The sequence below is a fragment of the Arthrobacter sp. 131MFCol6.1 genome (assembly GCF_000374925.1).
Classification (GTDB): domain Bacteria; phylum Actinomycetota; class Actinomycetes; order Actinomycetales; family Micrococcaceae; genus Arthrobacter.
Genome location: NZ_KB895543.1, coordinates 171,151 through 228,382, shown reverse-complemented (window position 1 = coordinate 228,382; position 57,232 = coordinate 171,151). Strand labels below are relative to the sequence as shown.

Below are 57,232 nucleotides of genomic sequence, written 5' to 3'. Positions count from 1 at the left end.
GGCGTCGCGCAGGCGCCCGGCGGGCCGGACGAGGACCCTGCCGACGGCTTCGCGTTTGGCGGCTGGCAGGCGCCCCTCATCGACGAGGTCGTCGGGGAACAGATCCAATCCGGGATGGCGGAGTTGGACGCGCTGCTGCTCGGGCGCCGGACCTACGACATTTTCGCCGCGTACTGGCCGCACGCCAACGGTGACATCGCGCGGCTGTTCAACCGCATCCCGAAATACGTAGCCTCACGCGGGACGCCTGCCCTCGAGTGGGCCGACTCCACGCTGCTCGGTCCCGATGTTGCCGCCGCCGTACGCGAACTGCGCGACCGGCACGAGCACATCCACGTGATAGGCAGCCTCGACTTCGTGCAGACCCTGTTTGCTGAGCGGCTCTTCGACCGGCTCACGCTCTGGGTGTACCCGATCCTCCTCGGCAGTGGAAAGAAGGTCTTCGCGGACGGGGTGGTTCCGACGAACCTCAGACTCATCGAGCCGGTCGTCGCCTCACCGAAGGGCGCGGTGCTGCAGCGCTACGCGCTCGCCGACGGCGTCCCTGGCGTCGGCGATATGTCGGCCGTCACCCAGGAGGGCTAAGGAGGCACGCCCGGGCCGCTGCCCGCGCCCAACTAGCCGTTCAGCACCACGTTGGCCGGCGGCTCGCCCGCCAGCATCATCTCGATCTGCCGCTGCAGCAGCCGGCCCATCCGCGGGCGCATCGCCGAGCTCGCGCCGCCCACGTGCGGGCTGATGATGACGCCCGGGGTCCGCCAGAGCGGGTGGTCCTGCGGCAGGGGTTCGGGATCGGTGACGTCGAGTGCGGCGCGTATCCGGCCGGAGGCGGTGTGCCGGATCAGGGCCTCGGTGTCCGCCACCGGGCCGCGGGCCACGTTCACCACCAGGGCGCCGTCCGGCATGGCCGCCAGGAAGGCGTCATCAATGAGGTGCCGGGTGGAGTCGCTGAGCGGAACTCCCACCACCACAATGTCGTGCTCCGGCAGGAGCGTGTGCAGCTCCGCAATGCCGTGGATCCGGCCGCGGTCATCCGTCCGTTCGGTGCTGGCCACCCGGGTCACGATGGTCTCGAACGGAAGGAGCCGGTCCTCGATCGCCTTGCCCACCCCGCCGTAGCCCACGATCAGGACGCGGCGGTCGGCCAGGCTGGCCGTGGGCCGGGCGTCCCACAGGCCCTCCTGCTGGTTCTGGATCAGGCGGGGCAGCTCGCGCTGGGCGGCCAGGATCAGGGCTAGGGCCAGCTCCGCGGTGGAGGTCTCATGCACGCCGGACGCGTTGGCGAAGACCCTCCCGGACGGCAGGAACTCCGCCACCCCGTCGTACCCGATCGACTGGCTCTGCACCAGGGCCGTGTCCACATTTTCCAGACCGCGCAGGACCTGCGGGCCGCCCATGTACGGCGGCACCACGATGTCGATCCGCGCCCGGGGCGGCTCACCGGCGAGGTCCCACTCCAGGACTGTGACGTCCGGGTGCGGCTGAAGGTATTCACGCAAGGTGGCGTCCGGCAGGCTGACAGTAATTTTCCGGGTCATGAATGCCAGCGTAGTGGACCCGCATCCGGGATTTTTGTCCCACTTGGGCCGCGCCCCGCGCGCTCCGTGGACTTCGCCCCCGGCCCGGCCTAACGTCGGAGGCACCACCCAGTCGAGTCCGGAAAGGCCCACGCACATGACGAATCCGGGCCCCCGGCCGGCCGCTCCCACCCACCGCAGGAACGTGGTGCTCGTCTGGGCCGCCGCCGTGCTGGTGCTGGCCGCCGTCGTGGTCCTCGGCGCCATCCGCACCGTCCCCTCACCCGGCAGTGATTCCCAGACCCGTGACTTCCTGACCCGTGATTTCCCGACCGGGGACGTCCTGACCGTCGCCCACCAGCAGGCGCCGGACCCGGCGGAGGCTGCACCGGCAGCCCCGGCGGCCGCCGCCGTCGACCTTCCCGCCGAGATGCAGCGAATCATCGGCGAACACCCCGACCACCGGATCGGCGTCGCCGTCATGAACACCCGCGACGGCCAGCTGCAGAGCTACGGCGACGTGGCACCATACACCGCGGCAAGCACCGCGAAGGTCCTGACGGCCGCCGCCTACTACCACCTCGTGGAAACCGGCGATAAGTCACTCGACGCTCCCCTCGGCGCGTTCAATGCCGCGTTCCAGCTCAAGGCCATGATCAACACCAGCAGCGACGACTCATGGCTCCTGCTGATGCGGGACATCGGCTACCCCAACCTCACCGCCTACGCCGCCACCCTCGGCATCACCTACGATCCCGAACAAAACCTGCTGGCCCCGGCGGACATGGCGCGGCTCCTGACGCAGCTCGCCACGGGCAAACTGCTCAACGCCGACCACACCGCGGAGCTCCTCGGCTACATGCAACACACCAATGACGAGGACCTCATCCCGGCCGCAATCGCGCCCGGCATCACGGTGCACCACAAATACGGCGTGGTGCAGGGCTACGTGCACGACGCCGCCCTGCTCAGCGCCGGCGACCGCTCCTACGCGGTGGTCATCTACACATGGGGCCCGGACGATGCCGACAGTGCGGACCGCCTTGACCTCATCCACGACCTGACTCGCCAGCTCACCGGTGCCCTGTTCGGGCTATAACAGGCCAACACTGGCGTGCTGCTGCGAGTGACCTGTTAACAGTCTGAAAATCAGCCGATCAAAGGTGGCGCAGGCTCCAATACGGGGGCAGGATGAAAGAAGCGGGAATAGTCTCAGCCGCAGCCCGACGTAACGCCACGGTGCTGGGCCGTCTCCTGGAGGAGCACCAGATGTTCATTCCTTCTGAATCTCGATCCTGCCGTCCCGCCGAACCCGGGACCTCCGGTCCCGCACGGGCTGCGCCGCCGCCCTGACCGGAACGCGCAGACCAGCCCGCCTCCCGGATCCGGGCGTTTTCAAGGGAGTCACCTTGATCCGTATCCTTATTGCCGAAGACGAAGAACGCATCTCCCGCTTCATCGAAAAGGGCCTGCGCGCGGCTGGCTACGTGCCCACAGTGGTCGCCGACGGCGTCACGGCCGTCGACTACGCCTCCAGCGGCGAATTCGATCTCCTGCTCCTGGACATCGGGCTCCCCCGCCTGGACGGGTACGCCGTCCTCGCGGCGCTGCGCCGCGGCCAGGTGGGCATCCCGGTCATCTTCCTCACGGCCCGCGGATCATCCAGCGACACCGTCGCAGCGCTGGAGGGCGGCGCCGACGACTACATCGTCAAGCCGTTCCACTTCGAGGAACTCGTGGCCCGCATCAAGGCCCGGATCCGCAAGTCGGACACAGGCGATGTGCTGGCGGGAAGCGTCATGCGCTACGGGCCCCTGGAGCTGAACCTGCTCACCCACTCGGTCAGCGTCGACGGCAGGATGGTGGAACTCTCCGCCCGCGAATTCGCGCTGGTGGAAATGTTCCTGCTCCACCCCGGGCAGGTCCTGAGCCGGCAGCAACTGCTCAGCCACGTCTGGGGCTACGACTTCGACGGCACCTCCAACGTGGTTGACGTATACGTGCGCCAGTTGCGGATGAAACTCGGCGCGGACCGCATCCTCACCACCCGCGGCGCCGGGTACCGCCTCAGCTAGAAAGCTGATCCGCGCAGGAAGGGAACAGAGTGGCCACCTTGGATGAACATCCCAGTGAAGACGGCCCGGCCGCGCCGGCGGCCGTCTTCCCTGAGGCGGAAACCCAGGACCCGTCCGGCTGGGGCGCAAAGTTCCACTCGGTGCGTTTCCGGGTGGTGGCCGCCATGCTGGGCATGATGCTCGCCGGGCTCATCACGGCGGGGCTGGTCACGTTCGTGGTGCAGTTCCAGGAGGCTGATGCCAGGCTCGACCAGGCGCTTCTGGACAAGGCGAACTCCGTGGTCAAGATCGTCCAGACCAAGAAGAAGACGTCCGGGGACTACGCCAACAGGACGTACATCAGCGCCCTTCACGAGGCCGCGGAAGATATCGAGCCGCGCAGCAACGAGGTCATGGCCGGGATCGTGGACGGGCGCGTGGCGTGGACCGTTGAGGGCAACGGGGACAAGGCCCTCCTGGAAGACAGCATGTTGGCCGACGCCGCCGAGCTCAGGAATCCTGCCGGCGCGTCTTTCGGTGAACTCGACGCCGACGGGCGCCCGCTCCGGACTGTGGTGGTGCCCATGAGGGGGGTCACGGGCACATTCTTCCTGGTCGGCCGGGACGCGGCCGACCAGCGCGAGCACAATGCCAGCTCGGTCCGGACGTATTCGCTGGTGTCCCTCGGGATGCTCCTGGCTGCCGCGGTGATCGGCGGCATAGTCGCGGGGCGTTTGCTCGATCCGCTCCGCCGCCTGCGCGAGGCTTCCAGGGCGGTCGGCCCGGAGGACCTCACGCAACGGGTGGAGGTGCGCAAAGGTGAGGACGACGTCACCCTGCTTGCCAAGACCTTCAACACCATGCTGGAAAGACTCGATGAGGGCGCCCAGCAACAGCAGCAGTTCCTGGACGACGCCGGCCATGAACTGCGCACCCCGCTGACCATTCTCCGCGGGCACCTCGAGCTGGAGACGGTCGATGATCCGGACGACGTCATTGCCACCCGGGACGTGCTGCTGGACGAGGTGGACCGGATGCAGCGCCTGGTGGACGACCTCCTGCTGCTCGCCAACTCCGGCGAGATCGGCTTCATCCAGCGTGAACCCGTCCGGATCCCGGAGCTCCTGGATCAGGTCATGGAAAAGGTGCACGTCCTCGCCGACCGGCACTGGCAGATCGATGAAAGGGCCGACTACGTGGTGGAGGCGGATCCTCAGCGCCTCACCCAGGCACTCGTCCAGCTCGCCGCGAACGCCGTCAAGTACACCAGGCCATCGTCCACAATCGCGCTCGGTTCCCGAATTGAGCGCCCGACGGCGACCGACGGCACCTCGCTGCCCCCGCAGGACACCCTCGTGCTGTGGGTGCGCGATGACGGGATCGGCATCGCCGCAGAGGACCAGCAACGGATCTTCGAACGGTTCGGCCGCGTGCACACGGGCCGCGGCGTGGAAGGCTCGGGACTGGGCCTAGCCATCGTCGCGGCGATCGCCCAGGCGCACGGTGGCGTGGCCACGGTGGAATCCGAGTACGGCCACGGGGCCACGTTCATAATCCGGATCCCCCTGCAGTCCTCCGGCGTCCGCGTCTGACCTGGCCCGCCGTCGTACCTTGCCCGCACCCGAGGGCGCCCGCATCTGACCTTGCCCGCACCCCACCGCGCCCGTGCCTAAGCGCGGGGCCGCAAATGTGGGGCCTTTGATGAGGAATCCTTAATCTTCCCCTCATCCCATCCTCACTCTCGGGGCGCAGGCTGATGCATACCATCAGTCAGCACCGGCCCGGACACAGTTGCGATCGCAGCCAGGCCCGGGGGCACCGGGGGCGGGGGAGGATTTGCTGTGGAGCCAATGCGGATAGTGCTGTACTCACATGATTCAGTGGGCCTGGGACATGTGCGTCGGAATCTAGCCCTGGCCCACGCGCTGAATAATCAGCTTCCCGGCCTGATCGGCCGCCCCGTCACCGGAATCCTCATCACCGGCACAGCCCTCGCACCGGCGTTCCGGTTGCCCGAGCGGTGGGACTGGGTGCTTCTTCCCGGTGTGGCAAAGGGATCCGCGGGCTACCTGCCGCGGAACCTGACCTTGCCCATGGGGGAGCTCGTGCCATTGCGGGCCAGGCTGCTGCAGGCAACGCTGGCCGGCTTCTCCCCGCACCTCGTGGTGGTGGACCGGCATGCCACGGGCGTCCACGGCGAACTCGAAACAGCCTTGCGGCACGCCCGCACCGCCGGGCCCGTGCGTGTGGTGCTGGGCCTCCGCGAGGTCCTTGACTCGCCCGCCGCGGCCGTTGCCGAATGGGCCAGGGTGGGCGGTCCCCGCGTGGTGAAGGACCTGTTCGATGCCATCTGGGTGTACGGCGATCCCGCCGTCCACGATCCCGTAGCCGCCGGCGAAATACCGTTCGCCCTCCGAAAGCTCATCCGGTACACGGGCTACCTCGCCGAGGGGCGCCCCTCGGCCTCCGGCACCAGCTGCATGCCCGGGCGGTACTGCATGACGACGGTCGGCGGCGGCTCGGACGGCTATGCCCTGGCCCGCGTCGCCGTCGCCACGCCGGTCCCGGACGGGATGGGACACCTCGTGGTCGCCGGGCCGCAGATGCCCGCCGAACAGCTCAACGACCTCCGGCAGCGGGCCCGCCCCGGCGTGAAAGTAGTCTCCACCGTCGATGACATCGTGTTCCACCTCCGGCACGCCGCCGCCGTCGTGGCCATGGGCGGCTACAACACGGTGTGCGAAATCATGAGCACGCCCGTCCCCGCCCTGATCGTGCCCCGCACGCAGTCGCGCGCCGAGCAGCGGATCCGGGCCGCTTCCCTCGCCGCGGCCGGGTACCTGGAACAACACGAGATCGGCACGCTGACGCCGGAAATCCTGGCCGCCTGGCTGGCCGCCAGGTTCGGCACCACCGTGGACCGCCGTCGTGCGGTGCTGGACGGCCTGATCCGGGTTCCGCAACTGGCCGCCGAGCTGCTGCAGCCGCTGCTCAATGCCGAACTGGCGAAATCAGACCGGGCCAATCAGGTCAGTGCCGATCTGGCCGCCGATCAATTCAGCGCGGACGAAAGCGATGCCGCAGCGAGCGTGAAGGGTGCCAGCCGTGTCGCCGTTTGAACCCGGGACAGCGTACGTCCTGAAGACGTACCCGCGGTTCTCCGAAACGTTCATCGTTTCGGAGATCCTGGCCCGGGAGGCGGCCGGGGACCGGATCGAGATCTTCTCCCTCCGGCCCACCGACGACCCCCGGTTCCACCCTGAGCTCGCCCGGGTCCAGGCACCGGTGACGTACATTGACCGCCCCATCAAGACTGTGGCCCTGTGGGAGAGCCTCCGGATGGCCGACGCGGCCGGGCTCACGGCCGCCGTCGGCCGGAATCTGGGTGAACTCGCCGCCGCCACGGCGGACGACGCCGTGCAGGCCATCAACCTGGCCACCGTGCTGCAGGACCGGAACATCCGGCACATGCACGTCCACTTCGCCTCGGGATCAACCACTGTGGCCCGGCTGACGTCCCTCATCACCGGCATCCCGTTCTCGTTCACCGCGCACGCGGTGGATATCTTCCATGAATCGGTCCAGGACGAGGACCTGCGGCTCAAGCTCGAGCAAGCCCACCACGCCGTGACCATCAGCCAGTACAACATGCGCTACCTGCGCCGCCGCTTCCCGTCCTCGACGGCCCGGCTCCATCTGGTGCGCAACGGCCTGGAACTGGAGCGTTTCCCGTACCGGGAGCCGCGGCCGCTCGGAGCCACCCTCCGGATCGCCGCCGTCGGGCGCCTGGTGGAGAAAAAAGGCTTCCAGTATCTGCTGCCCGCGGCCGCCGAACTGCTGGACCAGGGGGTCAAACTGGACCTCCGGATCGCCGGGACCGGGCTCATGGCCGAGGAACTGGAGGCCAGCATCGGCCAGCTCCGGCTCGGCGGGTACGTCCGCCTCCTCGGCCCCCAGACCCAGGACCAGGTGCACGAGCTGCTCCACTCCTCCGATGTCTTCGTGGCGCCCTGCGTGGTCGGCGCCGACGGCAACGCGGACGGCATGCCCACGGTCCTGCTCGAGGCCATGGCCACCGGCGTCCCCTGCATCAGCACGTCCGTGACCGGGATCCCCGAAGTGGTCCGGAACGGCTCCACCGGTGTCCTGGTCCGGCCGGGCAACCCGCACGCCCTGGCCCGCGGCATCTGCACGCTCGGCTCCCCGGCCACGGACAGGGTCGCCATGTCCCGCAAAGCCCGCGCCCTGATCGAGGAGGACTACGACGTCCACCGCCAGGCCGAGCTCCTGAGGTCCCTCTCCCGTTCGGAAAGGAGAGTCGCATGACACGCGTGGCCTACCTCTGCGCCGACCCCGGCGTTCCTGTCTTCGGCACCAAGGGCTCCTCCGTCCATGTCCAGGAAATCGTCCGGGCGTGGCGCGGGACCGGCGCCGCCGTCACCGTCTACTGCACCCTGCTCGGCACCGAGCGGCCCAGCGACCTTGCCGATCTCGACGTCGTCGAAGTCAAGCCGGAATCCGTCCCCGCCGCCGCGCGGGAACGGGCGGTCCAGGACGCCGCGCTGGGCCTGGCGGACGAGGTCCTGCGCAACGGCTGCGGGCTGTTCTACGAGCGCTATTCGCTGTTCAGCCCGGCGCTGTCCGTGGTGGCCCGCATCCTGGACGTGCCGTCCGTGCTTGAGGTCAATGCTCCGCTGATCGAGGAGCAGCAGCGGTACCGCCAGCTGCTCGATGTGAAGAAAGCTGAGACGGTGTTCCGCCGCAACGCCGCAACGGCCGACGTCGTGGCCTGCGTCTCGGATCCCGTGGTGCGCTGGGTACGGGCGCGGGTGCCGACCGCGCGGACCGTGCTGGCACCGAACGGAGTGAACGTCGAGCGGATCCCGGCCCGCCGCCCCGGCCGCCGGAACCCGGACCATCTCACCGTCGGGTTCGTCGGAACCTTGAAACCCTGGCACGGTGTCCCCGGCCTGTTGCACGGTGTGGCGCTGGCCAACCAGCAGACCGCCGACCCGGCCTTGCGCTGGCACCTCCACGTGGTGGGTGACGGCCCCGGCCGGCAGGACCTCGAGCGCCTCGCCGAGTCCCTCGGCGTGCCGACGGTGTTCACGGGCGCCGTTGCTCCGGCTGCGGTGCCCGGCCTCCTGGCAGAATTCGACGCCGCCGCCGCACCCTATCCCCCGGACGGACCTGGCCAGGACGATTACTTCTCGCCGCTGAAGGTTTTTGAGTACCTGGCCGCCGGGCTGCCCGTGATCGCGAGCGCCGTGGGCCAGATCCCGTCCATCATCCAGGACGGCCGCACCGGGATCCTCGTCCCGCCCGGGGACCCCGCCGCGCTCGCGGACGCCCTCCTCCGGCTCGGCGAAGACCCGAATTTGCGGGAAAGGCTGGGGCTCGAGGCCCGCAACGACGCCGTGCAGCGGTTCAGCTGGAGCGGGGTGCTGTCCCGGATCACCGGGGCGCTGCCGCCTGCACGCAGACTGGCCAGGCAATGACCACCACTGCCAGGCATTCGCACCCGCGCAACTGGCGGATCTTGTGGCGACGGACCCGCACCAGCGCACCGGCTGAACTCTCACCGCTGCGGCGGACCTTGCGGTGCGTCCGCCCGCATTTGCGCGGGCACAGGCTGCTCATCACCTGGGGATTCATTGCCATGGCCGTGGAGATCCTCTTCCGGCTTCTTGAGCCGTGGCCAGTGAAAATCGTCCTGGACTCCGTCTCACACTCACTCGGCGCCAATCTGCGCAGGTCCCCGTTCAGCGTGGAGGCGAGCGCGGAGGTGCTGCTCCTCTGCGCCGGCGCGGTGGTTTTCATCAGCCTCATCCGGGCCGTGGCTGGCTACGTGTCTGCGATTTCGTTTGCCCTCGTGGGTACCCAGATTTCCACCGAATTGCGCGCCCGGACCTTCCGCCACCTTCAGGGCCTGTCGATGCGCCACCATAACCGCGCCTCCACCGGAGACACGGTCCAGCGGCTCGTCGGGGACGTATCCCGGCTGCAGGATGTGGCTGTCACTGCGGGGCTCCCCCTCATCGGCAATGTCGTGTCGCTGATCGCCATGATGATCATCATGCTCTGGCTCGATCCTTTGATCGCCCTGGTGACGTTCCTGTCCATCGGGATATTCATCGTGTTTTCCCGCAAGAGCTCGGGATCGATTACTACCGCCGCCCGCAAGTCACGCAAGGGTGAAAGCGCCCTGGCCACCACAGCCGCACAGACGCTGGGAGCCATGCGCGAAGTCCAGGCGTATGGACTCGAGGACACCATCAGCTCGGGCTTCAGCAAGAGCAACCAGGCGGCACTTGGCTCCGGCGTTGTTACGTTCCGGCTGGCCGCCAGCCTGCAACGGAAAACCGACGTCCTGACCGGAATCGCGACGGCGGTGATCCTGGCTGCCGGCGGCTGGAGGGTGATGCAGCATGCGATGACCCCGGGTGATCTGGTCGTCTTCCTGACTTACCTCAAGACTGGGCTGAGGCCACTCAAGGATGTGGCCAGGTACACGAGCCGCATCGCCCGCGCGACGGCCTCCGGGGAACGGGTTGCGGACCTGCTTGAGGCCCAAAGTGACGTGCCCGAGTCACCGCACGCCGTCGCCCTCAAGAACCCGCACCCGGACATTGTGTTTGATGACGTCTGGGCCGGCCACTTCGAGGAAACCGCGGTGCTCAAGGGCATCACCTTGACCATACCGGCGGGTCAGCACTGCGCCGTGCTGGGGCCGTCCGGGGCCGGGAAGTCCACGCTGGCGAGCATGATCCTCCGGATGGTGGACCCATGGAAGGGGAGTGTCAGCCTCGGCGGCGAGGACCTAAGGGACCTGAAGATCGCTTCGGTGCGCGCCCACGTCTCCATCCTGCTCCAGGACTCCGTGCTGTTCGGAACCTCCGTCCGGGAGAACATCAGGTTCGGCCGACTGGATGCCACCGATGAGGAGATCGAAGCCGTGGCGGCCCTTGCCCAGGCCGACGGTTTCATCCGCGCGCTGCCCCAGGGCTACGAAACCGTCCTCGGCGAGGCGGCCAGCGATCTTTCCGGGGGCCAGCGCCAACGGCTGGCCGTCGCCCGCGCGATGCTCCGCAAGGCCCCTATCGTGATTCTGGACGAGGCGACGGCGGGGCTCGATCCGGCATCCCGGGATTCGGTCCTCAGCGCCCTCGACACCCTCACTGAGGGCAGGACCTCCGTCACGATTACCCACGACGTCAACTCGGCGCAATCCTGCGACCGCGTGCTCTGGCTCGAAGACGGCGAAATCCTCGAAGACGGGCCGCCGCAGGCATTGCTGGCCGATCCCGAGTCCCGCTTCGCCGGCTGGGTCCATCGGCAGCAGACCGGCGAACCGGGTGAACTGTTCAAGGTGCCGACATGAGCACGGCCCCGCAGGGACAACGGCTGCAGGGAGAAGGGCTGCACGGAGAAGGGCTGCACGGAGAAGGGCTGCAGCCGCAGCGGCGCGAAGCCGACCGTGCCCTCGCGGCCCGCGACCCCCGGATCCCGGGCCTGAACTGGGTCCTCGACGACGAGCTGCTCTCCGAGCTCCTGGGCGAAAGCGTCCGGATCACCAGGACCCGCTACAAACCGCACAGCTCGGCCCTCGTCGTCTTCCGCCGGGCCGGCAACGGCGCCGGCAGCTACGGCTGGGCATCGACCACCGCCGCCGAGCACGCCGGGAAACTGCAACGGCGGGCGGACAGTTCGCAACAGCGCGGCGGCGGCATCCGGCTTATCCGGCCCGATCAACTCCACCCCGACGTCGCCGTGGCGGCCGGTCCCATCGAGGAGGACTGGACCCTGCGCCCCAACCTGCGGTGGCTCCGGGACCACGGACTCCGACGGCTCGGAGCGCTCCCCACGGCAGGGCGCTTCCTGGACCCCCCGGTCAGCGTGCTCAGATACAACCCGGAGCGCAGGCTCGTTGCCAGGGTCTCCACGGAGACGGGCCCCGTCGTCATCAAGACCGCCGTCCAGGCTGACGAGGCTGCCGCAGGACTCCGCCTGCGGCTTCAGAGCCACGGCATCCCGGTCCTGCCCGAACTCGCGGACCCGGAATGCGCCGCGCACGGCATCAGTGCCTCCCCGGGCTGGGGCCAGGGAGACCTGGGCGGCGGCGACAACGATCCGGCCGCCTACCGGGCCGGCCAAGCCGTGGCGGCGATCCATGGCATGGACGCGGGCGCCGGGGCGGACCCGATGGCGGACAGGGAGGACCTGGCACGCCAGCTCGCCGCCACGCGGTCCATGATCACCTGCCTGCTCCCCGGGCTCCAGGCTCCGGTGGACGTACTCACCGGCCGGCTCCTGGCAGCTGTCGGCGCCGCCGGCCCCCAAAGGCAACAGCCTGTGCTGGTCCATGGTGACTTTTCGGCGGACCAGGTACTGGTGGACGGCCCGGCCATCCGCATCATCGATTTCGACCGCGTGACGACCTCCGACCCGGCGAGGGACCTTGGGTCCTTTGCCGCGGTGGAGGACATCGCAGACCCCGCCGGCGCCGGGCCCGTCGCCGGCGGCCGCAAGACGGCCCGGCTGATCGACGGTTACCGCGAGGCCGGCGGGCACGTGACGCAGGCGCGGGTGGATAGCTGGGCGGCCTTCCGGTTGTTCCTGAACAGCGTCGACCCGTTCCGGAACCGGGCCAGCGACTGGCCGGCCGACACGAACTGGCATATCCGCCGAGCCTTGGAGCTGATCGCGTGAACTGGCACCCACCGCGTTGGAATTACACCGACGACGCCGGCACCCCGTGGCGCGTCCGCTGGGCGTGGCCCGACAAAGAACCCGGAGAATACCTGCTTGAAGTCGTGACTGCGGGACCGCTCGGCGTCCGGGGAGCCCATCTGAGCCAGGGCCACTTTGAGCTCCTGCCGGAGGACGATCCGCAACTGCCGGCCCTTCAGACGGAAAGACAGCGCGGGGAAATCATTTCCCACTGGCCCTACATGCGGGCGATCATCCGGGCGGAGGGCTGCTACATCAAGGTCTTCCGGCCCGGAGGTGCCGCCGTCCCCGCCGAACGATGCGCTCAGATGGACCGCCTGCTGGACGCCGGTGCCTTCACGGCGCCCAAAGTGCTTCAGAGCTCCCCGGACACCCTCGTTTTAAGCGCCCTCTCCGGACCGACGCTGGGCGAAATCGGCGAGGACTACGTCACGATCGGCGACAAGGAGTTTGCCGGCGCATGGGAAAAATGGTCTCGCGCGTGGCTCGCCCAGCTGGGCGCGGCGTCTGACGTCAGCAGACGAACCATTCTGGGCGCAATGCCGGTCCATTCGGCGGAGGCGGAAGCGAACGCCGTGGCCCGGTGGCTGAAACGATGGCTGCGCCACACGGCGAATGTTCCGGAAGTGTCCACCCAACGCGAGACGTTGATGGCCATGGCAGATTACGTCATGGCGAACTTGCTCGGCTCGGCGCCGGACCCGCTGGTATGGGCGCACGGAGACCTGCACGACCGGCAGATCATCGCTGGCGACGGCCGGTCCCCCTTCGGATTGTTGGACTTCGACGATGCTGCCCAGGCCGAGGCCGCCCGCGACCTCGCCTACCTGGATTTTCATCTGGAGCGCCGCCTGAGGCGCAATAGCCTGACGCCGGCGCGATACTTTAAGGCCCATTCGGAGGTGCTGGCCGTCGCCCGGCAGCTGCAGGTCAGCCCGGATCGATTCGATGCCTACTCGGACGCACGCTGGCTGCGCTTGGCCTGTTCTTCGTTCCCGTCTGGATCATCTCTGGCGACCCGCGTTCTCGAGGAACGGGTAGAGCATCGCCGGGCCTTCGGATCCACCACATTGACCGCCGGCCTGTCCATCGGATCCCGGAGCTGATCCAATGGGCTGGCATCCGCCCGTCCCGGCCACCGTCCTGGATGCTGACAACACCGAATGGCAGGTCATCCGGTCCTGGCCCGACGACGCCGCGGAGGACTACGTTCTGGAGTTGGCGGCGCCCGGCCGGGCAGGGGTCCGGGCGGCCCACCTCCGGGCAGGGCAGTTGGAGCTCCTGCGGGACGGCCGCGACCGGCGTCTCCCCGCCCTGAGGCATGCGTCGCCGCTGGGTGAGGTGGTGGTGCACCGGGCCCACAAGCGTGCCGTGGTCAGGGCCGGGGAACACTACCTCAAGATCTTCCGGGCCCGGCAGTCCGACGAAGCAGTGAGCCGGCACGAACGGATGAACGAGCTCCTCGGCGCCGGGGACTTCCTCACCCCGGAAATTTTTTCCTCCACCCCGGGCTGCCTCACCCTCATGACGTTGCCCGGGCGTTCCCTGTTCGATCTGGGAATCGACCCCGCGGTCAGCGAAATGGTCTTTGACAAAGCCTGGCAAGAATGGTCCCGGGCCTGGGTCCGGCAGCATTCCCTGGCCCGGGCTCCGGCGCAGCGCCCCGCGCTCGAGGCGCTCCCGCCGCGGACGGCCGCCGTCGAACTGGCGAGACTGCAACGCACGGTGCATCTGTGGCTGGTGCATGCCGGGGACATTCCGGCGGCGCAGCCTGAGCGCGCCGCCGTCCGCGGGGCCGCAGGCCAGGCCGCCCAAAAGCTGCTCCTGGCCGATCCGGATCCGCTGGCGTGGTCCCACGGGGACCTTCACGACAAGCAGATCTTCACCCTGGGTCCCGGCGCTTCCCTGGGTCTGCTGGACTTCGATGAAGCCTGCCGCGCCGAGGCCGCCGCCGACCTCGGCAACATCGCCGTGCACCTTCAGCTGCGCCTGCACCAGCACCGCCTGACCGCCGAAAGGTACCAAACCGCCCGCCGCCACGTTCTCGCCACGGCCGAAGAGCTGCAGGTCACCCCTGCGCGCTTCGACGCCTACGCCGCCGCGACCCGCCTGAGGCTCGGCTGCCTGTATTCCTTCCGGCCCCAGTGGGCGGACCTGGCGGAGGACTTCCTCATTCCGGATGCTGAACAGGCCCTGGCGGCGGGGGTTCCGGCCGCTAAAGTGGAGCCCACGTACTGACTGCAGACCGTATCGAAACCGCCCCACACCGAACCACAGCGCATTGCGCCGAACCGGGAGGACCGCTGGCATGGCTTACATCAAGGTTGGAACCGAAAACAGCACAGACGTCGAGCTCTACTACGAGGACCATGGATCCGGCCAGGCCGTGGTCCTGATCCATGGCTACCCGCTGGACGGCTCGTCTTGGGAAAAGCAGACCGCGGCGCTGCTCGGCGCGGGCTACCGTGTGATCACCTACGACCGGCGCGGCTTCGGACAGTCCAGCAAGCCCACCGAGGGCTACGACTACGACACCTTCGCGGCGGACCTGAACACCATCCTGACCACCCTCGACCTGAACGACGCCGTGCTGGTGGGCTTCTCCATGGGCACCGGCGAAGTGGGCCGCTACCTCGGAACCTACGGCTCCGCCCGGGTGGCGAAGGCCGTGTTCCTGGCCTCGCTGGAGCCGTACGTGCTGCAGGCCGAGGATAACCCCGGCGGTGTCCCGCAGTCGGTGTTCGACGGGCTGATGGAGGCCGTGACGGCGGACCGGTACGCCTTCTTCACGGAATTCTTCAAGAACTTCTACAACAGCGACACTTTCCTGGGCACCCCGCGGCTCAGCCAGGAAGTCATGAACGCGGGCTGGAACCTCGCCACCGGGGGCGGGCCCACGGCGTCGTCGGCAGCGCAGCCGACCTGGCTCACGGACTTCCGTGCCGACATCCCCAAGATCGATGTCCCGGCCCTCATCGTGCACGGCACGGCGGACAACATCCTGCCGATCGACGTCGCCGGACGCCAGTTCGCCAAGGCGCTGCCGAGTGCCGAGTACGTGGAGATCGACGGCGCCCCGCACGGCATGCTGTGGACCCACGCCGCGGAGGTCAACGAGGTCCTGCTGCGGTTCCTGGCGAGCTAGCGGGAACTGGCATCGAGGATCTGGCACATGCTGCTGGAAGACTTTAACGCTGCCGGACGCCCGGAGGCCGCGGCCGCCCTGCGCCCCTGCCTGGACATTGGCCGGTGGATTGAGGAGCTCGTCGATTCCCGGCCCTTCGGCAGCACCGGAGGCCTCCTCGACGCCGCCCGCCGCGCGGCGGAGCCCTTCACCGCCGCGGAGGTGGAGGCCGCCCTGGCCCACCATCCCCGGATCGGCGAACGGGCCGCAGGAAACAGCACGGAAGCCCGTCTCTCGCAGTCGGAGCAGGCGACTCTTGGCGTCCCGGATCCGGCCGTCGCGGCAGCCCTCGCCGAGGGGAACCGGAGCTATGAAGAGAGATTCGGCCAGGTGTTCCTGATCCGCGCGGCCGGCCGCAGCCGGGAGGAGATCCTGGCCGCCCTCAACACCAGGCTCGCCCACACCCCCGAAGAGGAACTAGCAGTCATCGGCCAGCAGTTGCGCGAAATCGCGGTGCTCCGACTCGAAGGACTGATCCGCGCATGAGCACTTCCCACATCACCACGCACGTCCTGGACACGGGCTCCGGCAAGCCCGCCGCGGGCGTCGCCGTCACCCTGGACAGGCTCGACGGCGGCCGCTGGGTCAGGGTCGCGGCGGGCGCCACGGACGAGGATGGGCGCGTCACGTCGCTTGGTCCCGACAGCCTGGGCTCGGGAACGTACCGGCTGGGCTTCGACACCGGAGCCTATTACGCCGCCGCCGGGACCGAGACCTTCTTCCCCGAAGTCACCCTGGTTTTCGCGGTGTCCCAATCGCAGCTCCACTACCACGTCCCCCTGCTGCTCAGCCCCTTCGCCTACTCCACCTACCGCGGCAGCTAGCGGCACATGGGCAATAGCGGAGCACCGGGCACGACGGCGGTGCTGCTGGCCGCCGGCGCCGGGACCCGGCTGGGGCTCGGGCCCAAGGCGCTGCTGCCCTTCCGTGGCCGCACGCTGGTTGAAGTGCTCGCTGACGTGCTGCTCGCGGGCGGCTGCCGGGAAGTGGTGACGGTACTCGGCGCGGACGCGGCAACGGTCCGCGCCGGCACCGACCTCAGCCGGCACCGGGTCATCGAGAACCCGGACTGGGACACCGGGATGGGCAGTTCGTTCCGGGCGGGCGTTGCCGCGGCGCCCCAGGCGGACCACGTGCTCATCGCGCTGGTGGACCAGCCCGGGCTGACCACCGAGACTGTTGCACGGCTGCTGGCAGCCCACCGGCCCGGCCGGGTGACGGCGGCCGCCTACCGTGATGCGGAAGGGACGCTCCAGCGCGGACACCCGCTGCTGCTCGATGCCGGACTCCGCGCTGAAGCCGCGGAAACAGCAACGGGCGACGCCGGAGCGCGCGTCTTCCTGCGCGCCCACCCGGACCTGATCGATCTAGTGGACTGCAGCGACCTCTCCGGCGGCGAGGACCTCGACTCCCCCGAACAGCTGCACCTCCTCGATTAAGGACAACGCGGGGTCAGATACGGCCCATTAGGGCCCCTCCAATGGGCCGTATCTGACCCCGCGTTGGTTTTAGCGCGAGTGGGCCAACAGTTCCTGCAGGCCACGCTTGAAACCGGACCGGCCGCCATGGGCCGGGTGCCTGATTTTCGGCACATCAAAGCCGCTGCGCTGCAGGCTGTGGTGCGCCACATTGCCCACGGCCACCACGGTTTCGATAGAAAACGCGTCCATCAGCGCCTGCCAAAACGGAGTTCCCAGTGCAGCCTCGGAAGCCCTCGGCGTGCGGTTGGACAGCGGCCGCCCGGGCACGTGGGTGTGCCATGGGTAGGCGCTCCACAGCAGGGGCAGGAACTCCAGCTCGGCCAGGACCTGCCACATCACCGTGGCCGTCGGTTCCGCGGCTACGCCTTCGGAGTCTGCCGGCAGCGCGTACCCCTTCCCCGGCCCAAACAGGCCAAACTCGTTGGCGGGGCCTTCGAACATGGTGCGGTTTGTGAAGGGAACTCCCGTGATCCTCATGCCCCGGAATCCCGGCGCTTCGCCCAGCAGCAGCACTTCGGGGCGCCGGTCCAGCATTTCCTGCAGATAGAGCTCCAGGTTCCGGCGGCGCAGGGCATTGCCGGCAGCGGAAAAATCAAAGAAGTTCTGGCTGTCCGGCCCGGTCTGCACGGACGCCAGCCTGTCCACGAAGGCCCGGATCGCGGGATCGGCCATTCAGGGCGCTCCTATGGAGGGGACCAGCCCTGCTTCCTTCAGGCCCAGGTAGATCTTGTCCCGGGAGATGGGCAGCTGGGAGAACCTCACGCCGGTGGCGTTCCGGATCGCGTTCGCGAGCGCCGGCGCCACCGGATTGAACGGGCTCTCGCTCATGGACTTCGCGCCCAGCGGGCCCAGCTTGTCGCTGGTGTCGGCGAAGTACACCTCGCTGCGCGGCACGTCGGCGAACGAGGGGACGTGGTACTGCCGCAGGACGTCGGTGGTGACGCGGCCGGCGTCGTCCACTGTGATTTCTTCGTAGAGCGCAGAGCCGAGGGCCTGCGCGATCCCGCCTTCGATCTGGCCGCGGCATTGGCGCGGATTGACCACCACGCCGGCGTCGGCCGCCTGCACGCTCTGCAGGATCCGCAACTCCCCCGTCCCGGTGTTCACGGCCACCCGGAAGCCCTGGACATTGAACGCCACGGAACGCGGCGTCCCGGCCCAACGCCCCTCGGCGGCGAGCCCGACGCCGGCCTGCTCCGCGGCATCATAAATTTCCGCCAGGGGCACCCGGGTTCCCTCGCAGACCACGGCGTCCCCGTCCAGCTCACAGCCCGAGGGCGGCACGCGGCGGAGGCCGGCGGCGAAGTCGCGGATGCGGAGGGCGAGGTTCTCTGCGGCGGCCAGCGTCGCTTTGCCGGCCACCACGGTGCCGGCAGATCCGAACGCACCGGAATCGTGGTCCACCAGATCGGTGTCGGACTGCCGCACGGTGACGCGGGCGGCAGAGGTGGACAGCGCGGTGGCCGCGAGCTGCGCGTGGACGGTGGTGGTGCCGTTGCCGAATTCTGCCGTCCCGACGTCGGCGGCGTAGGTCCCGTCGGGCAGGAGCCGGAGCCTGGAGTGGGCAAAGTGGCCGCGTGGCGGAACGGTATCGATCATGGACAGGGCAGTCCCCTCCCCGACCACCCAGTCCGGGCCCAGGCTGTCGGGGCCGGCCGCGCGGTAGCGTTCCCGTCCACGGGCCAGGGCGTCCTCCACCAGCTTCGTGCACTGGTCCAGGCCGTAGCTGCCGTAGCGGACGTCCTCTTGGGGCTCGTCGCTAATGGACAGCATGTCGTCGCCCTCCCGGACCATGTTCCGGCGGCGGAACTCCAGGGGGTCCATGCCGATCCCTGCCGCGAGCTCGTCGATGCCGGATTCGATCGCGAAGATCATCTGGCTGAGCCCGTAGCCGCGGAAGGCGCCGGACGGCACGGTGTTGGTGTACACGGCGTGGGCGTCCACTTTCTTGTTGGCGCACTTGTACACCGCCAGCGACTCGCCGCAGCCGTGGAACATGACCCCGGTGGCGTGGTTGCCGTAGGCGCCCGTGTTGGTGAGCACCTCCAGCTGGAGTGCGGTCAGCCGGCCCTCGCGGCTGGCGCCGGCCTTGAGATGGATGGTGAAGGGATGCTTGGTGGTGGCGGCGGTGAACTGTTCGGTCCGGGTGAATTCAAGCTGCACGGGGCGGTTCAGCTTCAGGGCAACCAGCGCCACGACGTCCTCGGTGAGCACCTCCTGTTTGCCGCCAAAACCGCCGCCCACCCGCCCGGCCACCACCCGGATCTGCTCTTCCGGCAGGCCGAATACCCGGCCCAGGGTCCGCCGCACCAGGAACGGGACCTGGCTGGAGGTGCGGATCAGCAGCCGCCCGTCACTGCCGAAGGAGGCGATGGAGGCGTGGGTTTCCAGCGCCATGTGCTGCACCCGCTGGGTCCGGTAGGTGTGTTCGTGGATGAAGTCCGCCGCGGCGAAACCGGCCGCCACATCGCCGAGCTCGGAATGCAGTTCCGCCACGACGTTCCGCTCCGGCCGGCTGATCCGGGCCGTGGTCGCGTCCTTGTCCCCATGAAGGGCGGGGGCGCCGGGGAGCATGGCGTTCTCCGGGGTGAAGACGGCGTCCAGCACGTCGTAGTCGACCTTCAGGGCGCGCACGCCTGCCTCCGCCGCGGCCACCGTCCCGGCGACGACGGCGGCGACCCGCTGGCCGATGAAGCGCACGACGTCGTCGAACACACGGGTATCGTCCGGGTCATCGGTGTAGAGCTCGTGCTGCGCGGTCGAAAACAGCTGCGCCGGGGAGTCCTCGTGGGTGAGGACCGCCGCGACGCCGGGAATCGCCAGCGCCGCTGCTGCGTCGATGGAGCGGATCCGGGCGTGGGCATGCGGGGAGCGCAGCAGCTTCACGTGCAGCAGCCCGGGCAGCTCTTCGGCCGGGACGTCCAGGGTGTAGCGGGCCCGCCCAGTGACGATGGCGAGGCCGGCCGGCGCGGGAACGTCGTCGCCCAGTTGTCCGGGGCGCGGCTCCGGCCGGCCCGGCCCCTCGGTTGAGGTGGCCGGGCCGGAGGCGGCCGGGGTTGAGGTGGCCGGGTGGGAGGTGGCCGGGTGGTTCCCCGTCCCGCAGACGGCGTCCTCGATGGCCGTGTACCCGGTGCACCGGCACAGGTTGCCCTTGAGGTTCCGCGGCAGGTCCGCCTTCTGCCCGTCATCGAACGTCGCGGCCGTCATCACCATGCCGGCCGTGCAAAACCCGCATTGGAAGCCCTGCCGGTCCAGGAACTGCTGCTGCATCGGATGGAGCGCGGCGCCGTCGGGGTCATCAGCTCCGCCGGAGGCGCTGGCGGCAGCCAATCCTTCCACCGTGGTAACTGCCCGGCCTTCCGCGCGGACGGCGGGATAAATGCAGCTGTGCACCGGGACCCCGTCCACGTGCACCGTGCAGGCGCCGCAATCGCCGGCGTCGCAGCCCTTCTTCACGCCCAGGTTCCCCTGCTCGCGAAGGAAAGTGCGCAGGCACTGGCCGGGACGGGGTTCGGCCTGCGCCGGGACGCCGTTGATCTCGATTCTGCCGTGGAAGTCGGTTGTCATGTTCAGGCCTCTTCCGTCCGGGACCCGGCGCTAGGGGACTCTGTCCGCGGGGGCCCTGTCCGCAGCGGCTCTGTCCGCGTGGAAGGGGCCCGCGGCGGCCAGAAGTCACCGGAGAAGCGCAGCGGACCGCGGCCTGCCGGCGCGGTGAGTTCGGCCCTGATTTCATGGGCCAGCCGGTAGGTCATGTCCTTGCGCCAGGCGGGCAGGCCGTGGACGTCGTCGTGGTACAGCTCATCGGGGATCGCGGCATCCAAGGCCTCGGAGAGAGGCTCGGTGAGGGAGTCGGCGGGCGCCGCCGCGGAGGCCAAGAGGTGCAGCCGCACCGGGCGTTTGGTCGCTGCGGTGACGGTCAGGACCAGGGCGCCGTCGGCGTCGAGCCTTCCGATCAGCAGCACCGCGGACCTGCCCAGGTTGCTCAGCGACAGCCGGCGGAAGGCCACCCGGGAGGACAGTGCCGCCGCCGGCAGGCTCACGCTGCGCAGGAGCTCGCCGGGAGCGAGGCCGTTCGTTCCGTCGCCCGTGACGAACTCCAGCACGGGGAGTGTGCGGCGGGCACCGCCGGGGCCCAAAATGGTGGCCGTGCCGTCGAGTGCCGCGCAGAGCGAGATCATGGGTCCGGCCGGCAGGGAGGTGCACAGGTTGCCGCCCACCGTGGACATGGTCCAGACCTTGAAGGAGGCCACAAAGGACTCGCAGCAGGGGCGGATGAGCGCCACGCCGGGCCAGTCCCCGGCCAGTTCCCGGCCCGGCACTGACTCAGGGAACGCAGACAGTTGCGCGATGGTGCAGGTTGCCGCCAGCTCGATGCCGGCCGCCGAGACGGCCAGGGGTGTCCAGTCCGTGGAGCCAAGGTCCAGGAGACGCCGGGGCGGTTCCGGTCCGGCGTCGGGGCTCCCGGAGGAGAAAAGCACAGTGCCCCCAGCGAGCCAGGCGTCGCCCTCGCGCCACTGCGCCGGATCCGCGGTGCGGATCACGTCCTCGACGGTGTTCAGGTCCATGGGGCCTCCTGGGGTTGCAAGGTGCCGGAGCTAATACTCAGTCCGGGACTCGAGCGAGTTCCAGGCGGTGAAGGGATCCAGGGCGGCGGGGGCTTGCGGGCCGGTCAGTTCCAGCCTGCCCACCGGCATGAGCGCGCCGCGCTGATCGTTTTCGAAGTATTCGTAGAAGACGGCGTCATCGAATCCCGCGGACGCGGCATCGTGCCTGTCCGCGGCGAACACCACGCGTGACACCCGCGCCCACAGCGCGGACGCCAGGCACATGGGGCACGGCTCGCAGCTGCAGTAGAGTGTGGCTCCGCTGAGCTCGAAGGTGCCAAGTTCGCTGCAGGCCCGCCGGATGGCCGTGACCTCGGCGTGGGCCGTGGGATCGTTGGCGGCGGTGACACGGTTGGCGCCTTCGAAAGCCTGCCCGTCCGCGGTGACCACCACGGCGCCGAACGGCCCGCCGCCGTTCAGGACGTTGGCCATGGCCAACTCGATGGATCTCGCCAGGAACTTCTGGGCCGTATCGGTCGTCGTCATGCTGCCACTCCCTGCCTGCGGAAGCCGGTACACCGTAGCGGGAGCGCAAGGGCCGGATGCGACGGTGACAGTCTTCAGCATGTGCCTTGAAGGTTGCGCCTGGTAGATAGCGTCCCGGGTCCGGGCTGCCCGCCGTTGGCAAGATTGAGAGTAGCACCGGGGCTTCCGCACGGCGCCCCCTATTGGGTGGATGCCTCATTTTCGTGATGTGAATTCTCCATTTCCGGGTCTTCACGCCAGCCTCGGGCCATCCCGGCCACCCTCGATTTTTCGAAAAGTCATGTACACCAGGCCGGGGTCCGGCTACGCTTGGTCCCACTTCGTGGCCCGGAAGTCGTGGCCAGGCCACGTAACCTGGGAGCAGCAGGCAGGGTCGTAATGAGCTGGCATCAACTGATGTCGGCTCTTTTTTGTGGACGGACGGAACAAGAAACGCGCGGGAATCGGCGCTTAATTTCTATGTGGGACTGTGGTGCCGCATACCTGAAGTTGGGAATCAGACCATGAGCAACAAGATCGTCCTCGGCCAGAACCAGTACGGAAAAGCCGAAGTCCGGGTCGTCAAGATCACCAGGGATACCCGCCGCCATGAGATCGAAGACCTGAACGTCACCTCGCAGCTGCGCGGCGACTTCGCGGCGGCCCACCTCGACGGCGACAACAGCCACGTGGTGGCCACAGACACCCAAAAGAACACGATCTACGCCTTCGCCCGGGACGGCATCGGCTCCCCGGAAGCCTTCCTGCTCCGGCTCGGCAAGCACTTCACCTCGAACTTCGACTGGGTCACCGGCGGCCGCTGGGCGGCCGAGGCCTACAAGTGGGACCGGATCCAGGCCCACGGGTCCGGGCACCACCACTCCTTCGTCCGCAACGGCCAGGAAGTCCGCACCGCGGTCCTTGTCCGCGACGGCGGTACCGAGCACCTCATCGCCGGGCTGAAGGACCTCACCGTGCTGAAGACGACCCAGTCCGGGTTCAGCGGCTTCCCGCGGGACAAGTACACCACCCTCCAGGAAACGGCCGACCGCATCCTCGCCACGGACGTCTCGGCGCGCTGGCGGTTCAGGACCGGCACCAACTTTGGCGCCTTCGACTTCAACAAGAGCTACGAGGACGTCAAGGCCCTGCTGCTGGAGGCTTTCAGCGAAAAGTACTCCCACGCCCTGCAGCAGACCCTCTTCGACATGGGCGCCAAGGTCCTGGCAGCGCACCCCGAGATCGACGAGATCAAGTTCTCCATGCCCAACAAGCACCACTTCCTCGTTGACCTCTCGCCCTTCGGCCTCGACAACCCCAACGAGGTCTTCTTTGCCGCCGACCGCCCCTACGGCCTCATTGAGGCCACGGTCCAGCGTGAAGACACCAGCCCCGCCGACATCGCCTGGCACGGGATCGCCGGCTTCTGCTAAGGCCACGCACCGCCGGGACCGCCGCCGCCGGCGGTGCCTAGGAGTAGTGTGAGCGGCCAAAGAGAAGTGTGAGCGGCCCAGGAAGGACCAGAAATGACTCTCGTCGTCACCGATCCCCACCCCGTCGACCGGGCCGGAGAAATCCTGACCCCGGAGGCTCTCGCCTTCGTCGAAGAACTCCACCTCCGCTTTGCCGGAACCCGCGCCGAGCAGCTCAAGGCCCGCGCCCGCAAGCGCGAGCACGTGGCCCTGACCGGCCGCCTGGACTTCCTGCCGGAGACCGCGGAGATCCGCGACGCCGACTGGAGCGTGGCTCCGGCGCCTGCGGCCCTGCAGGACCGCCGGGTCGAAATGACCGGGCCGGCCGCCCCGGCCAAAATGGCCATCAATGCGCTGAACTCCGGTGCGAAGGTGTGGCTCGCCGACCTCGAGGACGCCAGCACACCCACCTGGTCCAACGTGGTCGAATCGATCCTCAACCTCCGGGACGCCGCCGACGGCACGCTGAAATACACCTCGCCCGAAGGTAAGGAATACGCGCTGCGCACCGACGCCCCGCTCGCGGTCGTGGTGACCCGGCCACGCGGCTGGCACATGGGCGAACGGCACCTGCTGATCGGCGGGGACCACACCATCGGTGCCCTGGTGGACTTCGGCCTGCACTTCTTCCACACCGCCCAGCGGCTCGTGGCAAACGGTCACGGACCCTACTACTACCTGCCCAAGATGGAGAGCCACCTCGAGGCCCGGCTGTGGAACGACATCTTCGTCTTCGCCCAGGACTACGTCGGCATTCCGCAGGGCACCATCCGCGCCACCGTCCTGATCGAGACCATCCCGGCAGCCTTCGAAATGGACGAGATCCTCTTCGAACTCCGCGACCACGCCTCCGGCCTGAACGCCGGCCGCTGGGACTACCTGTTCAGCATCATCAAGTACTTCCGCGACGCCGGTGCAAGCTTCGTGCTGCCCGACCGCGCCACCATCGCCATGACCGCACCGTTCATGCGGGCCTACACCGAGCTCCTGGTCAAGACCTGCCACCAGCGCGGCGCCTTTGCCATGGGCGGCATGGCAGCGGTGATCCCCAACCGGCGTGAACCCGACGTGACCGCCCAGGCCTTCGAGAAGGTGCGCGCGGACAAGACCCGCGAGGCGAACGACGGCTTCGACGGATCCTGGGTGGCGCACCCGGACCTGGTGCCGGTTTGCCGCGAGGTGTTCGACGCCGTCCTGGGCGGGCGGCCCAACCAGCTGGACAGACAGCGCCCCGAGGTCAGCGTCACCGCCGAGCAGCTCCTGGACATCCGTTCCGCCCAGGGCCAGGTGACCGAGGCCGGCCTGCGGCTGAACCTCTACGTCGCCGTCGCGTACACCGCCGTCTGGATCTCCGGCAACGGTGCCGTCGCCATCCACAACCTGATGGAGGACGCCGCGACGGCGGAAATCTCGCGGTCCCAGGTCTGGCAACAGATCCGCAACCGTTCGGTGCTGGCCGACACCGGCCGGACCGTCACCCGGGAGCTGGTGTCCGCCCTCCTGGCCGAGGAAACCGAGAAACTCCGGGCCGAGGTGGGCGAGGACGCTTTCGCGAAGCACTACCTGCCCGCCAGCAAGCTCATCGGCGGCCTCTGCCTGTCCGAGGACTACACCGACTTCCTCACCACGCCGGCGTACGAGCTGGTGGACTGAAAGCATGGCAGCCTCCTCGGCCAGCGCCGGGCAGCCTCCACCGGGCCGTCCACCAAGCCAACCACCGGGCCCTTCGCCACGCCGCGGTCCGGTGACGCCGGCTCTCTCGGCGTCGGACCTTGCCCGGATCGATGCGCGGCTCGCGGACACCGACCGGCTGCTGGAGCGTGGCTACCCGGGCGACGACGGCTCCCGCCAGCCCGTGCACACCGTCTACGTACCGGCCGACCGTTTCAGCCCGGACTTCACCGCGGACTGGGGCGCCCAGGCCCTGGCCGCGGTCGAGGCCCGGGGCGGGCTGGAAGAGCTCGGCATCCTGCTCGGCCAGGACCCCGGGCTGGCCGCCGCCGTCGCACCGCGGGTCCGGGCCAAGCTCTCACACGAGCCGATCGAGGACCTCCGGCTGGACTTTGAGGACGGCTTCGGGGACCGGGGCGACGACGCCGAGGACGGCGCCGCTGTTGCCGCGGCGTCCGCCGTGGCCGCCGCCGTCGCCGCCGGCACCGCGCCGCCGTTCATCGGGATCCGTTTCAAGTGCTTCGAGGCCGCCACCCGCGCGCGGGGCCTGCGGACCCTGGATCTTTTCGTGTCGCAGCTGGCCGCGGCCGGCGAACTCCCGGACGGGCTCATCCTCACCCTGCCCAAGGTCACCACGGTGGCGCAGGTGGAGGCCATGGCCTTCGCCGTGTCCCGCCTCGAGGAAGTCCACGCGCTCGCCGCCGGCAGGCTCCGCTTCGAGGTGCAGGTGGAAACGCCGCAGCTGATCCTGGGTCCGGACGGAACCTCGCCGGTGGCGCGCCTGCCGCACGCGGTGCCCGGCAGGATCAGCGGGCTGCACTACGGCACCTACGACTACTCGGCATCGCTGCAGATCTCCGCCGAATACCAGTCCATGGAACATCCCGTGGCGGACTTCGCCAAAGAAGTCATGCAGCTTGCCGCGGCAGGCACCGGGATCCGGCTCTCCGACGGCTCCACCAACATCCTCCCGGTGGGCGGGAACGTGGAGCAGGCCTGGCAGCTCCACGGCCGGCTGGTCCGCCGCTCGCTGGAACGCGGCTACTACCAGGGCTGGGACCTCCACCCCGCCCAGCTGCCCAGCCGGTTCGCCGCGACCTACGCCTTCTACCGGCAAGGGCTCCCCGCCGCCGCTGCCCGGCTCCGCGATTACGTGGAACAAACCGCCGGCGGCGTTCTGGACGAGCCCGCCACCGCCCGCGGCCTGGCGGCCTTCCTGCTGCGCGGCGTCCAGTGCGGCGCCGTCGGTGCCGACGAAGTCCTGGCGCTGGCCGGCGTCGGACTCCCCCAACTCACGGCGCTGGCCCGGCCCCGGCGGCCCGCCACTTCCACTCCCTCAGCCAAAGGAACGCACTCATGAGCAAGTACTTCTACCCTGAGGGCGGACTTCCGCCCCAGACCCAGCTCCTGACCGACCGGGCCGTGGTCAAGGAGGCCTACACGGTCATCCCGAAGGGCGCGCTCCGGGACATCGTCACGAGCAGACTGCCCGGCTGGACCAACACCCGCGCCTGGATCATTGCCCGGCCAATCGCCGGTTTCGCCACGACGTTTGCGCAGCTGATTGTCGAGGTGGGGCCGGGCGGCGGCGCGGAAAAGCCCGAGCCGGAGGCCGGCGTCGAAGGCGTCATCTTCCTGACCAAGGGCGCCCTGGCACTGACCCTCGAGGGGGAAGTCCACAAACTCGGAGAGGGCGGCTACGCATACCTCGCCGCGGGGGCCCAATGGTCCGTGGCGAACGAGTCCGGGGAGATCGCCAGCTTCCAGTGGATCCGGAAGGCTTACGAGCCGCTGCCCGGCTACACGGCTAAATCCTTCGTGACCCGCGACCAGGACGTCGAACCGCGGGCAATGCCCGGCACCGACGGCGCCTGGGCCACCACCCGCTTCGTGGACCCGGAGGACCTCGCCCACGACATGCACGTCAACATCGTCACCTTCAGGCCCGGGGCCTCCATCCCCTTCGCGGAAACCCATGTCATGGAACACGGGCTCTTCGTCCTGGAAGGCAAGGCCGTCTACCGGCTCAATGACGACTGGGTGGAGGTGGAGGCCGGCGACTTCATGTGGCTGCGCGCCTTCTGCCCACAGGCCTGCTACGCCGGCGGTCCGGGCAATTTCCGGTACCTGCTGTACAAGGACGTCAACCGCCAGATCCGCCTGACCTGAGACCGGAGCCGGGAGCACTTGTGGCACGGGCGATCCTTGCTAGCCTGATGCTGTGAGGTACGAATCCCTGTGGATCGGAATGCTCCTTGGCGCGGCCCTCGGCTACGCCATCGGGGTCACCACCGTCGACAAGCCGTTCACGGGCTTGCTGATCGGTGTGGCGCTCGGCGCGCTCGTGGGCCTGGCGGCCCGGAAGGACCCCAGGAAACGGTAGGGATGCCCTCCGCCGGGAGCCCCGTAGCCCAGCCCCGCCCCGGCTCACCACCCCTTGGCTCTCCAACCACCGGGATCCAGCTCCCGCCCTCACCGGAAGAAACCCGCAATGACGTACACCGTGAACTGCTCCATCCTCCTGACGGAGCTCCCCCTCCTGGAACGCCCGGCCGCGGCGAAGGCCGCCGGTTTTGACGCCGTCGAATTCTGGTGGCCCTTCGAGGCCTCCGTCCCCACCGACGCCGAGGTTTCACGGTTTGAGAACGCCATCGCCGACGCCGGAGTGCAGCTCACGGGCCTGAACTTCAACGCGGGCGACATGCCCGGCGGCGACCGCGGCCTGGTCTCCTGGCCGGCACGCTCCGCCGAATTCCAGGACAACATCGACGTCGTCGCCGGGATCGGTGAACGCCTCGGCTGCAAGGCCTTCAACGCCCTCTACGGCAACCGCATAGACGGCGAATCCGCGCAGAGGCAGGACGCCATTGGCGCCGAGAACCTCGCGACGGCGGCTGCCGGCGTCGCCAGTATCGGCGGCACGGTGCTCCTGGAACCGGTCAGCGGCGCACTACGCTACCCGCTGCTCAAGGCCCAGGACGCCTTCGACGTCATCGCCCGGGTCAGGCGGGAATCCGGCGCGGAGAACATCAAGTTCCTCGCCGACTTCTACCACCTGGCCGTGAACGGTGAGGACGTCGCCGCCGTCATCGAAAAGCACGCCGGGGACTTCGGCCACATCCAGATCGCCGACAACCCCGGCCGCGGGGCTCCGGGAACCGGGCAGCTTCCGCTCGGCGAATGGGTCGCCCGCAGCCGCGCCCTCGGCTACCAGGGCTACATCGGCCTGGAATACAAGGAACCGGCGGAGACGGCGTTCAGCTGGGCCGTCCGCCAGGGCGTCGGCGGCTGATCCATTCACCCAGGCTTCGCTCGAAAGGAGACGCTCCATGCCTGAAGACACCTACGACGTCGTCTTCCGCGGCCGGCACGTGCTGACCACCGCCGGCGTCGCCGCGCGGGAGGTCGGCATCCAGGGCGGCGTGATTGCAGCGATCGAGCCGCTGGGCACCGGCCTTTCCGGCCGTGAAGTCATCGCCCTCGGCGGCGACGAAACCCTCCTGCCGGGCCTGGCGGACACCCACGTGCACGTCAACGAGCCCGGCCGCACCGAGTGGGAGGGCTTCGCGTCCGCCACCCGGGCAGCAGCGGCCGGCGGCGTCACCACGATCATCGACATGCCGCTGAACAGCATCCCGCCCACCACCACGGTGGCCGCCCTGAAACTCAAGCGCGAGGTGGCTGAGGGCCAGGTGTTCGTGGACGTCGGCTTCTGGGGCGGAGCCGTTCCGGGCAACAAGCATGAGCTGCGGCCGCTGCACGACGAGGGCGTCTTCGGCTTCAAGTGCTTCCTGCTGCACTCCGGTGTGGACGAGTTCCCGGACCTGGCAGCGGACGAGATGGAAGAGGACATGGCCGAGCTCAAGTCCTTCGACTCGCTCATGATCGTCCACGCCGAGGACTCCCACACGATCGATCACGCGCCCCGCCCGGGCGGCGACCGCTACGCCACGTTCCTGGCGTCCCGCCCGCGCCGGGCGGAGAACAAGGCCATCGCCGAGGTCATCGAACGGGCCCGCCGGACCGGCGCCCGCGCCCACATCGTGCACCTTTCCTCTTCCGACGCGCTGCCCATGATCGCCGCCGCCAAGCGCGACGGCGTCCGCCTCACCGTGGAGACGTGCCCGCACTACCTGACGCTGACGGCCGAGGAAATCCCGGACGGCGCCACGGCCTACAAGTGCTGCCCGCCGATCCGCGAAGCCGCCAACCGCGAACTGCTGTGGGCCGGGCTCCTGGACGGCACCATCGACTGCATCGTCTCGGACCACTCCCCGTCCACCCTGGATTTGAAGGACCTGGAAAACGGGGACTTCGCCGTGGCCTGGGGCGGCGTCTCCTCCTTGCAGCTGGGCCTGTCGCTGATCTGGACCGAGGCCCGGCACCGCGGCATCGCGCTGGAGCAGGTTCTCTCGTGGATGGCTGCCAAGCCGGCCCAGCTCGCCGGCCTGCGCAACAAGGGCCAGCTGGCGCTGGGGTACGACGCCGACCTCTCCGTGTTTGCCCCGGACGAGGGGTACGTCGTGGACGCCTCCAAACTCCGGCACAAGAACCCCATCACCCCGTACGACGGGAAGGCGCTTTCCGGCGTCGTCCGGCAGACCTACCTCCGCGGCACCCTGATCGACGGCCGGACTCCGACCGGCCAGCTGATCCGCCGCGGCGTATGAGCCAAGTCCGCGTCTGCTCCGCGCCGCATTCGGTTTTCTGCTCCGCTTCGGGACGAAGGCGCCGCGGATCCGCGGTGCGGTGGTCCGGTTCCGCCGCAGTCTTCCGAGAACGCCGCGCTAGAAGAGGGCGCCCGCCACGGCCTGCGTCAGCTGATGGATCACCTCGGTGCGTTCCGGGACGTCGCTCAAGTCTTGGCCCTTGGTGTAGATGACCAGAGCGTACGCGGTGTTGCCCTGCGCGAGGACGGCGGCGTCGTGCAGTTCGTCGTCCAGGAGCCCGTACTTGTGGAAGACCGTGATCCCTTCCGGAACGGCGGCGGGAATGAGCGTTTCGTAGTTGGTGTCCTGCATATAGGACAACAGCTGGGCGGTGTCCCCGGCCGTCAGGAGGGTCCCGGAGTAGACCCCCGCCAGGATCGTCGCCATTTCCGCCGGTGTCAGCGTGTTGATTTCCGGGTCATAGCTCACGCCCAGCGATGCCGCGTACTCCGTCAGCTGCTCGTGGCCCACGGCATCCATGATCAGCGACCACGAGTCGTTGTCGCTCTGCTGGATCATCTCCCGGAGCTGGAAGCCGGCGGTGTAGTTCCCCAACGGGTCATCGAGGCTGGCCGCCCCGGTTTCGACCAGGTGGTAGTAGGCCGCCGCGGCCAGCACTTTGGCGGTGCTCGCGGCCACGAAATCCTCCCGGACCCCGTATTCGTGGACGTCCGCGGCGCCCGGGTCCCGGGAAACGTCGACCAGCGCCACGCCGATCTGGTACTGGCTGTTGGCATCGAGAATGGCCTTGATGCGCGCGTCCAGTGCCTCGTCCACTGTTCCGGGCGCCGGGGCGGATGCCGGGGCCGCCGCGTCGAGACTGGCCGACGGCGACGCGCTGGCCTCCGCCGTCGTCGCGGCAGACGGGGCAGCCGACGCCGTCGTGAGATTCGGCGCAGTGAGATTCGCCGGCTGGAGATTCGCCGCCGTCGAGCGGGCTTCCGCTGAGGAATAGATGCCGGCGGCCAGCACGACCGCCAGAACTGCGGCACCGGCCGCCAGGGTCATGCCCCGGACCCGGCCAGGCGTCGGCTGCCGTCCGGTCGTGGCCGTGCGCCGGGATCCGAGTCGCCGCTGCCGTGGAGTTTGCTGTTCCATAATGGCTCCAAGCTAGCCACGGCAGCTATGCCCGAGCTATGAAAAAGCTGTCAGGCCGGCGGGTCCCCCGTGCCGCCCAAGACCGGTGCTGCCCGGGCCCAGGCGGCGGAATACAGCCTCGGCACACGATGTTGTGCATCACAGACAGTTGACCACTCCCCCGAAGGAACATCATGAGCGCAAACATGACCGTCAAGCTTCAGCCCGGCACCCCGGCCCCGGATTTCACCCTGCCGGACGCCGAAGGCAACAAGGTTGCCTTGGCCGACTACCGCGGCAAGAACGTCATTGTGTACTTCTACCCGCAGGCGGCAACCCCCGGCTGCACCACGGAGGCCTGCGACTTCCGCGACAATCTCGCATCCCTGCAGGGCTCCGGCTACGAGGTCCTGGGCATCTCCCCCGACGCCCCCGAGGCCCTGGCCCATTTCACCGGCGACTTCGCCCTGACCTTCCCGCTCCTGGCCGACGAGGACCACGCGGTGGCCCTCGCCTACGGCGCGTGGGGCGAGAAGCTGGTTCATGGCGAGGTCACGGAGGGCATCGTCCGCTCCACCGTAGTGCTGGACCCTGAGGGCAAGGTGAAGCTGGCACAGTACCAGGTCAAGGCCCAGGGCCACGTGGCGTCGCTGAAGGAAGCACTGGGCGTCTAACGGCGCGCCCCTCCGCAGCGTCGCCACGGCGTTTTCGCGGCGGTCGCGGCGGATTCGGACCGGTTTCGGACCGCGGCGGCGGAATCGGACAGATGCAGCGCGGATCCGCGGCGCGCGGGTCCCATAGCTGCGCGCCGGTCCGAAACCGCCGCGGAATAGTTTTCCACATCCGCCTCGCCGGTGGTTGTCCGGCCCCGGCAGCGCGGGCCACCATGGGGCATGGACCTACCCCCACTGATTCTCAGCAGCGACCTCGCGCGCCTCGGCCAGGATGCGCGGGGCCTTGCACGGCAGGCGAAGTCCGGGCAGCTCCGGCGCATCAGGCAGGGCGTCTACGTCCGGGCACAGGAGTGGGAAGCGCTGCCGCCTTGGGACAGGTATCCTGTCCTCATCCGGGCGGCGGCTTCCACGCTGCGGAGCCGGACCGTCTTCTGCCGCCAGTCCTCCGCTGTGCTGTGGGACATGCCGGTGCTGGGACACCGTCATCTGGTGCACGCCTGCACGTACGACGGCGGCGGCGGGCGCTCGCGCGCCGGGGTCCGCCGACATCTGGTCGATTTGGGCTCGGTGCGGATCGAGGAACGTCACGGGCTCCTGGTCACGGACCGGGTCCGGACAGCACTGGACCTGGCCGCCTTCGAATCGTTTGAGCAGGGGGTCACAGTATTCGACCATGTCCTGGGGCCGCGGTCAGACAACCTGGCACCGCTCAGCCGCGGGGAACTCGACGCCGGCATCGGCGGCAACTACACGGCAGCCGCGGCCCGGCGGATCCGGACCGCCCTGCAGTTTGCTGATCCTGCGTCCGGCTCCCCCGGAGAATCGGTGAGCCGCGCCCTGATGCACCGGCTCGGCTTCCGGATCCCCCTCCTTCAGGTCGAAATTCGTGATGCCCGGGGGCTGGTGGCGTTCACTGACTTTGACTGGCCCGATGATCAGCTTTGCGGAGAGTTCGACGGCCTTGTGAAGTACCGCAACGCGGAGTACCTCCAGGGCCGGACACCGGCCGAGGCCCTCACCGCCGAGAAACGCCGGGAGGACAGGATTCGGGCCACGGGCCGGCGCGTGATCCGTTGGACATGGTCGGAGCTGGCCAATCCCGGATCTTTTTCCGCATTCCTGGCGGCCGCCGGCGTTCCCCGGCAGCCGCTCCCGGCCTGTCGGTGCTGATCGCGCCGCGCTCCCAGGAAACCGCCACGATATCGGGCACGCGCGGCCCGGATCCCGGCCGCGCCGGTCCGAATACGGCGCCGCGGTCCGAAAACGCAGCGAAAACAGTCCGGACCCGCCCGCCTGGCTACACCTTGGTCCCCGCCACCACGGTGGCGGTGGACCGGAGCCGGATCGCGCCGTCGTGCTCGTAGCGGCCCAGCAGCGCGAACACATCCGAGCGGATCAGGGCCCGCGAGTCCGCGTCCGCCTTGGCCAGCCCCATCGCCACGGTGGTCGCGATGTCCGTCATGAACTCCCAATAACTCTCCGGAGATTCGTGCACCAGGTCGGTGCTGACCTGGTGCTCGGCCACCTCCGCCAGGCCGGCCTCCTTGAACATGCGGGTCATGAACCCGGTTGGTGCGCAGCGGAACAGCCCGGGAGTCTCCGCGGGCGGGATGGGCAGTTCCCGGTGCCGGGCAATCGTGCCCAGGATCAGGCTGGCCCAGGGGTTTGCCGCCGCGCGTCCCCAGACGACGGCTCCCACCCGGGCGCCCGGCCTGGCGGTGCGCGCCATCTCTGCCATGGCCGCGGACATCACCGGGAAGAACATCAAACCGAAGTGGCTATAGGCGGCGTCGAACGTGTTGTCGCGGAACGGCAGGGCGGCCGAATCGCACACTTGAAAGTCCAGGTTGTTCAGGCGCCGGGCCGCTGCCTTCTCTTCGGCCACGCGGAGCATCCCGGACGAAATGTCAGTCAGGACCACCCGGCCTTCCGGCACCTGCGCGGCCACGTTGAGGCCAGGCTCCCCCGTGCCTGCCGCGACGTCCAGCACCTCTGAGTCGGGGCGGAGACGGAGCTCCTTGAGGAGGGCGTCGCCGAACGGGGCCTGCCAGCCAAGCAGTTCAGCGTCCCATTTCTTCCAGCCCGACGAGAACTCATCCCAGAGCAAGCGCTGCTCCTCACGAATACGGTCGGCTGAGGCTAACATTGGCGGTTCCTTAGCTGGTCTGTACCTAGCCCTAGTCTGCTCCGGGAAGCGGTCCCCGGCAATGAGTCGAAGGGCAGTAGGCTTAACGGCATGTCTCCCCACGAAACCCCCGGCACAGCAGGCAACGACCCCCAGCGGGAACCGGCCCCGGGCAGTGTTCAGGGCAGTGCCCAGGGCGGCGTTCCGGAGCGCCGCGAGGTCACCGTCCGGCGGGCGCCGAAATATGTGCCCTTCCTGATCCTGGGCGGGCTCCTGGGCGTGGCCGTCGCGGCCGTCATCGCCTACGCCCTCCCCGGTGACGCGAGCTTCGACCGCTCCTCGGTCTTCGGCTTCTTCATGATTCTCTGCGCGGCCGGCGGCGTCATCCTGGGTGCCGCGACCGCCTTGGTCCTGGACCGGCGGAGCGTCCGCCGCGCCGAGCACGCCGTCGTCGAATCCGCACCGGACGCGAACGACGACTCGGACGATGACGGGAACCGCGCCTGAGGGTGTCAGGTCATAAACCGGCCGCCGGAAAAGTCTTAGCGCACATCGTGAGATAATCGACCAGTGGCACGCGGCGATGGAAAACTTTCTCATGATCTTCTCCCAGGCGAAAAAGGCCCTCAGGACGCATGCGGCGTCTTCGGGGTCTGGGCACCCGGTGAAGAAGTAGCAAAACTCACCTACTACGGGCTGTACGCATTGCAGCACCGCGGTCAGGAGTCGGCTGGCATAGCAACCAGCGACGGCAAGCGGATCAACGTCTACAAGGACATGGGGCTCGTTTCCCAGGTCTTCGACGAGACCACGCTGAACACCCTGACCGGGCACCTGGCCGTCGGCCACTGCCGCTATTCCACTACCGGCGCCAGCCACTGGGCCAACGCCCAGCCCACCCTGGGCGCGACCGCCACGGGCACCGTGGCCCTGGCCCACAACGGCAACCTGACCAACACGGCCGAGCTCAAGGCGATGATCGAGGACCGCAACGGCGGAAACCTCAGCGGCGAGATGAAGCAGGGCAACACCTCGGACACCGCCCTGGTGACCGCGCTCCTGGAGGGCGAAGAGGGCAAGTCCCTGGAGCAGACGGCCATGGAGCTGCTGCCCAAGATCAAGGGCGGCTTCTGCTTCGTCTTCATGGATGAGGGCACCCTCTACGCGGCCCGGGACACCTACGGGATCCGACCGCTGTGCCTGGGCCGGCTCGAACGCGGCTGGGTGGTTGCCTCCGAGCAGTCCGCCCTCGCCACCGTCGGCGCCAGTTTCATCCGCGAAATCGAACCCGGCGAGTTCATCGCGATCGACGAGGACGGCGTCCGGTCGCAGCGCTTCGCCGAGGCGACGCCGGCCGGCTGTGTGTTCGAATACGTCTACCTCGCCCGCCCGGACGCCTCCATTGCGGGCCGCTCGGTGTACGAATCCCGCGTGGAAATGGGCCGCCAGCTGGCCCGCGAAAACACCCAGGAAGCGGACATCGTCATCCCGGTGCCGGAATCCGGCACCCCCGCGGCGGTGGGCTACGCCGAAGAATCCGGTATCCCCTTCGCGCACGGCTTCGTCAAGAACTCCTACGTGGGCCGCACGTTCATCCAGCCCTCGCAGACACTGCGCCAGCTCGGCATCCGGCTCAAGCTGAACGCCCTCGAATCCGTGATCCGCGGCAAGCGTGTTGTGGTGGTGGACGACTCGATCGTCCGCGGCAACACCCAGCGCGCCATCGTGCGGATGCTCCGGGAAGCGGGCGCCGCGAGCGTCCACATCAAAATTTCCTCCCCGCCGGTCAAGTGGCCCTGCTTCTACGGCATCGACTTCGCCTCCCGGGCCGAACTGATCGCCAACGGCGCCACCATCGACGAAATCACCCAGGCCATCGGCGCCGACTCGCTCGCCTACATTTCCGAAGACGGCATGATCGACGCCACCCGGCAGCCGCGCGAGCGTCTCTGCACGGCATGCTTCACCGGCAAGTACCCCATCGAGCTGCCCGGCGCGGACAAGCTCGGCAAGAACCTGCTCGAGCGCACCGACCTCGGCGGCCTCGCGCCCGCCGCCGGCGCGGCCGCGTCCGCGGCGCCCTCCGGCGCATCTGATTCCGCGGCGGCGCCCGACGCCGAACCCGGCACCTCCATCGCCGACGATCCGGCCGAGAAGGCCGGCGCCACCGGCTGCGATCCGGGGCCGGACTCCGAATTCGAAGAACTGCTCACCGATGCCGACCGCGTCACCACAGCCGACAAGAAAGAGCCAGTATGACTTCCGCCTCCCCGGCCGCTGACATGAACGCCGCCCAGAACGCCGGCATCACCTACGCCTCCGCCGGCGTCGACGTCGAAGCGGGAGACCGCGCCGTCGAACTCATGAAGGACGCCGTCAAGGCAACCCACAACGCCTCGGTGATCGGCGGCGTCGGCGGGTTCGCGGGCCTCTACGACGTCTCCCGGCTGCTGACCTACAAGCGCCCGCTGCTGGCCACCTCCACCGACGGCGTCGGCACCAAGGTGGCAATCGCCCAGGCCATGGACATCCACGACACCATCGGCTACGACCTCGTCGGCATGGTGGTGGACGACATCGTCGTCGTTGGCGCCGAGCCGCTGTACATGACCGACTACATCGCCTGCGGCAAGGTTGTCCCGGAGCGCATCGCCGACATCGTCCGCGGCATCGCGGCCGCCTGCTCGGTCGCCGGCACCGCCCTGGTGGGCGGCGAAACCGCCGAACACCCCGGCCTGCTCGGTGAACACGAGTACGACGTCGCCGGTGCCGCCACCGGCGTGGTCGAGGCCGACCAGCTGCTCGGCCCGGACCGGGTCCGCGCCGGCGACGTGGTGATCGGCATGGCCTCCTCCGGCCTGCACTCCAACGGCTACTCCCTGGTCCGCCGCGTCATCAACCACGCCGGCTGGGCCCTAGACCGCCAGGTCTCCGAGCTCGGCCGCACCCTGGGCGAGGAGCTCCTCGAGCCCACCCGCGTCTACGCCGCGGACTGCCTGGACCTCGCCCGCACCTTCCCCGTGAACGGCTCAGCGGGCGGCAAGGCCGTCCACGGCTTCAGCCACGTCACCGGCGGCGGCCTCGCCGCCAACCTCGCCCGCGTCCTCCCGCAGGGCCTGCTGGCCACCGTCGACCGCTCCACCTGGGAGCTCCCGGCCATCTTCAAGCTGGTTTCGGAACTCGGCAACGTCCCGCTGGCCGACCTCGAGCGCACCCTGAACCTGGGCGTGGGCATGGTCGCCATTGTTTCGCCGGAGGCTGCCGACGCCGCCGTGAACCGGCTCAACGACCGCGGCCTGCCGTCCTGGATCATGGGGACCGTCGAGCAGAACTCGGATGCGGTCCTCAAGACCGGCCCGGACTACGTCCAGGGCGCCAAGGGCGTCGACGGCGGCGCCGTCCGGCTGGTCAACGCCTACGCCTAAACGGGCCCGACCCGACGTCGAGTGCTCCGTAACTGCCGTTTTGAACGCTTAAAACGGCAGTTACGGAGCACTCGATGGGTTTAAGCCGGGGCTTTAAACCTCCAGCAGGCTGAAGACGCCGCCCTGCGGATCCTTGAGGGTGGCGATGGTGCCTGCTTCCTCGACCTCGTCCGGTTCGATCAGCACGACGCCGCCCGCGGCCACCGCAGCCTGAACCGCCGCCGCGACGTCGGAGACACCGAAGTAGACCTGCCATCCCGGCTCGAGGGTGTCCTGCGCGTCGCCGGGAACCCGGGCGATGCCGGCCACCTCGGTGCCGCCCACCATGAGGGTGGTGTAGGTGCCGCCGTCGTCCTGGGGGTATTCGGTCACGTCGTGCCCGAAGAGCTGTTGGAAGAAGCCGACGGCGGCCTGCGGCTCGGGGGTGAGCAGCTCAGCCCATGCCAGGGCGCCCGCCTCCTGGCTCCGGCCGGCTCCGACGTGGCTGCCGGCCTGCCAGGCACCGGTGGTTCCGCCGCCGGGCGGGGCGAAGAAGACCATCACGCCGGTGTCACCGATCTCCTCGGGGCCGAATTCAAGGTGCCCGGGGGAATGGGCCAGTTCGGCGGCCAAGTTCCGGGCGTCGTCGACCGCGAAATACACGTTCCACCGGCCCGGTTCGGCCGCGGCTTCCTGCTGGGAGTTCTGCGGCGCGAGCACGGTAACCAGGTCGTCGCCCAGGAAGGCTCTCGCGTAGCTGCGTCCGTCCGGGGTGGGCAGGTCTTCATACCGCCAGCCGAAAACCCCCGCGTAAAAGGCCTTCGCCGCCTCCACGTCACGGGTCTGGAGGTCCGTCCAGCAGAGCTCGCCCTCGGCGAATCCTTTGCGCATGGTCATGGCAGTCCTTCCGGGCATCGGTGGCACGTCCGGGAAAATCCGGCACGAACAACGTAGCCCGGCGCCCCGCCGGTGACAACTGCGCCGGCATCTCCGCGGCGAAGCAAGGCCAGACGGCCGGCTGCGGAAAGGGAACGCTGCGGGCACAAGAAAGGCCGCCGGCCACACCTGTTACAGGTGTGGCCGGCGGCCCGAAAATCTTTGGCTGGCACCGCGGTGCCGGAAGGATCCCCCGGAGAGAACTGCCGGAAGGAAGCGTCGACTAACCTATGCGACGGGAATCAACCTCGTCGTCGTCGTCTTCCACATCGTCCGCGTACTTATCCACATACGCTGAATAATCCGGTTCGACCGGGTCATCCGCGAAGTGGCTCGTGGCACGACTTCCCGGGCCCGTGAGCTCGCGCTGAAGGGCCGAATAGTCAGTGTTCGGGGAGTAGTACTTGATGTCCCGAGCCTGCTTGGTAGCTTTTGCCTTTTGACGGCCGCGCCCCATGGCGTGACCCCCTTTTGTACTTGGACCGGAGGTGGTCACCTTTTGGCGATCGGTGAGGCCCCGGAATGTTTGGTCAATTTGTCGTACACCTAGATTACATGCTTTCGGCGCCAACTGCTCGCCGGCCCGCCCCCTGTGGACAGTGTGGCGCGTCCCGCAACGGTGGCCGAAGCCACCGACGCATGCGCGGTGCCGCGCATCTTCGATAGAGTTTCGTGATGTGCGCCCAGAAAAGGGCCGCTACGCCGGGCCTCCAGCCCCGGCAAAGACGCACGGAAGTGGTGAATTTCTCAGTGACTGAAGAGAATCCAAGGAACGACGCCGGGTCCATCCCGCCGCCGCCCTCGAGGCCGCCGACGTCCGCCCTGCCCGTCATTACAGCCGATCCTGCGCGGCGCACGAATCCTTCGGCGGCACCCGCAGCGGCTAAACCCGCGCGCCCGGCGCTTGCCGGGACCACGTTCGCCGGCACCCAGAAAGCGCTCTCACGCACCAAGAAAGCTCTCTCACGGCGGGCACGCCCCCTGGCCCGCCGGATTCGCCGGCAGGGGCCAAAGCGGCTCGGCGCGGCCGCGGCCGTCCTCGTGGTGCTTGCGCTTCTGGTCTGGTGGGCTGTGACCGCATTTGCCGGCAGCGGCCAGGCCTCCGCCGAAAACGACAGCCCGGCCCCCGCAGCTTCGGCGGCGTCCGCCCCGGCGTCCGCCCCGGCCAGCCGCGGAGCGTTGCCGCTGGAAGGCGTCAGCCCCCTGGACTTCCAGTTGCGGGACTGCTTCCAGGACTTCGACCCGGATGCGCAACAGTCCACAGTCGTGGATTGCGCCACCGGCCACTCGGCGCAGCTGGTTGCCGTGGAAAAATACGGGTCAAATGACTCGTACCCCGGCCGGGACCAGCTCAAGCAGAAAGCACGCGATGCCTGCAAGGCGGCTCCGCTCACGCCTAAGGCCGGCGACTACGACCTGAGCTACAAGCTGGCCTACCCGAGCCCGCGCAGCTGGGACATGGGCGACCGACGGGTCGACTGCTACGCCGTGACGAACACCGGAAACGTCATCAAAGAGTCCCTGCTGCCCTAGCCTTGCCCGGCTAAGTGCACTGGCAAGGCGCACGGCTTTGGCCCACCGGCAGGGTGCTCAGTGCCACCGGCAGCCGGGACGGACCCGGGCTGCCGGTGGCACTGAGCGCACCCGGTCCGGCGGCTACTCCTTGCGCCTGACTGAGAGCCCGCTGCCGGTGGACGCGCCGCCGTCGGGCCGGTCCGTGGCCTCGGGACCACCCATGGTCAGTTCCATCAGGTCCGGCGCGGTGTCCACCACAACCGTGTCACCGTCGGAGATCTCACCGGCCAGGATGGCCCGTGCCAGCCGGTCGCCGATCTCGCGTTGCACCAGCCGGCGCAGCGGACGTGCGCCGTACGCGGGATCGAAGCCCGTGACGGCAAGCCAGGCGCGGGCGCCCTCGGTGACCTCGAGATTGAGCCGGCGGCCCTTGAGCCGCTCGCCCAGCTCCTTGACCTGCAGCTCCACGATCCGGGACAGCTCCTCCACGCTCAGCGGGTCGAACAGCACCACCTCATCGAGCCGGTTCAGGAACTCCGGCTTGAAGGAGGCATGCACGGTCGCCATGACGGCATCCTTCTTGGCTGCGGCATCAAGATTGGGGTCCACCAGGAACTGGCTGCCCAGGTTCGAGGTGAGCACCAGGATCACGTTGCGGAAGTCCACGGTGCGGCCCTGACCGTCGGTGAGGCGGCCGTCGTCGAGCACCTGCAGGAGGATGTCGAAGACCTCTGGATGGGCCTTTTCCACTTCATCGAGCAGCAGCACCGAGTACGGGCGCCGGCGGACGGCCTCGGTCAGCTGGCCGCCCTCCTCATAGCCGACGTACCCGGGAGGCGCCCCGACAAGGCGGGCTACGGAATGCTTCTCCGAGTATTCGGACATGTCGATCCGCACCATCGCCCGCTCGTCGTCGAACAGGAAGTCGGCAAGGGACTTCGCGAGCTCGGTCTTGCCGACGCCGGTGGGGCCGAGGAACAGGAAGGAGCCGGTGGGCCGGTTCGGGTCGCTGATCCCGGCGCGGGCGCGGCGCACGGCGTCGGAGACCGCGGCAACGGCCTTGGTCTGGCCGATCAGCCGCTCCCCCAGGACGTGTTCCATGTTCAGCAGCTTCTGGCTTTCGCCCTGCAGCATGCGTCCCGCCGGGATGCCGGTCCAGGCCGAAATCACCTCGGCGATGTCGTCCGCGGTGACCTCGTCGGCCACCATCTGCCCGGATTTGTCGGACACGGCCGCTTCGGCCTCGGCGGCGGCTTTGAGTTCACGCTCCAGGGCCGGGATCTCGCCGTAGAGGATTCTGGACGCCGTCTCGAGGTCGCCCTCGCGCTCGGCCTTTTCCTCCGTGGACCGCAGCTCGTCGAGCTTGGCGCGCAGGTCGCCCGCCCGGTTCAGGCCGGCCTTTTCGGCCTCCCAGCGGGCATTCAGGGCCGCAAGCTCTTCCTTCTTGTCCGCCATGTCCGCGCGCAGGGCCGCAAGCCGCTCCACGGAGGCGGGATCGGCCTCGCCGGCCAGGGCCAGTTCCTCCATGGTCAGGCGGTCCACCTGGCGGCGCAGCTGGTCGATCTCCTCCGGCGCGGAGTCGATCTCCATCCGCAACCTGGACGCGGCCTCGTCCACAAGGTCGATCGCCTTGTCCGGCAGCTGCCGGCCCGAGATGTACCGGTTGGAGAGGGTGGCGGCGGCCACGAGGGCGGAGTCGGAGATGGAGACCTTGTGGTGGGCCTCGTAGCGTTCCTTGAGGCCGCGCAGAATGCCGATGGTGTCCTCCACGCTCGGTTCGCCGACGTAGACCTGTTGGAACCGGCGTTCCAGGGCCGGGTCCTTTTCGATGTTCTCGCGGTACTCATCCAGCGTGGTCGCACCGATCAGCCGCAGCTCGCCGCGGGCCAGCATGGGCTTGAGCATGTTGCCGGCGTCCATGGAGCTGTCGCCGGTGGCGCCCGCCCCGACAACGGTGTGGAGCTCGTCGATGAACGTGACGATCTGCCCCTCGGAGCCCTTGATTTCCTCCAGGACGGCCTTGAGCCGTTCCTCGAATTCACCGCGGTACTTGGCGCCGGCCACCATCGAGGCGAGGTCCAGGGCGATCAGGGTCTTGCCGCGCAGGCTCTCGGGGACGTCACCCGCCACGATCCGCTGGGCAAGTCCTTCGACGACGGCGGTCTTGCCGACGCCGGGTTCGCCGATGATCACGGGGTTGTTCTTGGTCCGGCGGCTCAGCACCTGGATGATGCGGCGGATCTCGGCGTCGCGGCCAATCACCGGGTCCAGCTTGCCCGAGCGGGCGACCGCGGTGAGGTCCGTGCCGTACTTCTCCAGCGCCTGGAACGTGTTTTCGGGGTCGGCATTGTCCACCTTGCGGTCGCCGCGGACACCCGGCAGGGCGGCGAGCAGCGCCTCGTGGGAGGCCCCGGAGTCGCGCATCAGCTTGCCGACGGCATCACTTCCGGACGCGAGCCCCAGCAGCAGGTGCTCGGTGGAGACGAAGGAATCGCCAAGCCGCTCGGCCTCGTTCTGGGCGTTCTTGATGGCCTGCAGGGCGGTGCGGGACAACTGCGGCTGCTGCACGGAGCTGCCGGAAGTGGACGGAAGGGCCTTGATGGCGCTGCTGGCCTGGACGCTGACGGAATCCGGGTCCGTCCCGGTGGCGCGGAGGAGCGCGACGGCGACACCCTCGCGCTGGTCCATGAGCGCCTTGAGCAGGTGAGCGGGCTCGAGCTGCGGATTGCCCGCGGTCGAGGCGTTCATGGCAGCCGCAGCGAGGGCCTCCTGGCTCTTGGTGGTGAATTTGGCGTCCAACGAGGGCTCCTTCCGGAATGGTCTTGATGTCAAAGTTGAGTCTACATCGCTCAACTTTAATATGGGGGAGGCTGGCTCCATGTTTGCCGACAGCGAAACGCCTGTCTAGAGGCTGACCGCCCGCGCTCCCGGGCACCCCTCCCCGCGCACCTCCGTCACGCAACCCGGCCGGGCACCCGCGCACCTCCACCGCGGGACATGCCCTCCCCTGCGCCCGAGGAGTGGACATAATGCCACTATGTCCAGCGCCCGGGGCCAAGGCTGGACATGTCCCGCGGCCCCAGGCGCCAGCAATGAGCATGCCCGGCGGACATCAGCCCGCGCGGCCCGCGCGAATGACTTAACGTTGCTTAACGATCGGCGGGCTCCTTACTGTAACTGGGGTCACAGCAAAACGAACCGACGCGAAGGAGGGCCGGTCATGCACGAACACGCCACAAGCGCCACCGTCGACGGCCCCGCGCCGCCGGTTTCGGCCGCCGCCGTGGCCCGGGCCGCAGGGGTCTCCTCGGCTGCGGTTTCCTACGTCCTCAACGGCAAGGGCGGCGTCTCGCCGGAGACCCGGCGCCACATCATCCACGTGGCGAACGAGCTCGGCTTCAGGCCCCGTAAGCCGTCGCAGTCAACCGACCCGCAGCGGACCCGGGTCATCGGGCTGATCCTGCCGAACATCATCAATCCGATGTTTCCACGCTGGGCGCAGGGGGTCATTACGGCCGCGGCGGAGTCCGGCTACGAAGTGTTTGTCGCCACCACCCAGGACGATCCGGAGGTGCTCGCCCAGGTCACCTCGACGCTCGCGCACCGCAACGTTGATGGCATCATCCTGGCCGCCTCACTCCGGGACGACGCCACCGCGCTCCGCACCCTGAGGGCGGCCCGGATCCCGTACGTGTGCCTGTCCCGCCGGGCAGACTTCCTCGATTCGGATTTCGTCGGGATCGACGACGACGCCGCAGCCACCACGCTGATGCAGCACATGCTCAGCCACGGCTTCACGGAAATCGCCACCGTGATCGGACCCCGGTTCTCAACGGCCTCCCTGGCCCGCGAGCAGGCGTTTGTCCGCACCGCCGCCGCTGCGGGCATCACGATCAGCGGCGACCGGAAGATCAGCACCAGGGTCAACAACGAGGGCGGCCGGCTGGCGGCGGAGCGGCTCTTCTCCGCCGGAACGCCGCCGCAGGCCGTGGTGTGCGGCAGCGACGAGCTTGCCATCGGCGTCATGGAATACGCCTTGTCGCGCGGCCTGCGCATCCCGGACGACGTCGCCGTCGCCGGCTGTGACGGGCTGCCGCACAGCCGCTCCGGGCTGATCAACCTGACCAGCATTGTCCAACCGCAGCAGGAAATGGCCAACGAGGCGTTCGCCATGCTGCTCAAACGCATCGATTCCCCGTCCGCCACCTACACCTCGAAAGTGTGCCGGCACCGCCTGCACGTCGGGCGGACGTGCGGCTGCACGCCCCCGGACAGCTGAAGCCAGACGCCGCACGCACGCCGGCCCGTCCGCGGCCGGCCCTACACATCCCCGAGCCCCTGACGAGCCATGCGCCGCGCGCCCCGCCGCGCCCGCCTACCTCCCGTTTGCCCTTTTCCGCATGCCCGACCTGACCACCTATCCCGCCAACGAGCCAAGGACCCCGCCCCATGTCAGTTGTATCCGCAACAAAGAAGATGCGCACACCACAGGAAATCAACGGCGTGATCTTACGCCGCGTCATGCCGCTGCTGATCGGCGCCTACATCATGGCCTTCCTGGACCGCACCAACATCGGTATGGCCAAGGACCGGCTGGAGATCGATCTCGGCATCTCGGCCACCGCGTACGGCATCGGCGCCGGACTGTTCTTCCTGACCTACGCCCTGTCCGAAATCCCGTCCAACCTGATCATGCACAAGGTCGGCGCCCGGTTCTGGATCATGCGGATCATGATCACCTGGGGCATCATCTCCGCCGGCATGGCCTTCGTCCAGGGCGAATGGTCCTTCTACATCATGCGGATGCTGCTCGGCGTGGCCGAGGCCGGACTCTTCCCCGGCGTCATGTACTTCCTGACGCAGTGGTTCGTGGTCAAGGACCGCGCCAAGGCCAACGGAATGTTCCTGCTCGGCGTCTCCATCGCCAACATTGTCGGGGCCCCGCTGGGCGGGCTGCTCCTTACCCTTGACGGGCTCGGCGGCCTGCACGGCTGGCAGTGGATGTTCCTCGTCGAAGGGCTCCCGGCCTGCGTCCTCGCCTACGTCGTCTGGAAGAAGCTCCCGGACCGCCCCAGCATGGCGACGTTCCTCACCGCCGAGGAAGCCGCCGATCTCGAGGCCCGCATCGCCGCCGAGGAGACCGCCGGCGCCGCGGCCTCCGGCAACCACCGGCTCCGGGATGTCCTGAAGGACAAGCAGATTCTCCTCGTCGTCGGCGTCTACTTCACCCACCAGATCGCCGTCTACGCCCTGTCCTACTTCCTGCCCTCCATCATCGGCACCTACGGCAAGCTCAGCCCGCTCCAGATCGGCCTGCTGACGGCCATCCCCTGGATCTTCTCCGCCGCCGGCGCCCTGCTGGTCCCCCGCTTCGCCACCGACGGCCGCCGCTCCCGGATGCTGGTCACCGGCACCATGACCGGCATCGTCGCCGGCTTCGCCCTCGGCGCCGTCGGCGGGCCGCTGCTGGGCATGATCGGCTTCTGCCTCGCCGCCTTCAATTTCTTCGCCCTGCAGCCGATCCTCTTCACCTACCCGGCCACCCGCCTCAGCGGCGCCGCCCTCGCCGGCGGCATCGCCTTCGTCAACACCATCGGCCTCTGCGGCGGCTTCCTGGGCCCCTACGTCATGGGCTTCATGCAGGACGCCACCGGCTCCAAGCTCTCCGGCCTGTGGTTCATCGTGGGCATGTGCGTCATCGGCGCGCTGCTGTCCCTGCTGCTCAAGCGCGGCGCGGAGAAGCCCGCGCTTGTCCCGGCCGCCCACTGACCCACTGCTCCCACCGCCCGTTCCGGATGTGCCCCGCCGCGCGTTCGGAACGGGTCTGCACGCCATCTCACTGCAAGGACCACTCATGGATTTCACCGCCAAGCGCGTTCTCGTCACCGCCGGAGCCAACGGCATCGGCCTGGCCATCGCCAGCAAGTTCCGGGAACTCGGCGCCACCGTCTTCGTCACCGACATTGACCCCGACGCCGTCGACAAGGCCCGCGTCAACGGGCTCCTCGCCGCGGTCAGCGACGTCTCGGACGAGGGCCAGGTCCGCGAACTCATGGACACCGTCCGGGACGAAATGGGCGGCCTCGACGTCCTCGTCAACAACGCCGGCATCGCCGGGCCCACCGGGCCCCTGGAATCCCTCGACGCCGGGGCGTGGAAGGCAACCTTCGACGTCAACATCCATGGCCAGTTCTTCTGCATCAAGCACGCCCTGCCCCTGCTGCGCGCGGGCAGCGGCGCCTCTATCGTGAACCTGTCCTCGGCCGCCGGTCGGCTGGGCATGGCGGGCCGCAGCGCCTATTCGGCGTCGAAATGGGCCGTTGTCGGGCTGACCAAGACCCTCGCGATCGAACTCGGCCCGGACGGCATCCGCGTCAACGCCATCTGCCCCGGCGCCGTCAACGGCCCCCGCATCGACTCCGTCATCGCCGCCAAGGCCCGGATGCTGGCGTTGCCGGCGGACGAGGTGTCCGCGCTGTACCACAACCAGTCCTCGCTGGGTCGCCTGATCGAGGCCGAGGACATCGCGAACATGGCCGTCTTCGTGGCCAGCGACATGGCCCGCAACGTCAACGGCCAGGCTCTCGCCGTGGACGGCAACACCGAAAAACTCTACTGACCTGAAGTGAACTGCCCGGGGATCCGGTCCGCCCCAGGCGGCCGCCCCGCCCCGCACCCACCCTGCCCCACCAAGGAGACATTCCCATGGCTGCTGCCCGCAAGGTCATCATCACCAGCGCCGTCACCGGCGCCATCCACACCCCGTCCATGTCCCCGCACCTGCCCGTCTCCCCCGACGAGATCGCCGACGCCGCGATCGGCGCCGCCGAGGCAGGCGCCGCGATCGTACACATGCACGCCCGCGACCCCAAGGACGGCCGTCCCTCCCAGGACCCGGAGCACTTCGCCCCGATCCTGGACAAGCTCAAGCGCAACACCGACGCCGTCATCAACATCACCACGGGCGGCTCGCCGCACATGAGCGTCGAGGAGCGGATGCAGCCGGCGGCCCTGTTCAAACCGGAGCTTGCCTCACTCAACATGGGCTCGATGAACTTCGGGCTGTACCCGATGCTGGACCGCTTCACCGAGTTCGGCCACGACTGGGAGCGCGAAGGGCTCGAAAAGAGCCGCGACCTCGTCTTCAAGAACACCTTCCAGGACATCGAGACCATCCTGGGCATCGGCAACCAGAACGGCACCCGCTTCGAGTTCGAGTGCTACGACATCTCGCACCTGAACAACCTCGCCCACTTCCATGGCCGGGGCCTGGCCCGGGGCCCGCTGTTCGTGCAGTCGGTGTTCGGCCTGCTCGGCGGCATCGGCGCGCACCCCGAGGACCTCATGCACATGCGCCGCACGGCGGATCGGCTGCTCGGCGAGCACTACGAGTGGTCCATCCTGGGCGCGGGCAAGAACCAGATGCCGCTCGCCACTATCGGCGCCGCCATGGGCTCCCACGTCCGGGTGGGCCTGGAGGATTCCCTGTGGATCGGTCCCGGCCAGCTCGCCGCGTCCAATGCCGAACAGGTCACCCGGATCCGCACCATCCTGGAAGCCCTCAACTTTGAGGTCGCCACCCCCGACGAGGCGCGGCAGATGCTGCAGCTCAAGGGCCGGGAAAACGTGGGGTTCTGAGCCGATGAGCATCCTCGTGGCCCCGGACAGTTTCAAGGGCACCTTCACGGCTGCCGAGGTGGCCGGGCACATCGCGGCCGGCATCCGGTCCGCCGGCGGGTCGGCCAGCGAGCTGCCCGTGGCCGACGGCGGCGAGGGCACCACCGAGGCCCTGGCCCGCGGGCTGGACGCCCGGCCCGTCCGGGTCACCACGATCGGGCCGTGGGGCGAACCCGTCGACGCGGCGATCGGGCTGACCGCCGACGGGACCGCCGTCGTCGAACTGGCCGCCGCGAGCGGCCTTAACCTGCCCTCCGACGGCGGCCGGGACCCCTTCGCGGCCAGCACGTACGGCACCGGCGTCCTGATTGCGGAGGCCGCCCGGCACGGCGCACGCCGCATCGTGGTGGCGGCAGGGGGCTCGGCCACTACCGACGGCGGTGCCGGCGCCATCGCCGCGATCGAGGAACGCGGCGGGCTCCGCGGCGCCGAGCTGGTGATCCTGAGCGATGTCACGACGCGTTTTTCCGACGCCGCACGCGTGTTCGGGCCGCAGAAGGGTGCCGGGCCGGCCGCCGTCGAGCTGCTGACGCGCCGACTCGAGCTGCTCGCGGAATCGTTTGTCCGGGACTTCGGCCGGGATCCCCGCCTGGTGGACCGCACCGGGGCGGCCGGCGGCTTCTCCGGCGGAATGTGGGCCCGCTACGGCGCCCGCCTGGTGTCAGGGGCGGACTACGTCCTGGATTTGCTGGGCTTCGACGCGCAACTGACCGCCAGCAGCGCGGTGGTGGTCGGCGAGGGCCGGCTGGATTCCCAGACCGGCCAAGGGAAGATCATCGGTGCCATCCTGGCCCGCGCCGGCACCAAACCGGTGTATGCCGTGGTGGGATCGGTGGATCCAGACCTCGGCGACTACGCAGAGGGCTTTGCCCGGATCATCGTGGCCGGCGATCCGGCAGCCATGCACGCGGCGGGGTCCGAACTCGCCCGAGCGGCTTCGGCGACTTGCCCTGCTGCTCCTGCCTACCTGTGAGACCACGGAACATGCCCCTCGCTGCCACGCCTGACCACCGGACATGCCCTCCCCGGCCCGCACGGCTGGCTAAAAACTGGACATGTCCATCGCTGCCACGCCTGACCACCGGACATGCCCTCCTCCGGCCTGCACCAGTGGACATACTTCCCTTGTGCCCATCCACGGACTTGAAGACTGGACATGTCCCTCAATGCCGGACGCGACGACGGGACATGCCCTCCTCAGGCCCGCACTGTTGGCTAACAACTGGACATGTCCCCGGTGGGAATGAACTGGTGCAGGGCAGCCCCGTGAAGCCCGGCTTGGCGGGGCTCGGCGGGGCGAACCGGGGCCCGGCTCGTAAGGCCCGGGGCGTATGCACCCGGCCCTAAGGAGCGGCCCGCAAGGCTTGGTTCGGAAGGAGTGGTCCGGCGGCCGGGTCCCCCAAGGAGCCGGCCACCGAACCAAACACTCCCACCCTCAAAGCTTGTCACAGGTTTGACAAGATTGTCACACGCCGCTCCGGGCCGTGCCGAAGCCCATCGGTATTGTGGAATCCATGAATGAGACGACGGCACCGCAGAGTCCCGAGCACCGGAGTATCTTCCTTGACAAAGCGCACCCCGCTGCCTGGCGCGCACTCAACGGTCTGGGCCTGAAAGCGAAGGAAGCCGCCGCCGAGGCCGGGCTGGACCACACGCTGATCGAGTTGCTCAACGTCCGCATTTCGCAGATCAACGGCTGCGCCTATTGCCTGGACATGCACGTGGGCGATGCCGTCAAGAACGGCGAGTCGGCACAGCGCCTTGCCGTCCTCCCCGCGTGGCGCGACACTACTCTGTTCTCCGAAAAGGAATGCGCAGCCCTGATGCTGGCCGAGGCCATCACCACTATCTCTGACGCCCAGACCCGCGACCGCGAAGGCGCACAGGCCAGGCGGCACCTGACGGCCGAAGAATTTTCCGCCGTCAGCTGGCTGGCGATCACGATGAACGCGTTCAACCGGGTTTCCATCGTCAGCCAGCACCCGGTCCACGCCCGCAGCTAACCAGCCGAAAACGCGGCCCGCGGCTAACCCGGCCCGGTCCGCACCGCCGCCCGCACCAGGACCCCCGGTCGGCGGCCGGCGGACCGCGACGCCACGGGCATCAATCACGGGCATCAATAGTGTGTGGCTGGCCAAGCAACGAACCGTAGCCACAACTGCCGCGCAGTCGTAAGCTCGAAAAGTGGGGCGGAGCCGCGGTCACCGAGGGAGCACTGCCATGAAGTGGGTCAGGCCGGGTCACCCGGAATACGACGAAACACGACGACTCTTCAACGCGATGATCGACCGCCATCCGGCCGTCATTGCCCCGTGCGCCGATCCGAAGGGGGTCGCCGAGGCGTTGGCGTATGCGCGCACACATGGCCTCGAAGTCGCCGTCCGGGCCGGCGGCCATTCCGTGGCCGGCATGTCCATGAACGACGGCGGCCTTGTGATCGATGTTCGTCCGATGAAGTCCGTCCGGGTGGACCCGGAGGCCCGCACTGCCACGGTGGGCGCTGGCCTCACCTGCGGCGAGTTTGACCGCGCCACCCAGGAATACGGCCTCGCCATCACGGGCGGTCGTGTCTCCACAACGGGTCTCGCCGGTTTCACGCTCGGGGGCGGATCCGGCTGGCTCGAGCGCGCCTTCGGCTTCGCCTGCGACGACCTCGTCTCCGTGGATCTGGTCACGGCCACCGGCGAGCAGGTGACGGCCAGCGCCCAGGAGAATCCCGAACTCTTCTGGGCCCTGCACGGGGGCGGCGGGAACTTCGGCGTCGCCACCTCGTTCACCTTCAGGCTGCACCAGCTCGGGCCAAAAGTACACGCCGGGGTGCTGATGTGGCCGGGGGACGCGGCGCCGGAACTCAGCCGCGGATACCGGGATCTGGCCATGGCGGCTCCCAACGAAGAGTCCGCCACCCTCATCTACGGGATTGCACCGGCGGAGCCCTTCGTGCCCGCGGACATGGTGGGCAAGATGGCGGTGTACGTCGTGTATGTCTTCGCCGGGGATGCCGAGGAAGGCAAACAACATGCCAAGGCATACCGGGAACTGGGCCCTGTTGTGGACCTGGTGGAAGATACCGGCTACGCAGACTTCCAGTGTTCCCTGGACGACCCGCCGGGTAAGTACAACTACTGGAGCGCCGACTATCACGACGAACTCTCCGACGACGCCCTGGACGTCATCATCGACTCGGCCCGGAATCTTCCGGGACCAAGCTCCCAGCAACTGATCGCCCATTGGGGCGGGGCGGTGAGCGGGCCTGCCGCCGCGGCAACCCCGCTGCTGAACCGGACCGCCAGCTGGGTGAGCCACCCGTTCGGCCTGGGCGACACGCCCCAGGGCGGGCAGGACGCGAAGGCCTGGGTCAAACGCTTCCGCCAGGACATATCCCCCTACGCGACCGGAGGCGTCTGGCTGAACTTCATCGGCGACGAAGGCCAAGCCCGGATCCGCGCGGCCTACGGCGACGAAAACTACAACCGGCTGGCAGAAGTGAAACGCGAGTTTGATCCCGGGAACGTTTTCCGCGGCAACCAGAACATCCGCCCCGCCGTCGCGGTATGACCCGGCGGCGGACTCCCGTCGCGGTATGACCCGGCGGCGGCGGACTCCCGACGGCGGCACGCGCCCGGCGCCCGCGCCCGCGCCGGCGTCGGCAGTCTGGGCCGCGCGCCCGCGGTCGGGGCTAGACTGCCACCATGGCCGTCTACGTCGATCCGCCGCTCTGGCCTGCCCACGGAACCCGCTTTTCCCACCTCGTCTCGGACACGTCGCTCGCGGAACTGCACGCCTTCGCCGCGGCCGCCGGCATCCCCGGGCGAGCGTTCGACGGCGACCACTACGACGTCGCCGAGGCCCGGTACGAGGCCTTGGTGGCAGCCGGCGCCATCCCTGTGGAGGGCAGGGTCCTCGTCCGAAAACTGATCGCAAGCGGGTTGCGGATCCCGGCCCGCCGCCGCGGCAAGGCCCTCCGGGTCCCGCTCCTGAACCGCTGGAACGAGGCGTTGCCGGGCCACGACGCCCTCTTCCTGGACCTGCTGGACCGCTGGGGCGAGGAACACCGGAAATACCACGGCCGCACCCATCTGCTGGCGGTGCTGGAGGCCCTGGACCTGCTGTGCGATCCGGCCGATCCGCCCCGCACCGTGCTGCTGGCCGCCTGGTTCCACGACGCCGTCTACCGCGGCGTGGCAGGCCAGGACGAGGAAGAGTCGGCGCGGCTGGCCGAGGACCGGCTCCGGCACGCCGGCCTCCCGGCCGCCGAGGTGGACGAAGTGGTGCGCCTGGTACTGCTGACCGCGGACCACTGTCCGGAGCACGGAGACGACGACGGCGCCCTGCTCAGCGACGCCGACCTCTCCGTCCTCGGCGGGGAACCCGAGGCCTACGCCCGCTACCTCGCCGCCGTCAGGGAGGATTTCGCCCACATCGGCGACGCCGACTTCGCCGCCGGCCGCGCCGCCGTCGTCCGCCAGTTGCTGCAGCTTGATCCGCTCTTCCACACCGGCCGCGGCCGGAAACTGTGGCTGGACGCCGCCCGCCGGAACCTGCACGGCGAACTCGCGTAAGCGGTTTCCCGGCCGCCTCCCGGCCGCCTCCCGGCAGCCGGGGGCTCAGGCGGCCACGCTGAGGTGATTCGCCAGCCGATCGAACGACTCACGCCACCCTTCGCCATGGCGGTCGCGGCTGGCCGCGGAGTCGAACGGCCCCTGGGTGAAGGTCATCTGCGTGCCGCCGTCGATCTCCTCCAACCGGATCGTCACCTCGGTCTCGAAGCCGCGGGTGCCGTCCGGCCTGTCCCAGGCATGGGTGAACATCAACAGGTGCGGCGGTTCAACATCGGTATGAACCCCGCTCCACCAGAATTGCTGCCCGGTACTGTCCTGGATCATGCAGGCGCGGTACAGGCCGCCGACTTCGAGGTCCGTATCGACGCTCTCACGCGGGACATGGAAGCCGCGCGGACCCCACCACTGCGGAGCCTGGTCCGGGTCCGTCAACGCCGACCACACGCCCTGGATGGGTGCCCTGAACTCGCGGACAATGACCAGCATGAGGTCCGTGTCGCCGGAAGCCGGTTGGCTCATGGTCCTCTCCCTCGGATTGCTTGAACTGACAGGCGAAGTGCCCCCGGCCCGCTGGCCGCGCTGGCGCTGCCGGCGCCTAGCGCCGGCCGGGGCTGTAGGCGGTCACATACGGGGTGTTGCTCGGGATGATCTGTTTGCCGAGCGGCATCAGCGAGATGGGGATGAGCTTGAGGTTGGCGATCGCCAGCGGGATGCCGATGATCGTGATGGCCATGGCGAAGGCCGTGACGACGTGCGCGATCGCGATCCAGAGGCCCGCCACAAGCAGCCAGATGACGTTTCCCAGCAGGGTAAATATGCCGTTTCCGCCGGGCTTGTCCACCACCATGCGGCCGAAGGGCCACAAGGCATAGGACGCGATGCGGAACGAGGCCAGGCCCCACGGGATGGTGACAACCAGCAGGCAGCAGACGACGCCGGCCAGGAAATATCCAAGGGCCAGCCACAGGCCGCCGAAGAGCAGCCAGATGATGTTCAGGAGTGTCTTCATGGATTCATTCTCGCCCGTAGGAGTGACATTCGGATCAGTGGCTTACCCGGAAAAATCCCTGACTTTCGCGCCCGGCCCCGGAGAGGTTCCCCCGAGACGGGGTGAGGGGTGCCCGGCCCCGGATTGGGCACCCCGTTTCGGCGCTTAGGTATCGGCCTGCTTGACCATGGCGGCCTCAACGTTGATCTTGACCTTGTCGCTGACCAGCAGGCCGCCCGCTTCGAGGGCGGCGTTCCACGTCAGGCCGAACTCTTTCCGGCTGATGTCCGCTTCGGCACTGAATCCTGCCCGCGTGGCGCCGAAGGGGTCCACCGCCACGCCGGTGTATTCGACTTCGAGCTCCACGGGCTTGGTGATGCCACGGATTGTGAGCTCGCCGGTGAGCACATAGTCTTCCCCGTCGCCCCGGATCCCGGTGGCCCGAAAAGTCATGTCGGGGAACTGCTCAACGTCGAAGAAGTCCGGGCCGCGGACGTGGCCATCGCGGTTGGCGTCGCCCGAATCGAAGCTGGCGGTCTTGACCGTGGCGTGCAGGCTTGCGTCCGCCAGTGACTCGCGCACCCTCGCCTCGGCGGAGGCTTCGTTGAACCGGCCGCGGACCTTGCTTATGCCCGCGTGCCGGACGCTGAAGCCGATTTCGCTGTGGGACATGTCCAGTGTCCACACTCCGGGGGTCAAACCTTCGGGCAGAGTCACAACGGTCTCCTTCGAGCAGTGGCGGGCCTGTCCCGCCGGGGCGGTCGGGGTATTCCCCACTTTGAATGCTAACGAGGAAGCACGTCCCGGGCTAGGTCCCACCGGCCCTGACGCGGGACACGCGGCACGCGGCACGCCGGCGGCCACGCGGGCCGGCGGCGTCGGGATTTCCGACGGCGGATCCAGCCAACCGGGGCCGACGCGGTCTCTGGCCTTCGCTCCACGGCCGGGTTACTCTGGCCTATAAATGCCGGGCAATCACCGAATTTCGCAGAACTATTCGCACAGTCCTGATCAACCCAATGATGTGAGGAATCGTGGCCGGGTCCCTGGGGAAACGTGGCAAGGCGGGTATCGGCGCTTTGTTGCTGAGCCTGGGTCTGCTGCTTTCCGCCTGCCAGCCCGGGCCGCCGGAACCCTCACCGCGCCCGAGCTCCGGCACGCCGTCGTCCCCCGCACCGTCGTCCCCACCGCCGTCCACCGCGCCGCCGTCGTCGTCTGCCGCGCCTTCGGCAGGCGAGCCCGTGCACTTCACCGCCCAGGGTGACATCGGCGTCGGCTCGGGCGCCAAAAAAGTGCTCGACGCCGTTGCCGGCCTCAAGCCCCACCTGAACCTCGCCCTGGGCGACTTCGCGTACAAGGCCGGACTCGAACAGGAGTTCTGCGACATGGTCACCGCCCGGCTAGGCGAGAACTTCCCGTACCAGTTGGTGACCGGGAACCACGAGAGTGATGGCCGGGATGGCGACATCGAGAAATACGTCCAGTGCCTGCCCAACAGGATGCCCGGCCTTCAGGGCGAATACGGCGTCCAATGGCGCCTGGATGTCCCCGAGCAGAATCCGGTGGTCCGCTTCATCATGGTTTCCCCCGGCATCGACTTCCGGGGCGGAGAGCCGCTGGACTACTCAAGGGGCAGCGAACGCTGGCGCTGGACCGCGGACGCCATTGACGAGGCCAAATCGCAGAACATCCCCTGGACGGTGGTGGGCATGCATACCCCGTGCCTGAGCGTCGGCAACTACGACTGCCAGGCGGGGCAGGACTTCACGAACATGCTGATCGAAAAGCAGGTGGACCTGGTCCTGTCCGGCCACGACCACGTCTATCAGCGGACGCATCAACTGGCCACGGGGGGAGGCTGCACGGAACTCGTTCCCGCGACCTTCACCTCCGGGTGCCTGGCCGATACCGATGGCGCCATGGCCCAGGGCTCGGGGACGGTGTTCGCCACCGTCGGCGTTGGCGGCGTCGGACTCTACAATGTCAGATCCGAGGATCCGGAGATGCGTTACTTCGCCAGTACATCCGGAAAGAACCAGGACCCGGCTTTTGGGACCCTGGATGTCACGGCGACGGCGGATGAACTGGCCGCCAGGTTCATTCCCGCCGACGGCTACAGCTTCTCGGATTCCTTTACCCTCCGCCGGTAAGCCGCCAGACGCGCCACGAGGGCTCAGGCCGGCACCCAGATGCTGACCCAGTCCAGGTAGACGTGACCCTGGGTTTCCGGAGCCGGACACAGAGGCAGGCAGGATTCGGTCTGCAGGATGAAATGCATGGGCGTCGAGGGCACATCCGTTGTGCTCGCGCCGATGGATCGTCCGTCAATGAAGAACTCAACGCGTCCGGGGGTCCACTCCGTCGTGGCCACATGCCAGTCCGTGGAAACTTTATTGGAAAAGAACTGTTCAAAGCTCTTTGGATTCAAGGACATGAAATGGGCAGCTGCCGTCAGGATTGCTCCGAGATCGCCTTCGGGGAAATCTATCTCCCCGTCCCGCGGCCAGATGCCACTATCCGGCCACAGGAGCCACGCCGTCTTGAAGCCAGGCATGGCATCACCCCTGTACCGGACTGAGTAGCGGCCGTACAGCATGCTGTTGGCCCTCGGGGGATTCTTGCTCGCATTCGGGAATTTGGGGGTGGGCGCGGCACCCATGAAGACACCGTTTTCCGAATGCATGAACCAGTCCAGGACGCCGTTCTTAACGCTCAGGACTTTCGAGGGGTAGTAGCCCGATTTTCCGCCGCTGACCTGTCCGTCCGTATCCGGTGTTCCGTCCTTATATCCGGCACTCCACCGGTCCCGGTAGAGCGGCCCGGGAAAGGTGCCCAGGGGGACGTCGCCGCCGGAGAAGTCCTCCACGAAGACGTTCCTCCATCCGGGCAGATCCCCCGACATCGCAGTGGCGGTGGTCCGGTCCGGAGGCGGTGCCGACGTCCGGGCGGGCTGGGACGCCGGCGCGCTCTCCGGCGCAGGGGCGGCAGAGCCGGCGCCACCCGCCGGCGGCTCAGTCGGCGCCACCGACTGGAATCCGGACTGGGCCCCTGTTCCGGCGTCGGCCGGCGGAGCCACCGGCGATGCCGAAACGGACGTGAACAGCGGCCGCTCGCCCCGTGGAGCGACATCCGAGCCGCACGCGGCCAGGGCCAGGACCGGGCCCAGGACCATGGCGGGAACCGCCAGGAACCGGAAGGTAGGGAGACGCCGGCGTCCTGCCGGCACGCGCCCCCATTTAACGGGCGTCCGCATTCGGCCAGTGTCGCATGGAGGCACCGGTCCATCAACAGTTCTGCAGCATTTTTAGTTGAATTTTCAAGTTAATCCAAGGTTAATGCAAGGTGATGAAACCAAACTTAAGTCCTGGGGTATATCACTAAGTTGTCGACGACCGAACAGCGTGAGCATTGGGTCTATTTTCCGGTCGGAGGAGTCGGGAAGCGCTGCAGTTGCGACGAGCAGAATTACGTCATTGAGTGGTGAGGCCAGTGTCCATCCCGAATCTCAAACCGAACGTGCGCCCCCAAACGACGCCCCCGCCGGCAAATCCCTCGGTCAGCGTGGTGATCCCCACTTTGAACGAGGCATTGAACCTGCCGTGGGTGCTGCGGCGGATGCCCTCTTATGTGGATGAGGTGGTAATTGTTGACGGCCGTTCCCTGGACGGCACAGTAGAAGTGGCCCGGGCCTTGCGCCTGGACGTCGTGGTGGTGGCAGAGCCCCGCCCTGGCAAAGGAAACGCCGTGCGCGCCGGATTCGCCGCGGCCTCCGGCGACATCATCGTCATGCTCGACGGCGACGGCAGTATGGACCCCCAGGAGATCGGCTGGCTGGTGACTCCGCTCCAGCACGAATACGACTTCGTCAAAGGCTCCCGCTATGTGACGGGCGGCGGCTCAGACGATCTCACATGGCTGCGCAGCGGCGGAAACAAGATGCTCACCCGGCTCGCGAACGCGGTCCTCCACAGCGACTACTCGGACCTTTGCTACGGCTACATCGCCCTGCGCCGCGAATGCGTTGACATTCTGGAGCTGGAGTCGGACGGGTTCGAGATCGAAACTGAACTGATTGTGCGGGCCTCAAGGGCCGGACTGCGCATTGCCGAGGTTCCCAGCCATGAACTGTCCCGCATCTCCGGGCAGTCAAACCTGCACACATTCCGGGACGGCTGGCGGGTCCTCCGCACCTTGGCCCGCGAGCGCGTGAGCTGGGAGGCCCCGACTGCCGGCGCCCGCCCCGAAGCCCTGCGTCGGGTCAAGTACAAATACCCCAACGAGGTCTTCCCACACGTTCCCACCGATCCCAGCAGCGTCCTGGGCGTACGGGCGGGCGAATAGGATGTCCGAGAACTCCAGCCTTCCGGCAGTATCTGTGGTCATTTGC

The 57,232-nt window shown here is 68.4% G+C and carries 53 protein-coding genes (2 of these 53 running past the window's edge); 39 read left to right on the top strand and 14 right to left on the bottom strand.

All coding sequences use genetic code 11. The features are described from left to right. Positions 1-585 carry the 3' portion of a dihydrofolate reductase family protein gene (locus tag C566_RS0109920; RefSeq protein WP_018774185.1) on the top strand. It extends 39 nt beyond the left edge of the window, so only the last 585 of its 624 coding nucleotides appear in the window; its start codon lies beyond the left edge, outside the window; the stop codon is at positions 583-585. A 32-nt stretch (positions 586-617) separates the two neighbouring features. Here C566_RS0109920 and C566_RS0109915 read toward each other — a convergent pair whose 3' ends face one another. Next, the gene (locus C566_RS0109915; protein ID WP_018774184.1) at positions 618-1,538 is read right to left on the bottom strand and encodes a 2-hydroxyacid dehydrogenase; all 921 of its coding nucleotides are present in this window, start codon (positions 1,536-1,538) and stop codon (positions 618-620) included. Positions 1,539-1,674: 136 nt separating this feature from the next. Here C566_RS0109915 and C566_RS21295 point away from each other — a divergent pair, with 136 nt between their 5' ends. From C566_RS21295 to nboR, 14 genes are all read left to right on the top strand, one after another. Further along, positions 1,675-2,616: a serine hydrolase gene (locus C566_RS21295; protein WP_196802360.1), complete on the top strand. Its 942-nt coding sequence runs from the start codon at positions 1,675-1,677 to the stop codon at positions 2,614-2,616. Positions 2,617-2,926: 310 nt separating this feature from the next. After that, on the top strand, positions 2,927-3,592 hold the full coding sequence (locus C566_RS0109905; protein ID WP_018774182.1) for a response regulator transcription factor: 666 nt from the start codon (positions 2,927-2,929) through the stop codon (positions 3,590-3,592). A 29-nt stretch (positions 3,593-3,621) separates the two neighbouring features. After that, positions 3,622-5,163 carry a sensor histidine kinase gene (locus C566_RS21290; protein WP_018774181.1) on the top strand — a complete coding sequence of 514 codons (1,542 nt, stop codon included), beginning with the start codon at positions 3,622-3,624 and terminating at the stop codon, positions 5,161-5,163. 303 nt (positions 5,164-5,466) lie between these two features. Continuing rightward, positions 5,467-6,690, top strand: coding sequence for a glycosyltransferase family protein (locus C566_RS0109895; RefSeq protein WP_231386311.1), 1,224 nt, complete (start codon positions 5,467-5,469; stop codon positions 6,688-6,690). Next, positions 6,677-7,897: a glycosyltransferase gene (locus C566_RS0109890; RefSeq protein ID WP_018774179.1), complete on the top strand. Its 1,221-nt coding sequence runs from the start codon at positions 6,677-6,679 to the stop codon at positions 7,895-7,897. The genes C566_RS0109895 and C566_RS0109890 overlap by 14 nt, the downstream gene beginning before the upstream one ends. After that, on the top strand, positions 7,894-9,069 hold the full coding sequence (locus C566_RS0109885; RefSeq protein ID WP_018774178.1) for a glycosyltransferase: 1,176 nt from the start codon (positions 7,894-7,896) through the stop codon (positions 9,067-9,069). The genes C566_RS0109890 and C566_RS0109885 overlap by 4 nt, the downstream gene beginning before the upstream one ends. Continuing rightward, positions 9,066-10,952, top strand: a complete 1,887-nt coding sequence (locus tag C566_RS0109880; protein WP_081627305.1) for an ABC transporter ATP-binding protein — start codon at positions 9,066-9,068, stop codon at positions 10,950-10,952. The genes C566_RS0109885 and C566_RS0109880 overlap by 4 nt, the downstream gene beginning before the upstream one ends. Next, complete coding sequence (locus C566_RS0109875) at positions 10,949-12,280, top strand: phosphotransferase family protein (RefSeq protein ID WP_018774176.1); 1,332 nt, start codon at positions 10,949-10,951, stop codon at positions 12,278-12,280. Before C566_RS0109880 ends, C566_RS0109875 begins: the two co-directional genes overlap by 4 nt. Then, the gene (locus C566_RS0109870) at positions 12,277-13,407 is read left to right on the top strand and encodes a phosphotransferase (RefSeq protein ID WP_018774175.1); all 1,131 of its coding nucleotides are present in this window, start codon (positions 12,277-12,279) and stop codon (positions 13,405-13,407) included. The genes C566_RS0109875 and C566_RS0109870 overlap by 4 nt, the downstream gene beginning before the upstream one ends. Before the next feature lie 4 nt (positions 13,408-13,411). Beyond that, positions 13,412-14,539, top strand: a complete 1,128-nt coding sequence (locus C566_RS0109865) for a hypothetical protein (protein WP_018774174.1) — start codon at positions 13,412-13,414, stop codon at positions 14,537-14,539. Between the two features lie 70 nt (positions 14,540-14,609). Then, positions 14,610-15,446 carry an alpha/beta fold hydrolase gene (locus C566_RS0109860; protein ID WP_018774173.1) on the top strand — a complete coding sequence of 279 codons (837 nt, stop codon included), beginning with the start codon at positions 14,610-14,612 and terminating at the stop codon, positions 15,444-15,446. A gap of 27 nt (positions 15,447-15,473) precedes the next feature. Then, positions 15,474-15,971: a 2-oxo-4-hydroxy-4-carboxy-5-ureidoimidazoline decarboxylase gene (gene uraD, locus C566_RS0109855; RefSeq protein ID WP_018774172.1), complete on the top strand. Its 498-nt coding sequence runs from the start codon at positions 15,474-15,476 to the stop codon at positions 15,969-15,971. After that, on the top strand, positions 15,968-16,309 hold the full coding sequence (gene uraH / locus C566_RS0109850; protein WP_018774171.1) for a hydroxyisourate hydrolase: 342 nt from the start codon (positions 15,968-15,970) through the stop codon (positions 16,307-16,309). The genes uraD and uraH overlap by 4 nt, the downstream gene beginning before the upstream one ends. Before the next feature lie 6 nt (positions 16,310-16,315). Next, positions 16,316-16,924, top strand: coding sequence for a nicotine blue oxidoreductase (gene nboR, locus C566_RS0109845; protein ID WP_026266558.1), 609 nt, complete (start codon positions 16,316-16,318; stop codon positions 16,922-16,924). Between the two features lie 69 nt (positions 16,925-16,993). On the opposite strand, the gene C566_RS0109840 is transcribed toward nboR, so the two are convergent. Genes C566_RS0109840 through C566_RS0109825 form a run of 4 tightly spaced genes read right to left on the bottom strand, consistent with a single transcriptional unit; the run spans position 16,994 to position 22,056 of the window. Further along, a complete protein-coding gene (locus C566_RS0109840; protein WP_018774169.1) occupies positions 16,994-17,638 on the bottom strand; it encodes a uracil-DNA glycosylase in 645 nt (214 codons plus the stop codon). Further along, positions 17,639-20,533, bottom strand: a complete 2,895-nt coding sequence (locus tag C566_RS0109835; RefSeq protein WP_018774168.1) for a molybdopterin-dependent oxidoreductase — start codon at positions 20,531-20,533, stop codon at positions 17,639-17,641. Between the two features lie 2 nt (positions 20,534-20,535). After that, positions 20,536-21,531, bottom strand: coding sequence for an FAD binding domain-containing protein (locus C566_RS0109830; protein ID WP_018774167.1), 996 nt, complete (start codon positions 21,529-21,531; stop codon positions 20,536-20,538). A 30-nt stretch (positions 21,532-21,561) separates the two neighbouring features. After that, positions 21,562-22,056, bottom strand: a complete 495-nt coding sequence (locus tag C566_RS0109825; RefSeq protein ID WP_018774166.1) for a nucleoside deaminase — start codon at positions 22,054-22,056, stop codon at positions 21,562-21,564. A 503-nt stretch (positions 22,057-22,559) separates the two neighbouring features. Here C566_RS0109825 and pucL point away from each other — a divergent pair. From pucL to allB, 7 genes are all read left to right on the top strand, one after another. Next, on the top strand, positions 22,560-23,468 hold the full coding sequence (gene pucL, locus C566_RS0109820) for a factor-independent urate hydroxylase (protein ID WP_018774165.1): 909 nt from the start codon (positions 22,560-22,562) through the stop codon (positions 23,466-23,468). Between the two features lie 93 nt (positions 23,469-23,561). After that, positions 23,562-25,160: a malate synthase A gene (gene aceB, locus C566_RS0109815; protein ID WP_018774164.1), complete on the top strand. Its 1,599-nt coding sequence runs from the start codon at positions 23,562-23,564 to the stop codon at positions 25,158-25,160. 91 nt (positions 25,161-25,251) lie between these two features. Then, the gene (locus tag C566_RS0109810) at positions 25,252-26,538 is read left to right on the top strand and encodes a DUF6986 family protein (RefSeq protein ID WP_018774163.1); all 1,287 of its coding nucleotides are present in this window, start codon (positions 25,252-25,254) and stop codon (positions 26,536-26,538) included. Continuing rightward, entirely contained in the window at positions 26,535-27,347 is an 813-nt protein-coding gene (locus tag C566_RS0109805) for a bifunctional allantoicase/(S)-ureidoglycine aminohydrolase (RefSeq protein ID WP_018774162.1), read from the top strand. Before C566_RS0109810 ends, C566_RS0109805 begins: the two co-directional genes overlap by 4 nt. A gap of 52 nt (positions 27,348-27,399) precedes the next feature. Beyond that, complete coding sequence (locus C566_RS22705; protein ID WP_155846840.1) at positions 27,400-27,561, top strand: glycine zipper domain-containing protein; 162 nt, start codon at positions 27,400-27,402, stop codon at positions 27,559-27,561. Between the two features lie 108 nt (positions 27,562-27,669). Then, on the top strand, positions 27,670-28,470 hold the full coding sequence (locus tag C566_RS0109795) for a hydroxypyruvate isomerase family protein (protein ID WP_018774160.1): 801 nt from the start codon (positions 27,670-27,672) through the stop codon (positions 28,468-28,470). Positions 28,471-28,507: 37 nt separating this feature from the next. Then, positions 28,508-29,848 carry an allantoinase AllB gene (gene allB / locus C566_RS0109790; RefSeq protein ID WP_018774159.1) on the top strand — a complete coding sequence of 447 codons (1,341 nt, stop codon included), beginning with the start codon at positions 28,508-28,510 and terminating at the stop codon, positions 29,846-29,848. 117 nt (positions 29,849-29,965) lie between these two features. Here the strand turns inward: allB and C566_RS21285 are convergent, their stop codons facing one another. Beyond that, positions 29,966-30,985 carry a serine hydrolase gene (locus C566_RS21285; RefSeq protein ID WP_231386309.1) on the bottom strand — a complete coding sequence of 340 codons (1,020 nt, stop codon included), beginning with the start codon at positions 30,983-30,985 and terminating at the stop codon, positions 29,966-29,968. 173 nt (positions 30,986-31,158) lie between these two features. On the opposite strand from C566_RS21285, the gene bcp reads away from it, so the two are divergent. Further along, a complete protein-coding gene (bcp, locus tag C566_RS0109780) occupies positions 31,159-31,638 on the top strand; it encodes a thioredoxin-dependent thiol peroxidase (RefSeq protein WP_018774157.1) in 480 nt (159 codons plus the stop codon). 219 nt (positions 31,639-31,857) lie between these two features. Further along, positions 31,858-32,808, top strand: a complete 951-nt coding sequence (locus C566_RS0109775; protein ID WP_018774156.1) for a type IV toxin-antitoxin system AbiEi family antitoxin domain-containing protein — start codon at positions 31,858-31,860, stop codon at positions 32,806-32,808. Positions 32,809-32,935: 127 nt separating this feature from the next. Here C566_RS0109775 and C566_RS0109770 read toward each other — a convergent pair whose 3' ends face one another. Beyond that, positions 32,936-33,784, bottom strand: a complete 849-nt coding sequence (locus C566_RS0109770) for a class I SAM-dependent methyltransferase (protein ID WP_026266557.1) — start codon at positions 33,782-33,784, stop codon at positions 32,936-32,938. Positions 33,785-33,874: 90 nt separating this feature from the next. On the opposite strand from C566_RS0109770, the gene C566_RS0109765 reads away from it, so the two are divergent. From C566_RS0109765 to purM, 3 genes are all read left to right on the top strand, one after another. Next, positions 33,875-34,270 (top strand): hypothetical protein, encoded by a 396-nt coding sequence (locus tag C566_RS0109765; RefSeq protein WP_018774154.1) that lies wholly within the window; start codon positions 33,875-33,877, stop codon positions 34,268-34,270. A gap of 63 nt (positions 34,271-34,333) precedes the next feature. Next, positions 34,334-36,022: an amidophosphoribosyltransferase gene (purF, locus tag C566_RS0109760; protein ID WP_026266556.1), complete on the top strand. Its 1,689-nt coding sequence runs from the start codon at positions 34,334-34,336 to the stop codon at positions 36,020-36,022. Further along, positions 36,019-37,188, top strand: a complete 1,170-nt coding sequence (gene purM, locus C566_RS0109755; protein ID WP_018774152.1) for a phosphoribosylformylglycinamidine cyclo-ligase — start codon at positions 36,019-36,021, stop codon at positions 37,186-37,188. The genes purF and purM overlap by 4 nt, the downstream gene beginning before the upstream one ends. A 93-nt stretch (positions 37,189-37,281) precedes the next feature. Here purM and C566_RS0109750 read toward each other — a convergent pair whose 3' ends face one another. Both C566_RS0109750 and C566_RS0109745 read right to left on the bottom strand, forming a co-directional pair. Next, on the bottom strand, positions 37,282-38,064 hold the full coding sequence (locus C566_RS0109750) for a VOC family protein (RefSeq protein ID WP_018774151.1): 783 nt from the start codon (positions 38,062-38,064) through the stop codon (positions 37,282-37,284). A gap of 262 nt (positions 38,065-38,326) precedes the next feature. Beyond that, positions 38,327-38,560: a DUF3073 domain-containing protein gene (locus C566_RS0109745; protein WP_018774150.1), complete on the bottom strand. Its 234-nt coding sequence runs from the start codon at positions 38,558-38,560 to the stop codon at positions 38,327-38,329. A 293-nt stretch (positions 38,561-38,853) separates the two neighbouring features. On the opposite strand from C566_RS0109745, the gene C566_RS22365 reads away from it, so the two are divergent. Further along, positions 38,854-39,636, top strand: coding sequence for a septum formation family protein (locus tag C566_RS22365; protein WP_196802359.1), 783 nt, complete (start codon positions 38,854-38,856; stop codon positions 39,634-39,636). A gap of 123 nt (positions 39,637-39,759) precedes the next feature. Here C566_RS22365 and clpB read toward each other — a convergent pair whose 3' ends face one another. After that, the gene (gene clpB / locus C566_RS0109735) at positions 39,760-42,417 is read right to left on the bottom strand and encodes an ATP-dependent chaperone ClpB (RefSeq protein ID WP_018774148.1); all 2,658 of its coding nucleotides are present in this window, start codon (positions 42,415-42,417) and stop codon (positions 39,760-39,762) included. A 421-nt stretch (positions 42,418-42,838) separates the two neighbouring features. Between clpB and C566_RS0109730 the strand changes: the two genes are divergently transcribed. From C566_RS0109730 to C566_RS0109695, 8 genes are all read left to right on the top strand, one after another. Continuing rightward, entirely contained in the window at positions 42,839-43,897 is a 1,059-nt protein-coding gene (locus C566_RS0109730; RefSeq protein WP_018774147.1) for a LacI family DNA-binding transcriptional regulator, read from the top strand. 170 nt (positions 43,898-44,067) lie between these two features. Beyond that, positions 44,068-45,387 carry an MFS transporter gene (locus tag C566_RS0109725; RefSeq protein WP_026538127.1) on the top strand — a complete coding sequence of 440 codons (1,320 nt, stop codon included), beginning with the start codon at positions 44,068-44,070 and terminating at the stop codon, positions 45,385-45,387. An 85-nt stretch (positions 45,388-45,472) separates the two neighbouring features. Then, entirely contained in the window at positions 45,473-46,237 is a 765-nt protein-coding gene (locus C566_RS0109720) for an SDR family oxidoreductase (protein ID WP_018774145.1), read from the top strand. 86 nt (positions 46,238-46,323) lie between these two features. Continuing rightward, positions 46,324-47,256 carry a 3-keto-5-aminohexanoate cleavage protein gene (locus tag C566_RS0109715; protein WP_018774144.1) on the top strand — a complete coding sequence of 311 codons (933 nt, stop codon included), beginning with the start codon at positions 46,324-46,326 and terminating at the stop codon, positions 47,254-47,256. Between the two features lie 4 nt (positions 47,257-47,260). Further along, positions 47,261-48,268 carry a glycerate kinase gene (locus C566_RS0109710; RefSeq protein ID WP_018774143.1) on the top strand — a complete coding sequence of 336 codons (1,008 nt, stop codon included), beginning with the start codon at positions 47,261-47,263 and terminating at the stop codon, positions 48,266-48,268. A gap of 541 nt (positions 48,269-48,809) precedes the next feature. After that, positions 48,810-49,298, top strand: a complete 489-nt coding sequence (locus C566_RS0109705; protein WP_018774142.1) for a carboxymuconolactone decarboxylase family protein — start codon at positions 48,810-48,812, stop codon at positions 49,296-49,298. Positions 49,299-49,515: 217 nt separating this feature from the next. Beyond that, on the top strand, positions 49,516-50,853 hold the full coding sequence (locus C566_RS0109700) for an FAD-binding oxidoreductase (protein WP_026266554.1): 1,338 nt from the start codon (positions 49,516-49,518) through the stop codon (positions 50,851-50,853). Between the two features lie 134 nt (positions 50,854-50,987). Next, a complete protein-coding gene (locus C566_RS0109695) occupies positions 50,988-51,857 on the top strand; it encodes a DUF4031 domain-containing protein (RefSeq protein ID WP_018774140.1) in 870 nt (289 codons plus the stop codon). A 45-nt stretch (positions 51,858-51,902) separates the two neighbouring features. On the opposite strand, the gene C566_RS0109690 is transcribed toward C566_RS0109695, so the two are convergent. The 3 genes from C566_RS0109690 to C566_RS0109680 form a co-directional block, all read right to left on the bottom strand. Beyond that, entirely contained in the window at positions 51,903-52,376 is a 474-nt protein-coding gene (locus C566_RS0109690; protein WP_018774139.1) for an SRPBCC family protein, read from the bottom strand. Positions 52,377-52,452: 76 nt separating this feature from the next. Then, on the bottom strand, positions 52,453-52,866 hold the full coding sequence (locus C566_RS0109685; protein ID WP_018774138.1) for a YccF domain-containing protein: 414 nt from the start codon (positions 52,864-52,866) through the stop codon (positions 52,453-52,455). Between the two features lie 144 nt (positions 52,867-53,010). Next, positions 53,011-53,562 (bottom strand): YceI family protein, encoded by a 552-nt coding sequence (locus tag C566_RS0109680; RefSeq protein WP_018774137.1) that lies wholly within the window; start codon positions 53,560-53,562, stop codon positions 53,011-53,013. A 524-nt stretch (positions 53,563-54,086) separates the two neighbouring features. On the opposite strand from C566_RS0109680, the gene C566_RS0109675 reads away from it, so the two are divergent. Then, a complete protein-coding gene (locus C566_RS0109675) occupies positions 54,087-54,995 on the top strand; it encodes a metallophosphoesterase (protein WP_018774136.1) in 909 nt (302 codons plus the stop codon). Positions 54,996-55,018: 23 nt separating this feature from the next. Here the strand turns inward: C566_RS0109675 and C566_RS21280 are convergent, their stop codons facing one another. Next, complete coding sequence (locus C566_RS21280) at positions 55,019-56,098, bottom strand: glycoside hydrolase family 16 protein (protein ID WP_231386307.1); 1,080 nt, start codon at positions 56,096-56,098, stop codon at positions 55,019-55,021. Positions 56,099-56,334: 236 nt separating this feature from the next. On the opposite strand from C566_RS21280, the gene C566_RS21275 reads away from it, so the two are divergent. Both C566_RS21275 and C566_RS0109660 read left to right on the top strand, forming a co-directional pair. Next, positions 56,335-57,186: a glycosyltransferase family 2 protein gene (locus C566_RS21275; protein ID WP_155846839.1), complete on the top strand. Its 852-nt coding sequence runs from the start codon at positions 56,335-56,337 to the stop codon at positions 57,184-57,186. A gap of 1 nt (position 57,187) precedes the next feature. Next, on the top strand, positions 57,188-57,232 hold the 5' portion of the coding sequence (locus C566_RS0109660) for a glycosyltransferase family 2 protein (RefSeq protein WP_026266553.1). 954 nt of this gene lie beyond the right edge of the window; only the first 45 of its 999 coding nucleotides appear in the window; it begins with the start codon at positions 57,188-57,190; its stop codon lies off the right edge, out of view.

What these genes read in the sequence shown, in the direction of transcription:
- C566_RS0109915 (WP_018774184.1), bottom strand. Translation starts at nt 1,538, where the DNA reads ATGACCCGGAAAATTACTGTCAGCCTGCCGGACGCCACCTTGCGTGAA.
- C566_RS21295 (WP_196802360.1), top strand. Translation starts at nt 1,675, where the DNA reads ATGACGAATCCGGGCCCCCGGCCGGCCGCTCCCACCCACCGCAGGAAC.
- C566_RS0109885 (WP_018774178.1), top strand. Translation starts at nt 7,894, where the DNA reads ATGACACGCGTGGCCTACCTCTGCGCCGACCCCGGCGTTCCTGTCTTC.
- C566_RS0109880 (WP_081627305.1), top strand. Translation starts at nt 9,066, where the DNA reads ATGACCACCACTGCCAGGCATTCGCACCCGCGCAACTGGCGGATCTTG.
- C566_RS0109875 (WP_018774176.1), top strand. Translation starts at nt 10,949, where the DNA reads ATGAGCACGGCCCCGCAGGGACAACGGCTGCAGGGAGAAGGGCTGCAC.
- C566_RS0109865 (WP_018774174.1), top strand. Translation starts at nt 13,412, where the DNA reads ATGGGCTGGCATCCGCCCGTCCCGGCCACCGTCCTGGATGCTGACAAC.
- C566_RS0109860 (WP_018774173.1), top strand. Translation starts at nt 14,610, where the DNA reads ATGGCTTACATCAAGGTTGGAACCGAAAACAGCACAGACGTCGAGCTC.
- uraD (WP_018774172.1), top strand. Translation starts at nt 15,474, where the DNA reads ATGCTGCTGGAAGACTTTAACGCTGCCGGACGCCCGGAGGCCGCGGCC.
- uraH (WP_018774171.1), top strand. Translation starts at nt 15,968, where the DNA reads ATGAGCACTTCCCACATCACCACGCACGTCCTGGACACGGGCTCCGGC.
- nboR (WP_026266558.1), top strand. Translation starts at nt 16,316, where the DNA reads ATGGGCAATAGCGGAGCACCGGGCACGACGGCGGTGCTGCTGGCCGCC.
- C566_RS0109840 (WP_018774169.1), bottom strand. Translation starts at nt 17,638, where the DNA reads ATGGCCGATCCCGCGATCCGGGCCTTCGTGGACAGGCTGGCGTCCGTG.
- C566_RS0109835 (WP_018774168.1), bottom strand. Translation starts at nt 20,533, where the DNA reads ATGACAACCGACTTCCACGGCAGAATCGAGATCAACGGCGTCCCGGCG.
- C566_RS0109830 (WP_018774167.1), bottom strand. Translation starts at nt 21,531, where the DNA reads ATGGACCTGAACACCGTCGAGGACGTGATCCGCACCGCGGATCCGGCG.
- C566_RS0109825 (WP_018774166.1), bottom strand. Translation starts at nt 22,056, where the DNA reads ATGACGACGACCGATACGGCCCAGAAGTTCCTGGCGAGATCCATCGAG.
- pucL (WP_018774165.1), top strand. Translation starts at nt 22,560, where the DNA reads ATGAGCAACAAGATCGTCCTCGGCCAGAACCAGTACGGAAAAGCCGAA.
- aceB (WP_018774164.1), top strand. Translation starts at nt 23,562, where the DNA reads ATGACTCTCGTCGTCACCGATCCCCACCCCGTCGACCGGGCCGGAGAA.
- C566_RS0109805 (WP_018774162.1), top strand. Translation starts at nt 26,535, where the DNA reads ATGAGCAAGTACTTCTACCCTGAGGGCGGACTTCCGCCCCAGACCCAG.
- C566_RS0109795 (WP_018774160.1), top strand. Translation starts at nt 27,670, where the DNA reads ATGACGTACACCGTGAACTGCTCCATCCTCCTGACGGAGCTCCCCCTC.
- allB (WP_018774159.1), top strand. Translation starts at nt 28,508, where the DNA reads ATGCCTGAAGACACCTACGACGTCGTCTTCCGCGGCCGGCACGTGCTG.
- C566_RS21285 (WP_231386309.1), bottom strand. Translation starts at nt 30,985, where the DNA reads ATGGAACAGCAAACTCCACGGCAGCGGCGACTCGGATCCCGGCGCACG.
- bcp (WP_018774157.1), top strand. Translation starts at nt 31,159, where the DNA reads ATGAGCGCAAACATGACCGTCAAGCTTCAGCCCGGCACCCCGGCCCCG.
- C566_RS0109775 (WP_018774156.1), top strand. Translation starts at nt 31,858, where the DNA reads ATGGACCTACCCCCACTGATTCTCAGCAGCGACCTCGCGCGCCTCGGC.
- C566_RS0109770 (WP_026266557.1), bottom strand. Translation starts at nt 33,784, where the DNA reads ATGTTAGCCTCAGCCGACCGTATTCGTGAGGAGCAGCGCTTGCTCTGG.
- C566_RS0109765 (WP_018774154.1), top strand. Translation starts at nt 33,875, where the DNA reads ATGTCTCCCCACGAAACCCCCGGCACAGCAGGCAACGACCCCCAGCGG.
- purM (WP_018774152.1), top strand. Translation starts at nt 36,019, where the DNA reads ATGACTTCCGCCTCCCCGGCCGCTGACATGAACGCCGCCCAGAACGCC.
- C566_RS0109750 (WP_018774151.1), bottom strand. Translation starts at nt 38,064, where the DNA reads ATGACCATGCGCAAAGGATTCGCCGAGGGCGAGCTCTGCTGGACGGAC.
- C566_RS0109745 (WP_018774150.1), bottom strand. Translation starts at nt 38,560, where the DNA reads ATGGGGCGCGGCCGTCAAAAGGCAAAAGCTACCAAGCAGGCTCGGGAC.
- C566_RS0109730 (WP_018774147.1), top strand. Translation starts at nt 42,839, where the DNA reads ATGCACGAACACGCCACAAGCGCCACCGTCGACGGCCCCGCGCCGCCG.
- C566_RS0109725 (WP_026538127.1), top strand. Translation starts at nt 44,068, where the DNA reads ATGTCAGTTGTATCCGCAACAAAGAAGATGCGCACACCACAGGAAATC.
- C566_RS0109720 (WP_018774145.1), top strand. Translation starts at nt 45,473, where the DNA reads ATGGATTTCACCGCCAAGCGCGTTCTCGTCACCGCCGGAGCCAACGGC.
- C566_RS0109715 (WP_018774144.1), top strand. Translation starts at nt 46,324, where the DNA reads ATGGCTGCTGCCCGCAAGGTCATCATCACCAGCGCCGTCACCGGCGCC.
- C566_RS0109710 (WP_018774143.1), top strand. Translation starts at nt 47,261, where the DNA reads ATGAGCATCCTCGTGGCCCCGGACAGTTTCAAGGGCACCTTCACGGCT.
- C566_RS0109705 (WP_018774142.1), top strand. Translation starts at nt 48,810, where the DNA reads ATGAATGAGACGACGGCACCGCAGAGTCCCGAGCACCGGAGTATCTTC.
- C566_RS0109700 (WP_026266554.1), top strand. Translation starts at nt 49,516, where the DNA reads ATGAAGTGGGTCAGGCCGGGTCACCCGGAATACGACGAAACACGACGA.
- C566_RS0109695 (WP_018774140.1), top strand. Translation starts at nt 50,988, where the DNA reads ATGGCCGTCTACGTCGATCCGCCGCTCTGGCCTGCCCACGGAACCCGC.
- C566_RS0109690 (WP_018774139.1), bottom strand. Translation starts at nt 52,376, where the DNA reads ATGAGCCAACCGGCTTCCGGCGACACGGACCTCATGCTGGTCATTGTC.
- C566_RS0109685 (WP_018774138.1), bottom strand. Translation starts at nt 52,866, where the DNA reads ATGAAGACACTCCTGAACATCATCTGGCTGCTCTTCGGCGGCCTGTGG.
- C566_RS21280 (WP_231386307.1), bottom strand. Translation starts at nt 56,098, where the DNA reads ATGCGGACGCCCGTTAAATGGGGGCGCGTGCCGGCAGGACGCCGGCGT.